Origin of the sequence: Alistipes shahii WAL 8301 (assembly GCF_025145845.1) — a bacterium.
GTDB lineage: Bacteria > Bacteroidota > Bacteroidia > Bacteroidales > Rikenellaceae > Alistipes > Alistipes shahii.
In genome coordinates this window covers 3,453,572-3,510,799 of the sequence record NZ_CP102253.1, presented here as the reverse complement: position 1 = coordinate 3,510,799, position 57,228 = coordinate 3,453,572, and the positions used below count along the sequence as shown (strand labels likewise).

Sequence of the window (57,228 nt, the reverse complement as noted above, 5' to 3'; positions counted from 1 at the left end):
ACAACTACTTGGTTTTCAGTGGAGGTGGCGGGAGTCGAACCCGCGTCCAAACAGGGAACCCGAAAGCTTTCTACACGCTTAGCCGCCATTTGATCCTTCTCCCCGTGCCTGGCAGGCGGCTACCGAACACGAGGCCCAGTTCCTTGATTTTCGCGCACCGGCCGGAACCCTCCGGCGCACTATCTCTAAATGGATGATACCCCGTATGAAGAGCCGTTAAAGAGCGGAACGTCCCTTCGGGATACTCGTCGCCAAAGCGCCTGGGCTTCGGCGATTAAGCCAATTTTCCTTGAAAATTAAGCAGCGAGTGCAAGGCTGTTATTGCCATTTGTAGTTTGAGCATCGGGATTAACGAGCCGCCACACAGCGCTCGGCGTGCTTACAATCAAACTCTGCCTGCTGTCAAAACCAGGCACCCCCGGTCTTTCCGCGCAAAGTCAATCGGAAACAGTGCAAAGATAGTACAAAACGCGGGCATTCGCAAATTTATTTGACAAATGCCGGGAGCAGCCCCGTCGGACCGAAAGCACCGGAGCCGGATTGTCCGGATTCGGAGCCTCGGCAGCCGAAACCGCGCCGCCGGCCCGTTCCGAAGCAGCAGGCGGAGCGTCTGCCGCAGTCCATCGCCCGCGAGGGGTTGCGCAAAATCCGCGCCGCACCCGCCTCCGGACGCCTGCCGGAACGCTTTTTTACCGGACGGATGAAGGGCATACGGATATTTTGCTTATCTTTGTTTGTTCGGAAAACAGAGCGAAACGCTATGAATGAAAAATATGTCGTAAATCTCCGCGACGTGGCTATCTACCATGCCGACAATCCCTTCGGCAGCTGCTCGGAGAAGAAACTCCTGCAACGGGGCGAGATGGTGCTCTCGGAGGTCAACCTGTCGGTGGCCCCGGGCGAATTCGTATACCTGATCGGACGTGTCGGGAGCGGGAAAAGCAGTTTTCTCAAAACTTTATATGCCGAGATGCAACTCCTTACCGGAAAGGGATATGTCGCGGGATTCGACCTGCGCCGCCTGCGCCGCAAGGACATCCCCTACCTGCGCCGCCGCATCGGCATCGTCTTCCAGGACTACCAGCTGCTCACCGACCGCAACGTCTTTATGAATCTTTACTACGTGATGAAGGCCACGGGCTGGAAGCGCGAGCAGGAGATCCGCGAGCGCATCGACCGGGTGCTGGGGCTGGTGGAACTCGGGTCGAAAAGCTACAAAATGCCTTTCGAGCTTTCGGGCGGCGAGCAGCAGCGGCTGGTGATCGCCCGCGCGCTGCTGAACGACCCGCAGGTGCTGCTGGCCGACGAGCCGACGGGCAACCTCGACCCGGTGACGGCCGACGGCATCATGCAGCTGTTCCAGAAGATCGCCTCGCAGGGCTGCGCCGTGGTGATGTCAACGCACAACACGGCCCTGATCGAGAACTACCCCGCCCGCGCCGTGCTCTTCTCCAAGGGCAAAATCCGCGAGGTGGACCTCAAGGCCGAACTGGCGTAATTCCGCATCAAGGCCGCAAAGCGAACGAACAGACCAAACAATCGTCCGTAAAGCCGTTTCCGGATGCTTGTTTTATCCGGAAATTTTCCGTATATTTGTACGATATTTAAAGACTACGATGAGTACCGAATTAGAAAACGTTAAAAAACAAGAAGAAGAATACTCCGCGTCGAACATTCAGGTCCTTGAAGGTCTCGAAGCGGTGCGCAAGCGTCCCGCCATGTACATCGGCGACATCGGCGAGAAGGGTCTCCACCACCTGGTTTACGAGGTCGTGGACAACTCGATCGACGAGGCGCTGGCGGGCTACTGCACCGACATCGACGTGACGATCAACGAGGACAACTCCATCACCGTCAGGGACAACGGCCGAGGCATTCCGACCGACTACCACGAGAAGGAGGGCAAATCGGCGCTCGAAGTGGTGCTGACGGTGCTCCACGCCGGCGGTAAGTTCGACAAGGGCAGCTACAAGGTCTCGGGAGGTCTGCACGGCGTCGGCGTCTCGTGCGTCAACGCGCTTTCGACGCTGCTGATCGCCGAGATCCACAGCCGCGACGGCAAGATTTACCGCCAGACATACAGCAAGGGCGCCCCGACCTCGCAGGTCGAGGTGGTCGGCGAATGTACGGACCGCGGTACGATCATCACCTTCAAGCCCGACGGCTCGATCTTCACGCATACCACCGAATACAAATACGACATCCTGGCCAACCGCCTGCGCGAGCTGGCGTTCCTGAACAAGGGCATCAGCCTGAACCTCTACGACAAGCGTCCCGACGAGGAGGGCAAGACCCGCGAGGACCACTTCTACTCGGAGGAGGGACTCAAGGAGTTCGTCAAATACCTCGACGCCACGCGCGGCACGCCGATCGTCGAGCAGATCATCTACCTCGACACCGAGAAGAACGGCGTCCCGGTGGAGGTGGCCATGCAATACAACGATTCGTTCTCGGAGAACGTACACTCCTATGTAAATAACATCAACACCATCGAGGGCGGTACGCACCTGACGGGCTTCCGCCGTGCGCTGACCCGTACGCTCAAGAAATACGCCGAGGATTCGGGCATGCTCGCCAAGCTGAAGTTCGACATCAACGGCGACGACTTCCGCGAAGGACTCACCGCTGTCGTATCGGTGAAGGTGCAGGAGCCGCAGTTCGAGGGACAGACCAAGACCAAATTGGGCAACGACGAGGTTGCGGCCGCCGTCGACCAGGCCTTGGCCTCGGCGCTGGGCGACTATCTGGAGGAGAACCCCAAGGACGCCAAGGCCATCGTGCAGAAGGTGATCCTCGCGGCTACGGCCCGCCACGCGGCGCGCCACGCCCGCGAACTGGTGCAGCGCAAAACCGTGCTGTCGGGCGCCGGGCTTCCCGGAAAACTCGCCGACTGTTCGAGCCGCGACCGTTCGATCGCCGAGATCTTCTTCGTCGAGGGTGACTCGGCAGGCGGTACGGCCAAATCGGGCCGCGACCGGAATTTCCAGGCCATCATGCCGCTGCGCGGTAAGATCCTGAACATCGAGAAGGCCCAGGAGCACCGCATGTGGGAGAACGAGGAGATCAAGAACATGTTCACGGCCCTCGGCGTCACGATCGGAACCGAGGAGGACTCCAAGGCCCTGAACCTCGAAAAACTGCGCTACGACAAGATCATCATTATGACCGATGCCGACGTCGACGGAAGCCACATCGCCACGCTGATGCTGACGTTCTTCTTCCGCAAGATGAAGGAACTGATCGAAAACGGCCACGTCTATATCGCCACCCCGCCCCTCTACCTCGTGAAGAAGGGCAAGCAGGAGCGTTACTGCTGGACCGAGAAGGAGCGCGACGAGATCTCAGCCGAGTTCGGCAAGGGCGTGCACATCCAGCGTTACAAAGGTCTCGGCGAGATGAACGCCCACCAGCTGTGGGAGACGACGATGAACCCCGACACGCGCATCCTGCGCCAGGTGAACATCGAGAACGCCGCCGAAGCCGACCGCATCTTCTCGATGCTGATGGGCGACGAGGTTCCGCCCCGCCGCGAGTTCATCGAGCGAAATGCGCATTACGCGAATATCGACGCATAAAACGACAGTCAGAAAAAGGATTGCCCTCTTCAGGAGGGTGATCCTTTTTTTTAATAACCACCGCAAATCGCATTGTTGAGAATAATCCGGACGACGGATGCCATAAAGTCCCCTCCGAGGAGGGGATTTAGGGGAGGGTCGGATTTGCAAACGACGCCGGAGGCGGCGAATAAAGACGGTCAGATGCGATGAAACGGTCTATAATATCAAAAACTTACTGATCTTATGAACGTAACGGTAATCGGAGTCGCCGGGGGAACCGGCTCGGGAAAATCGACGCTCGTCAAGCGTTTGCAGGAAGCGTTCATCGGCGACGACGTGGTGACGCTCTGCCACGACTACTACTACAAGGCGCATCCCGAACTCACCTACGAGGAGCGTACGAAACTCAACTACGACCATCCGCAGGCCTTCGACACGGAGATGCTCGTGGAGCATATCAAGGCGCTGAAGAACAACGTGCCCATCGAACACCCGGTCTACTCGTTCGTCGACCACGACCGCACGTCGGAGAGCGTGAGCGTGAAACCTTCGAAGGTGATCATCGTCGACGGCATCCTGATCTTCGAGAACAAGGAGCTGCGCGACCTGATGGACATCAAGGTTTACGTCGACACCGACGCCGACATCCGGCTGGCGCGGCGTATCCTGCGCGACGTCTGCGAGCGCGGACGCACGATGCAGTCGGTCATCACGCAGTACACCTCGACGGTGAAGCCGATGCACGAGGAGTTCGTCGAGCCGTCGAAGAAATACGCCGACGTGATCATTCCCGAAGGCGGCTTCAACTCGGTGGCCGTAGCGATGCTGATCCAGAACATCCGTTCGCTGATCCAGAGCAGCAAATAGGGAATCTAAATAGTAGCCTTAAAATGCTGAAACCATGAAAAAACTTATTGTTCTTTTAATTTTCTCGCTTTCATTTGGTTGGTTTGTCTTTGCTCAAAACAACAACGATGAAACTGAAAAAGCATCACCAATGCAAAATGCGGAATTAATTCGTAAAGTTTGTTTTCTTGATATAGAAGGTGAAGTATATACCGATGTAGTAGTTGCAATCAAATCCATTAGCCCAGATGGCTTTTTAGCGACAAATACAGGGTTAAAGTAAAAGTAACAGACTCTAACGGCAAAACAGTATGGAATAAGACTATGAAGAACGCCTATCTATATGTTTTTTCAGATGGACAAATTCAGATTGGAAGGCCCAAATTCAGTCAACTTGTAATTTATTCAGGTAAGCGTGCCAACAAATATGAGAAAGGCATAATAAGAGAAAAAGAAGGCGTGTATAATTAGAATAACACTAATCAAATAATAACACAAGCCCCGGACTTCTCGAAAAGAGGTTCGGGGCTTTGGTATATTCGACTTCCAGTATCGCTTTATCAGATACCAGTTATCTTCTTGATTTCGTTGAGTTTGTTCAACGCCTCGATCGGGGTCAGCGAGTTGATGTCGAGGCCCTTGATCTGGTCGCGGATCTGCACCAGCACGGGATCGTCGAGCTGGAACATCGACAGCTGCATGTTCTGCGGCCCGGCGCTCTCGGCGGCCTCCTTCACGGCCTGCGCCGCGGATTTGCGGCCCCGCTCCTTGAGGCTGCGGCTCGGCACGATCTCGTTGTTGCCGTAGACCAGTTCGAGGTTGCGCAGAATCTCGTCCGCCCGCGAGACGATCGACACCGGCATGCCGGCCATGCGGGCCACGTGGATACCGAACGAATGCTCCGTGCCGCCGCGCTCGAGCTTGCGCAGGAAGACGATCTGGTTGCCCATCTCCTTGACCGAGACGTGGTAGTTCTTCACCCGGGAGCACATCTGCTCCATCTCGTTCAGCTCGTGGTAATGCGTGGCAAAAAGCGTCTTGGCGCGGGCCGAGGGGTGGTTGTGAAGGTATTCGACCATCGCCCAGGCGATCGAAATGCCGTCGTAGGTCGACGTGCCGCGGCCGATTTCGTCGAGCAGCACGATGCTGCGGTCCGAAATGTTATTGAGGATGCTGGCCGATTCGAGCATCTCGACCATGAAGGTCGACTCGCCCTGCGAAATGTTGTCCGAAGCCCCGACGCGCGTGAAAATCTTGTCCACATAGCCGATATGGGCCGACTTCGCGGGTACGTACGAACCCATCTGGGCCATCAGGATGATCAGCGCGGTCTGGCGCAGCAGCGCCGACTTACCCGACATGTTGGGTCCGGTGATCATCATAATCTGCTGCTGCTTGTCGTCGAGCATCACGTCGTTGGGGATGTACTCCTCCCCCACGGGCATCAGCGTCTCGATCACCGGGTGGCGGCCCTGACGGATGTCGATGCGCTTGCCGTCGTCCAGCACGGGACGCACGTAGCGGCGTTCGCAGGCGATGCGTGCGAAGGACTGGAGGCAGTCGATGCGCGCCACCGCGGCGGCGTCGCGCAGCATCGGCGCCAGCGAACCGCAGATATAGGCCATGATCCCGGCGTAGATGCGCTGCTCCAGGATGAGCATCTTCTCCTCGGCGCCGAGAATCTTCTCCTCGTACTCTTTCAGTTCGCCCGTAATGTAACGCTCGGCGTTGGCGAGGGTCTGCTTGCGTATCCACGTCTCGGGGACCTTGTCCTTGTGGGCGTTGCGGACCTCGATATAGTAGCCGAAAACGTTGTTGTAGCTGATCTTGAGCGACGGGATGCCCGTGGCCTCGCTCTCGCGCTGCTGGATGCGCGCGAGGTAGTCCTTGCCGTGGAGCGCGATGCGGCGCAGGTCGTCCAGTTCGGGATCGACGCCGTCGGCGATCACGCCGCCCTTCTGTATCTGGTTGTTCTGCGGGTCGGGGTAGATTTCGCGGGCGATACGCTCGCGAACCTCCGCCAGAGGGTCGATCTGCTCTGCCAGCGCATGCAGGCGGTCGTCGTCGGTGGACTCCAGCGCAGCCTTGAGCGTCTCGATGGCTCCGAGCGAGTTCTTGAGCTGCACCAGTTCGCGGGGCGTGACCCTCTGGGCGGCGATACGCCCCGCGATACGCTCCAGATCGCCCACCAGCGACACCTGCTCGCGGATGACATCCGCCAGATCGGCGTCTTTGATCAGCCGTTCCACCACATCGAGGCGCTCGTTGATCTTCGCGGGGTCCTTGATCGGCATGGCGATCCAGCGTTTCAGCAGGCGGCCGCCCATCGGCGTCAGCGTGCGGTCGATCACGTCGGCGAAACTGCACTTCTCGCGCGCGCCGTTCGACGAAAAGAGTTCGAGGTTGCGGATCGTGAACTTGTCGACCCACACGTAGTCGTCCTGGTCGATACGCGCAATGGAGGCGATATGGCCCGTTTCGCGGTGCTCGGTGAATTCGAGGTAGTAGAGAATGGCCCCGGCGGCCGAAATGCCGCTGGTGAAGTGGTCCACGCCGAAGCCCTTGAGGGATTTGGTCCCGAACTGCTTGCAGAGTTTCTCGCGGTTGACGTCCTCCGAAAAGACCCACTCGTCGAGACGGTAGGTGTAGAGTTTCGACCCGAACGAACCGGAAAAACGGTCCTCGTAGCCGCGCTGGTAGACGACCTCCTTGGGCTGGAGGTTCGAGATCAGCTTGTCGACATAGCTGTCCGCTCCCTCGGCCACATAGAACTCGCCCGTGGAGATGTCCAGAAAAGCCACGCCCGTCGTCTGCCGGCCGAAATAGACCGACGCGATGAAGTTGTTCTCCTTGTTGGCCAGGATGTTGTCGCCCAGCACGATGCCCGGAGTCACCAGTTCGATCACGCCGCGCTTGACGAGTCCCTTCACCAGCTTGGGGTCCTCCAGCTGCTCGCAGATGGCCACGCGCTCGCCCGCCCGCACCAGCTTCGGCAGGTAGGTGTCGATGGCATGGTAGGGAAATCCCGCCAGTTCGACGTACGTCGCCGATCCGTTGGCGCGGCGCGTGAGCGTGATGCCCAGAATGCCGCTGGCCTTGATCGCGTCGTCGCCGAAGGTCTCGTAGAAATCGCCCACGCGGAACAGCAGAATGGCGTCGGGATGTACTGCCTTGATGGAGTAATATTGCTTCATCAGGGGCGTCTCGACATATTTTTTGTCGATTTTCTTTTCGGAAGTCAAAATAGAATATTGTATAATTTATACAACAAAGATAGGCCTTTTTTGAATGCCGTGCAAAGCCGACATCCAATTTTTTTCGTCTGTCCGGCCGGTTCTTTCCGCCCAAGCGTCAGAGAATCCCGTTCTCGGAGAACACTTTGCGGTAAAACTCCGCCTTCCACTCCACGGGACGCGGGAAGGCCCGCGACGAGGAGGGCATGCGCCACAGCGTCAGGTCGCGCCCCGCAAAGGGCATCGGCACGCACTCCCCCACGGCCGGTTCGCCGCAGCCCGTGATGGCGCGCAGCGTGTCGGTGGCCTTCTGTCCCGTCGTGACGACGGCCCGGCAGGCGGGAATGCGGGCCAGCAGGGTTCCGAGATCGACTTCGCGCACCACTTGAAGTGACGCGTCCGACGCATTGTCCTTCAGCCGGATGACCTCCACAGCCGTATCGTAGAGCGCAATCCCCCGCTCACGGCAGAAGGCCTCGATTCGCTCCCGGTCGAACCGCCGTCCGCCCGGTTCCAGGAAGTGCATCTTGTCGCCCGTAGCAAGGTAGCCCACGATCCGCCACATGTCGTTTTGCAGGTTGGGATAGAAGAACTCCATCGACCAGCGGATGCGTTTGGGCGGAAAGCTGCCCAGCATCAGCAGGCGGGCGTTTTCGGGCAGGAAAGGTTCAAGGGGATGCCGTTCGCTATTCATAGAATTTTTCATCGAAATTTACAAGATATAATTTATCGGTGGCGCGCGTCAGGGCCGTATAGAGCCAGCGGAGCATGTCGCGCGACATCGGCTCGTCGCCGAACAGGCAGCGGTCGACGAAGACCGCCCGCCACTGGCCGCCCTGCGCCTTGTGGCACGTGACGGCGTAGGAAAACTTCACCTGAACGGCGTTAAAATGCGGATTATCACGAATTTCCTTAAAGCGTTTCAACTTGCTTTTGATGTCCGTGTAGTCCTTCTCCACCTCGTAGAAAAGGCGCGTCGACTCCTCCCGGGTGAGCGACGGCGACTCCGAGGCGATCGTATCCAACAGAATCTTGCACTCGATCTCCGCATCGTTGTAGTCGGGAAATTCGAGCACGGCGTCGGCGAAGCGGAAACCATAGAAATCCTCGAACCGCCTGAGACGTTTCAGCCGCGCGATGTCGCCGTTGGCGATGAAGTTCATCGGGCAGTCTTCGGTATGCTCGGGGAAGTAGTAGTTGTTCTTGACGACCATCAGCATGTCGCCGCTCTCGATCTCCTCCTCGGCATAGAGCACGTTGCGGCGGATGCCCTCGTTGTAGCGGTTGGCCCGCTTGTTCGAGCGCGTGATGACGATCGTCTCGTCGCGGCCGTATCTGGCATAGCAATCCTGAAGTTTCTCGAGGAACTCGCCGCCCACGACCGCCTCGATGTCGGGAAAATCCATCTCGAAGCGGGGAATCTCGTAAAGGCCGTTTTCGAGCATGCAGCGCACCAGCGTGGCGTTGAAGAGGATGCCCGACTGCGCCTCCTGCCGCACCACCTCGTCCATCGTGCCGTAGACGATGCCGCCGTAGGCATCCATCGACACCGGGTCGAGCGCCGGGCTGAAATCAGCCCCGACGGGCGGCAGCTGCGCGCTGTCGCCGACCAGCACCAGACGGCATCCGCGGCCGCTGCGGACATACTCCACGAGGTCCGAAAGCAGCGATCCGCTGCCGAAAACGGCTCCGCCCTGCGTGTTGTCCGAAAGCATCGAAGCCTCGTCGACGATGAACACCGCCCCGCGTTCGGGGTTGATGTTGAGCGAGAATTTCGATTCGTAATCGGCATTCGTGCGCTGGCGGTAAATGCGTTTGTGGATGGTAAGTGCCTTCTCTTGAGCGTATTGGGCCAGCACTTTGGCGGCACGCCCCGTGGGAGCCAGCAGCACGGGTTTGATTCCCAGGTCTTTAAGCGCGCCGACAAGTCCGGCGATAAGCGTCGTTTTTCCGGTTCCGGCATAACCGTTCAGCACGAAAATCCTCGAAAAATCGTCGTCTGCAAGGTATTCGGACAACTTTTCTATAATTTTTTTTTGTCCGGGAGTTGTTTCGAAACAAATTTTAGCGTAAATTTGGGTCGCGATACGTGTGCTGAACATGCGTCGGTTTTTAATTGATGCAAAATTAATAACAAATATTTATTTAAAATGAAAAAACTCTTTCAAATCATTCTTGCCGTAGCAATCGTGGGTTTGGTCTACGTCATCTACGTCCAGATCTCAACTCCGATCCGGTTCGACAAAGAAACGAAGGCGAAGAAAGCCCAGGTTATCGATCGCATCAAGGATATCCGTACGGCACAGCGCGCCTTCAAATCCAAGTACCAGCATTTCACGGCCAGCTTCGACTCGCTGTCGGCTTTCGTGCTGACCGACACGCTCGAACTGGAGCGCAAGATCGTCGACGAAGACGACTCGGCGGCCATGGCCATGCTGAAGAAGTCGGGCAAAAAGAATATTGAAAAGTTCAAAATCGCTGTGATCGACACCATTTTCGCCCCCAAGAAGGTGACGCGTCAGGATGTCGAGAACTTCCGTTTCATTCCCGGAACCGGCAACAAGGCCCAGTTCATCATGGAGGCCGGCATCATCACCACCGAGTCGAAGGTCGTGATTCCCGTCGTGGAGTGCCGCGCACCCTACAAGGCGTTCCTCGACACGGTGGCTTACCGTCAGGAGGTGATAAACCTGATCGACGAAGAGCAGAACAACTTCAACCGCTATCCCGGCGTCAAGTTCGGATCAATGGATTCCGGTAACAATGAGGCAGGCAACTGGGAGTAACACGCCGCAGTCAGGCAATAAGGTGTCCATTCAGCTCTCGTTGGATGGACACTCTTTTTCGGTCCCTGCACTCTCGGAACTGCCTGCCGGAGAGGCCCCGGTGACGGTCGAGCTGCTGCTGCCCCGCACGATGCTCGTGCCGGGCGAACTCTTCGACGCGGAGCGGGGCGCCGAGATGCTCGCGGCCAACGGCATGCCGCCGACGGCGGAGGAGTGCGTCGTCGCCAGCGACCCGGAGGCGGAATTCGTCGCCGTCACTGCGATAAACCGCGAGGCGCTGCGGCAGGTGGAGGAGAAGCTGGGCGACAGGGCGCGGTTCACCACCCCGCTGCTGCACACCCCCGCGAATACGGCCAAAACCGTGTGGATGAGCCGCCGGGCGGGACTTCTATATATTAAGGTATACGACGGCGGCGAATTGCAGCTGGCCGAAGCGATTCCCGCGGCGACGGACACCGATGCCGCCTACTTTTTCGAACGGCTCGACGGCTGTTTCCCGTTAAAGGAATACGAACTCCGCATTGCGGGCGACAACCCGAAAGCGGCGCGCAAACTGCTCGGCAAACGATTCAGACAGACGACATGCGAATAGTCAGCGGAAAATACCGGGGCCGGGCGATCAACCCGCCCAAAAACCTGCGTGCGCGGCCCACGACCGACTTCGCCAAGGAGAACCTCTTCAACGTGCTGGGCAACCTGCTCGATTTCGAGGAGTGCGACGTGCTCGACCTCTTTGCCGGCACGGGGTCGATCAGCTACGAATTCGCCTCGCGCGGCGCACGGAGCGTCACGGCGGTCGAGATCAACGCCGTGCATCACGATTTCATCCGCCGGACGGCCGCACTGCTGGGGATCGAAAACTTCTACCCTGTCAAGGCCAACGTTTTCCTCTACCTGAAAAGCTGCGCCAAGCAGTTCGACGTGATCTTCTCCGACGCCCCCTACGACCTGGAGGGCAGCGAGCAGGTCGTGAAGCTGGTCCTGGAACGCGGGCTGCTCCGCCCGGGCGGCATCCTGATCTTCGAACATTCGAAAAAAATGGATTTTTCGGATCTCGATGAGTTCTGGCAATTAAGAAGTTACGGAAGCGTGCAATTTTCTTTCTTCAAAAAGCCGTAAAACCATTTGCCGATTAAAAAAAATACACTATCTTTGCATTCGCAATAACCGGAATGGTGCGTTAGTTCAGCTGGTTAGAATACGTGCCTGTCACGCACGGGGTCAGGGGTTCGAGTCCCCTACGCACCGCAGAGTTCGAAGGAACAATTCAAAAAAGCCTTGTAAACGGATCGTTTACAAGGCTTTTTCGTTGTTCGCGGCGGATGCCGGATTCGTCCTCCGCGAAATTCCGGATGCCCGAGGCGAATGCGATCGGCCCCGGCAAACGGACAAAAAGGCGGTTGCGGGCATCAATTCCGGCAAATCGCATCCGGCGCCCTATCCCCCGCCTACTCCACCAGACGGACGAAGCAGGCGTCGCTGACATTGGGACCGTCGCCGGCGGTCCAGTCGCTTATCAGAAACGCATTCGACCCGAAATGGTTGAAATCGTATGTCGAAACGTTGATGTCCCACGAGGAGGTTCCGTTCGACTGCCGGTTGCACCAGTAGAGTCCCCCGAAATTGGTGTAGATGGTATGGAAAAGCGGACGATAACGTACATCGGAAGAGGTATAGAGTGCGCTGCGGGCGGCGTAACGCAATACGCCGTACTTTCCATTCTCCTGGGCGCAATGCTTCCGGCGGCCGTATCCGGACACGCCCACCGGGAAGAAGATATTGGCCCCGGCGCCGCCCGAATTGAGACTTCCCGCAGGATTGAAGACGAAACAGCCGCGCATGCCCTTGTTCGTGTTGCTCGCATTGTAACAGGCATAGCCGTTCACGTCCGACAGGTTCAGCGAAGTCTCAATCGAAGCATCGTCGTAGAGCACGCCGAACGCAAACTGGCAGTTCTTCTGTAACACCTCGAAATCCGCCAGTTCAGCGACATGGCACTGCCTGCCGCCGATGGTTTGCGGCATGTTGCTGAAGCCCTCCGAACTGCGCGACTTGCTCGTTATCCGGGTCTGCCCGGGGACCGCATTCCAGGTTCCCGTCAGCCCCGAACTCGTGGGAGCCAGCCGGAACGGAGTCGTGACATGGTCGGCAAACCGGTCGAACTGGTTGTTGACGGCGTCAATGGGCTGGTCGACATTGCCGTAGCGGAAGAGCGAACCCTCCTCGCAGGGCGCGGCGGCCTCGTGATCCTGATATTTCAGGTTGAATGTGTGCCATTTGGCCGATCCGGCCACCCGGATGGGGGCATAGCCCTGACGCACGAAGATGCGGTGGTAGCACGACAGGTTGTGATAGCGGACCAGGATGATGCCGCACCGGCTTTGATCTTCGCCGATCGTACCGGCGGGCTGACAGGTAAAGCGGATTTCGGACCCGGTCGATCCCTCCACCGTGCCGCCCAACACGCCGTTGAGCTTGATCCACTCCTTGCCGACCTCGACCTCGGCCTTCCAGGGACCTTCGGTAAATCCCCACCCCGCCGCCGGTTTGCCCCTCCGGCACGCCGCGGTTCAGACGCTTCAGCCGCAAAACGGCGGTCAACACCCTTCACAGGGCGAGACAGCGTGAAGGCGACAAAAAAAAATTTCAATGCTTTTGTCCTTAAGAATTAAGCAGATTGGTGCGAATGCCGCCGGCGCGCCGCACAAAAAATCAAAAAAAAAGTTGCAGACTAAAAAAAATGTAATACCTTTGCACTCGCAATAACCGGAATGGTGCGTTAGTTCAGCTGGTTAGAATACGTGCCTGTCACGCACGGGGTCAGGGGTTCGAGTCCCCTACGCACCGCAGAAACAAAAGGAACTTTCGGAAAAGTTCCCACGAAAATGAAAATCACCCCTGTCAGAAATCTCTCCGGCAGGGGTGAAATCCTATCTATACCCCATCTTGTCAGCCCCCCCTTCACTTTCCACTTTTCACCTTTCACCTTTCCATCCCTCCTCCGCTCCGACATCCGCCGACTCCGATCCATTTATTTTCCATAGGAAATTTGTTTTATCGGAAAATAATCAATACTTTCGCAACGTTATTTCAATGGAAAACGTAAACCCGTTATAAGATGAAACTGCTGAAACGACATTGGCCGACGCTGCTGGGAGCGGCGCTGGGAGCCTTGGGAGGCTATCTCTACTGGTATTTCGTGGGGTGTGCCGACGGCACGTGCCCGATCACCTCCTCGCCGCTCAACAGCACGCTGTGGGGCGCCGTCATGGGCGGACTGCTGTTGAGCATGTTCGAACCGAAACCGCCCCGGAAAGAGTGAAAAAACGGGCGCCCGGTCGGTTCCGGACGCCCGTTTTTGCGGCTGACGGCCGCTATCGCCCCGTCACGCGCATGTAACGCGCCAACGAAGTCCGGTAAGCGGCGCATGCCGAGGTGAAGTCGTTGCGGCTCCGGGTGTAGAGCGTCTCGGCGTCCAGCAGGTCGGTGAGCGGAGCCGTTCCGGCCTGGTAGAAATTGCGGTTCTGCCGCAGGTTCTCGGCGGCCGACGTCACGGAACGCCGCGTCAGCAGAATCTGCGCATAGGATTCCTGCACCTCGCTCCACGTCCGCTCGATCTCCACGGCCAGCATCTCGCGGGCCTGCAACCGATCGTTCTCGGCCTGCTGCTCCCGGATGCGGGCCTTCTTCAGGGCGTGCGCCCCGCCCCACCAGTCGGAGATGGGGACCGACACCTGGGCGAAAACCAGCCCGTCGTCCACATCCTTGTCCGTCACGTTGTAGTAGAGGTAGCCGGCCCCGACGCCCACCGTCGGCAGGCGTTTGCCGCGCTCCATGCGCTTCCGGTACTTCTGAGCCTCGACATTCTTCTCGGCGAGCCGGTACTCGGCCCGGTTGTCCAACGCCTCCTCGACCGGCACGTAAAACGCCGCGGGCGCCTCGGGCTGGCCGAACTCCGCCGCCGCCACGTCGAAAGCGCGCCAGTCGACACCGATATGCTGTGCCAGCAGCATCTTCGAGACTTTCAGTCCGTTTTCGACCTTCAGGCGGTTCGACGCGATCTCCTGCTGCCGCAGTTCCACGCGCAGCAGGTCGTTCGTCGTCACCAGCCCGGCCTTGACCGAGAGTTCCACCTGGCGGTGAATCTCCTCCAGCTGGCGTTCCACGGCTTCGATGGTCGAAAGATTGTCGCGCAGCGACACGACCTGCCAGTAATAGGCGTCGGTCTGCTCGCGCACCTCGGACTCGGTCTTCTGCAACTGCAACCGCCCGACCTCCTCGCCCAGCCGGGCGAGCTTGTTGCCGTTGACGATCTTCAGCCCCGCGAAAACGGGCTGCACGGCCGTGATGCCGCCCACAATCCCCCGCTTGACCATCGACAGCGGCAGGTTCATCGTCCCCAGCTGCGGGATGGTCATGCCGAAATCGGCCTGCACCAGTCCGTGCTGGGCCTGGAAAACGCCTCCCGTGGCCGAGACCTGCGGGAAGTAGCCGGTCAGCGCCTCGCGGCGCGTTTGCAGGGCCGCTTCAAGTTCGAACCGGCCGTCGCGGAGCGTGCGGTTGTGCTCGGCGGCGGCCGCGCGGCATTCGTCGAGCGTCAGGGTCTGCGCTCCGGCCGGAAGGGCCGTGCAGCAGAGAATCAGATATACGAGAGCCTTTTTCATCACTTGTAGATTTTGGAGTAAAGAACCGGAAGGATCGTGACCACGAGGATCAGCGAGCCGATGCCTCCGGCGAAAATCGTAACACCCACGGGCGCCCAGAACGTACTGCCTCCCAACATCATCGGCACGACGCCCACGGCCGTGGTGGCCGTCGTGAGGAAGATCGGGACCATGCGGCGCTTTCCAGCGTCGTAGGCCGCCAGCTTGCCCGACCAGTGGCAGACCTTGCGTTTGTCCTCGGCATGCTGGTACATCAGGATCACGTTCCGCACGATCATGCCCAGCAGGGTGATGAAACCCAGCACCGAGGTCAGCCCGATGGTGAAGTCGGCGATCCACAATCCGACCATCGCGCCGAACAGACACAGCGACATCGAGGCCATGACGACCAGCGTGATGCCGAATTTGCGGAAGTTGACGAGGATGAAGAAAAAGATGATCACCAGCGAGATGCTCAACCCCGCGGCGATGGGCGGCAGGGTCTCGGCGTCGAACTCGTGCGCGCCGCCCAGCTCGGTCTCGACGCCCGGCGGGAGCGGAATCTCGTCTTTCAGCATCCGGCTGATGCGCGAGGTCATCCGCATCGCGTTGGCGCCGCGTTTCAGGTCGGCCGTCACGGTGATGCAGCGCATGCCGTTGCGGTGGACGATCTTCGACTGGCTCCACGCGGGTTCCACGTCGGCGATCTGCCGCAGAGGCACGCTCACCCCCGGCACGGGCGAGGAGACATAGGTGTCCCCGATGTCCGACAGCGAGCGTTCGCCCAGCCGGGCGTCGCGCTTGAGCACCACCGGGAGCCTGTAATCGCCCTCCCAGACCGAACCCACGGCCACGTCGCCCGACGCCAGGGCCATATTGGCGGCCACGACCGTGCGCGTGATACCCAGCTGCGACGCCGTGACGGGATCGAGCCGCACCTCGGCGATCGCCCGCGGGTCCTCGTAATCGGTATGCACCCATTGCAGTTCGGGCATCTGCCGCATGCGGGCCATCAGCCGGTCGGCCGCGGCGCGCAGCGAGTCGATGTCGCTGCCGTAGAAGCGGAATTCGAGCGACGGCACGTTCTGGTAGTCGAGCTGCTTGAACTTGACGTAGGCTTCGGGGAAACGGTCAGCCCACGCGTCGGCGTACTCGTCGAGAATGGACTCCGTATCATCCACCGACGTGGTGTTGACGATGAACTGCGCGTAGTTCTTGCCCGCGATCTGCGGGGCGTAGCTCATCTGGAAGCGCGGCGACGAGCACCCCACGAACGAGGTGACCGACTTCACCCGTTCGTCGGCCCGCAGCGCCCGGTAAACCGAATCGGCGACGGCCCCGGTGCGTTCCAGCGGCGTGTCGGGGCGCAGGTAGATCTCCACGGCGAACTGGTCCCGGTCGGCGAAGGGAACCATGCGGAACTTGAGCTGCGTGGCGATCAGCAGCGACACGACCACCGAGGCGGCGCCGAGCGAGATCGTCAGCCACCCGTGGCGGAAGGTCCACGCCAGCACGCGGCGGTAGACGTCGTGCACCCGGTCGGTGAACGACCTGCGGCCGTCCCTGCGCACGTGAACGGCCGGAATGATCAGTATCTCGAGGAACGGAATGACCATCACGGCCAGCAGCAGCGACACCATCAGGTTAATGGTGATCGTCCACGGGAACCAGGTCAGGAAGTCGCCCATCATGCCCGTCATCGTGAAGAGGATCGGATAGAAGATCATGCAGATACAGATCGTGGCCAGCAGCAGCGAGGGGAAGAACTCCCGGGCGCTCTCCACGGCGGCGAACCACCGCGAATGGCCGCGCCCGAGGTAATCGAGGTAGCCGTCGATCACCACGATCGAGTTGTCGACGATCATGCCCAGCACGACGACCAGCGCGGCGAGCGTCACGGTGTTCAGCGGAATGCCGCAGAGGTACATCATGCCCACCGATATGAAGGTCGACATCGGGATCGTCAGCGCGGCGACGATGGCCGACCGCAGCGGGAAGAGGAGCATCATCACGACGATGATGATGGCCATGGCCACGAACAGGTCGCGCAGGAACGAGTGCACCGAGTCGCCGACGACCTTGGCCTGGTCGGCGATGCGCTGCACGCTGACATCGGCGGGAAGCTCCTCTTCGATGAAGGCGTGCAGCACCTCGTCGACCTCGCGGCCGTACTCCACGATGTTGTTCCCGGCCTGCATCTCCAGCGACAGCAGCACGCAACGGTGGCCGTTGTTGCGGATATAGCTGTCCGGATCGTCGTACTCGCGCACGACGCGTGCCACGTCCTTCACCCGCAGGACGTGCCCTTCGGGATCGCTCCAGACGATCTGCTCGGCGACCTCCCGCTCCCCGGCCAGCGACGGCGCGATGTGGATCGGGGTCTCGGTCTCGGCATTGCTCACCGAGCCGCCCAGCGGGGTCAGCCCCTGCGCGGCCAGCGCCGCGGAGAGCGTCTTCTCGCCGATGCCGTAGGCCGCGAGCCGCTCGGGATCGGCGTAAACCGAGATCTGCTCCTGCTGCACGCCGTAGGGGCGCAGGTTGGAGACCGACTCGATGCGGCGCAGACGGTCGCTCAAATCGTCCATATACCCTTTCAGTTCACGGTAGGAGCGCGTGTCCGATTCGAGGGTGATCAGCAGCGCCGAGGTGTCGCCGAAATCGTCGTTGGTCACCACGGCCGCGACACCCGCAGGCAGCTGCATCTTGAACGCCGCCAGCCCGTGCTTGACTTTCGACCATACCTCGTCCTTGTCGTTCACATCGTCGTTCAGCTCGACCATCACGTAACACATGCCGTTCTGCGACGTGGAGGTGGTCTTCGCACGCTTCACCTCCTTATAAGTCATCAGGAACTGTTCGAGCGGCTTCGCCAGCTGCTCTTCGACCTCCTCGGCCGTCGCCCCGGGATAGACGCCCACGACGACGCCCTGCCGGATCGTGTACTCGGGGAACTCCTGCTTGGGAATGCGCGCAAGGGCGTAGATTCCGAACACGAACAGGCAGCCCACGATCAGGAAGGTGATGCGAAAATTCCGCATCGACCAGGCTATTACGCTATTCGAACTTCTCATCGCCATACGACTTTACTGCCCTCGCCGATCTTCTGCATGCCGTCCACGACGATGCGGTCGCCCGCCGCGACGCCCCCGGTCAGCACGATGCCGTTGTTCACCAGCCGCCCCGTCGTGACGGCCGTACGCACGGCCGAATCGCCGCGCACGGTCCACACGAAACGGCTCCCGTCGCCCGCCTGCTGCACGGCGCGCAGCGGAACGGCAATCTCCTCGGCCGACTCTGCGGGCGAAACCGTCACGCGGCACACCATGCCCGGCAGCAACTCGCCAGCGGCGTTGTCCAGCGTGGCGCGCACGTCGTAGGTGTGGGCCGCGGGATTGGCCACGGCGCCCTTTTCGATCTTCCCGGCGGGGAACACCCGGTCGCCGAGCGCGGCGACGCCCACCCCGATCCGGCTGTCGGCGCCGAGCCGGGCGATCTCCTGCTCGGGGACCGAGAAGCGCACCTTGACGCGTCCGACTTCGAGCAGCGTCAGCACGGGAACGCCCGGCAGGGCCGTCTCCCCGGCCGAAATCCGCCGCTGGCCGACCACCCCGGAAAAGGGCGCGTAAAGCGAGCAGTCCTCCAGATTCTTCTTCGCGATCCCGAAGGCCGCCTCGGCCTGCCGCAGCCGGGTCTGCGCCTCGACCCACTTGATCTCGGGCAGGCTCTCGGCGTCGTAGAGCTGTTTCAGACGCGCGCAGGCGTCCTTCGCCTGATTCAGCGCGGCTTCGGCGGCCTCGAAAGTCCGGCGCGCCGAGGTGGGATCGAGCTCGGCGAGCAGGTGACCTTTGCCGACGCGCCGGCCCTCGTCCGCAAAGGTGCGGGCGACGGTCCCGGCGACGGGGAAGCTCAAGGCGGCCGAAGACTCCTCTTCGATCGCACCTACATAAACGGCCGCCCCGACGTCGGCCGAGGGCGCGGCCACGATGGTTTCGACACGCAGCGGATCGACCGTGCGGTTCTTTTTCGGAGATGAACAGCCGGCGGCCAGCAGCAGCGCGGCACAGAAAACAGTTCGTTTCATCGGTTCTTCAATTTTTCGATGCAAAGTTCCCCTTTTAGCCCCCTCCGGAAAAGGCCGCCGTGTCGGTTAAATTAGCCGATTGGTTCGATTTCCAACCTTTCGACAAATCGTATTCGGCAAATTCGTTATATTTGCCCGAAATACGACCGATAAAATGAACGAAAAGGAGATTCAGAGCTTCTCGCTCGAAACATTGCTCACCGTCAACGAACCGCGCCCGGAAGACCTCTATTTCGATGGCTGTCTGATCGCTTCGCGCGTCAAGATCATGGACACGGTCAACATCGACCTGTTCCGCTACCCGACGCGTCTCGATGCCTTCGCGATCCTTTTTTGTTCCGAAGGTTCGATTTCGTTCACCTCGGGACTGCGCCGCCACACGCTCGACGCGAAGATGCTGTTCGTCTTCCTGCCCGGCTCGATTCTGCAAGTGGAATCCATCCGGCCGGAGTCCTCGGTCTACACGGTGATCTACGAAGAGGAGTTCATCCGGCGCATCAATATCGACATCAAACTGCTTTCGAGGCTCTTTTTAAGCGTCGAGAAACAGCCCTGCCTGCGGCTCTGCGAAGCCGAATGGGCCGGCATCACCGGCTCGTTCGCCGAAATCCGCTCCGAGAGCCTGCCCCGCCCGGGCGACGTCTATTCGCCGGAGATCCTGCGCTCGATGATCCGCACGCTGGCCTACAAGGTCTGCCGCATCATCGGGCGGCACATCGAGTCGCAGCCCGCCCCGGAGACCTCGGCCCGCAGCCGCAACGACGAGTATTTCAACCAGTTTATGAGCGAACTGACCAAACATTACATGCAGGAGCGTTCGGTGGGCTTCTACGCCGGGCAGCTGCACCTGACGCCCAAATACCTCACGACGATCATCCGCAAGACCTCGGGCCGCACCGCCGCCGAATGGATCGACGACTACGTGGTGCTCGAAGCCAAAAACCTGCTGAAATATTCGACGATGAGCATTCAGGAGATCGCCTACTGCCTCAATTTCCCCAACCAGTCGTTTTTCGGCAAGTATTTCCGCAGCCACACGGGCATGACCCCGTCGGCATACCGGATGAGCAAATAGCCGGAGGTTTTGCAGCGGTCCGACTTTTTCGTATATTTGGTGTCGTAACGACACTTTCCGAAGGTCGGCAGGTTCCACCGAGTCGCACGGCAGTCCGGTATTGCAGCGATCCGACTTTTTCGTATCTTTGTAAATAAAGTGCATTCCGATATGGCAAAATACGATTTCGATCAACTGATCCCGCGCCGGGGAACCAACTCGGTGAAGTGGGACGAGGAACCTGCGGCCGACATCCTCCCGATGTGGGTCGCCGACATGGATTTCCGCACGGCCCCGTGCGTCGTCGAGGCGCTCCGCCGCCGGGTGGAGCACGGCGTCTACGGCTACGCCACGGTCCCGGAGAGCTACTACGGGGCGGTCACGTCCTGGTTTGCCCGGCGGCACGGCTGGGCGCCCGGAGCGGACTGGATACTTCCCGTGACGGGCGTGATCCCGGCGCTCTCGGCCATTCTCCGGGCGCTGACCCGCCCCGGAGACCGGGTGCTGGTGCTGACGCCCGTCTACAACCACTTCTTCATCGCCATCGACAACAGCGGGTGCTCCGCCGCGGAGTGCGAACTGACTTACGGCGACAACCGCTATACGGTCGATTTCGACGCGCTGGAACGCCGGGCCGCCGACCCTGCCGTGAAACTGATGCTGCTCTGCAACCCGCACAACCCCGCGGGGCGGGTCTGGACGCCCGAAGAGCTGCGCCGCATCGGCGACATCTGCCTGCGCCGCGACATACTGGTCGTGGCCGACGAAATCCACTGCGAGCTGGTGATGCCGGGATTCCGCTACACCCCCTTCGCCTCGCTTTCGGAGGAGTTCGCGCGCCGCTCGGTCACCTGCGCCTCGCCCAGCAAGGCGTTCAACCTCGCGGGAGTGCAGGTGGCCAACATCTTCGCCGCCGACGCCGGCCTCCGGGAACGGATCGCCCGGTCGCTCGAAATCAACGAGACGGGCATGATCAGCCCCTTCGCCATCGAGGCTCTGACGGCGGCCTACACGGACGGCGCCGAGTGGCTCGACGCGCTCAACGGCTACCTGTGGGAAAACTACCTTTTCCTGCGGGACTACTTCGCGCGGCATCTTCCGCAGTTCCCGGTGCTTCCGCTGGAAGGAACCTACCTCGTCTGGACCGACTGCCGGGCCGCGGGGCTGTCGTCCGACGCGCTCACCCGACGGCTGCTGGACGAAGGCCGCCTGCACGTCAACTCCGGGTCCATGTACGGCGCCGCGGGCGAAGGCTTCATCCGCCTGAACATCGCCTGCCCGCGCAAACTGCTGGCCGAGGGTCTCGACCGCCTGAAAAGGGTTCTGACAACCTGAAAAACGGTTGGCTTTCCGAAAAATATTGCTATCTTTGCATAAGTTAATCACACCTGTAACCCAAATGAAGAAAATAGCACTTCTGCTGCTGTTAGCAGCCTCTTTTTCAATGCCGGCATTCGCCGCCGACGGCGCCGAACCGATCAAACTGATCTCCTACAACCTGCGCACCAGCCACGGCAAGGACGGCGACAACGTCTGGATGAAACGTCGTCACGCCACTCCGGAGATGATCCGCCGGGAGGCTCCCGACGTGTTCGGCGTGCAGGAAGGACTTATCGACCAGCTGCACTACATCGACACCGAGTGCCCGCAGTACGCCCGCGTGGGCGTGGGCCGCGACGACGGCGCCGAGAAGGGCGAGTTCATGGCCGTCTACTACCTGCGCGATCGTTTCGAGCTGCTCGACAGCGGCACGTTCTGGCTCAGCGAAACACCCGACAAGGTGTCGCGCGGCTGGGACGGGGCCTGCAACCGCACGGTGACGTGGGTCGAACTCAAGGACCGGAAGTCGGGCAAGGAGTTCTTCTATTTCAACACCCACCTCGACCACAAGGGCAAGGCGGCGCGCGAAGAGGGCGTGAAGCTGCTCATCGAAAAGATCCACGAGATCGCCGGCAAGAAAGCCCCGGCCATCGTCGGCGGCGACTTCAACACCCCGGTCGACAGCCCGATCTTCAAACCCCTGACCAAATATATGGTCTCGGCCCGCGCCAAGGCCGCGACGACCGACCACAAGGGGACTTTCAACGGGTTCGGCTCGGCTCCCGACACCATCGTCATCGACCACCTCTACTACCGCGGCAAGCTCAAATGCCAGCTATTCGCCACGCTCGACGGCAACTACGGAGCGCCCTACATTTCGGACCACTACCCCATCGCGATGGTCTTCACACTTTAAGAACACGAAAAATCCCGGAGCGCAAACTCCGGGATTTTTCGTATCGCCGCACGCCGGCCGCCCCGGCTACCCTTTCCGGCTGCGCAGGACCACGACCGACACCGCCGCCACGATCAGCAGGATGCCCGCGGCGCCCTTCGCCGTGAAAAGCTCGGCAAAAACCCAGACGCCGATCACCACGGCGGTCAGCGGCTCCATGGCCCCGAAAATCGAGGTCAGCGTCGGCCCGATGCTCTTGATGGCCTGCACCAGCGCCATGTTCGAGACGGCCGTCGCCGGAATGGCCACACCGAGGATATAGAGCCACGTATGCGGGTCGGCCTCAAGACGCACGCCGCCCGTCAGCAGGCCCCCGGCGATGAAGAACAGCGCGCCGAAGGCCATCACGCAGCAGGTCAGCACCGTGGAGTCGATCTCCACCGCGCGGCTCCGGCGCACGCCCACGATGTAACCGCCGTAGGCGACGACCGAGACGGTCGCCGAAACGATCCCCAGCGTCGTGTCGCCGTGCGAGAAATCGACGTTGCCCAGCGACAGCAGCACCGCGCCGACGATCGACATGCCGATCGCCGCGAAGGTCCACACCGAACCGCGTTCGCGGAAGAAACACATCATCACGACGGCCACGACCAGCGGATACATGAAGTGAATCGTCGAGGCCACCCCGCTGGCGATGTTCTGATAGGCGATCACCAGGCTCAGCGACGTCGCAGCGCGGAACAGGCTCAGCAGGAACACCGTGCCCAGTTCGCGCCTCCCGAGGCGGAAATCGCACCCCGCCAGCAGGCCGTAGGCTCCCAGACACAACGACGCCACACCCCAGCGGTAGGTCAGGACCTCGAACGACGAATAACCCACGCCCAGCAACAGCAGGGTGAACAGCGGGGCCAGTCCGAATGTCGACGAGGAGAGAGCCGCCCAGAGAATGCCTTTGACACGCAACATAAAAAACTCGTTTGGAGCCGCAAAAATAAGAAATATATCGCCATTCCGCACAGCCCCGGAGTGAAAAGCGCCGCCGCAAAGCGGTTTTCCCCGTTTCCCGGCCGGGGTTCCGGAATCCGCCGCCGGGACCGTCCCGAACTCCCTGCCGCCCGGCCGACTGCCGCCGGGCCTACCTCCGCCCCGCAATCGACGACAGCCGCTTTCCCGCCGCAGGCCCGGCAATCAGCGCCGAATCGCTTGCCCGTGCGGAATTTAATGCTACCTTTGCCGTATAAACCCCGATCGCATGAAATGGTACTCGAAATACCTCCCCGTCTATGAAAAGCCCTTCGCCGAAGTCCCCGCGGAGACCGTCGCCGAAGTGCGCGCGAAACTCGCCGAACGACAGTCGGACCGGCCGCTGGCGACCGTGTCGGTCATCGCCTGCAACGAGGAAAAACGGCTGACGGCCTGTCTCTGGTCGCTCGCCGAACAGCGATGCCGCTACCCGATGGAGATCATCGCCACGGACAACCTGTCGAAGGACCGCACGGCGGAGATTTTCGAAACCCTCGGTCTGCCGTGGCAGCGCGAAACGACGCCCGGATGCGGCCATGCACGCCTCTGCGGACTGAACCGCGCCCGGGGAAAATACCACATCAACATCGACGCCGACACCATATACCCGCCGCGCTACGTCGAAACGATGGTCGACGCGCTGGAACGCCGGGGCGTCGTGGCGGCCAGTTCGCTGTGGAGCTACATTCCCGACGCAGCCCACTCCGCCGCCGGACTTTGGTTCTACGAACTGGCCCGCGACACGCACCTGTGGCTCCAGTCGTTCCAACGCCCCGAATTGAGCGTCCGCGGACTGGTTTTCGCCTACGACACCGAGCTGGCCCGCAAGGTGGGCATCCGCACCGACATCATCCGCGGCGAGGACGGATCGCTGGCCCTCGGACTCAAGCCGTACGGCCGCATCGCCTTCGTCCGCAGCCGCCGGGCGCGCGCCGTGACGGGCTACGGCACCGTCTCGAAGGACGGCACGCTGCTGGACAGTTTCCGCGTGCGGGCCGTCAAGGCGCTGAAAGGCCTCGGCGGAATGTTTTTCAAAAAATCGGAATACAAGGACGAGGAGGACAATCTGTTGAAATAGCGCTTTGGCCCGGCCCCAACCAAAGGCCCGGGCCGAAGTGCGGAACCGGGCAGAAAGCACCGGGCCGAACAGAAAGCACCGGGCCGGACAGAGAGCACCGGTCCGGACAGAAAAGCATCGGACCGGACAGAAAGCACCGGGCCGGACAGAAAAGCATCGGGACTGAAACGGCGGACCCCGCCCCTCTACCCGGCCCCTTACAGCGATCAGAACCGCTTGGTGTAGGCGTGGCAATAGGGCTGCGCGCCTTTGCGGTCGTAATAGTCCTGGTGATACTCTTCCGCCGGCCAGAAGGTCGTGGCCGCCGTGACGCGCGTGGCGACGTCGTACCCTTTCGCACGCAGCTCGGCGATCAGTTTTTCAGCCGTCGCGCGCTGGGCCGGTGTCGTATAGAAGACCTCCGAACGGTACTGGTCGCCGATGTCGGGTCCCTGCCGCCCGACCTGCGTGGGGTCGTGAATCTCGAAAAAGAGCCGCGCCAGCTTTTCGTAGGAGACTTTCGCCGGATCGAACGTCACCCGCACCGCCTCGGCATGTCCCGTGCGGTGGCTGCACACCTCCTCGTAAGTGGGATTCTCCGTATGTCCGCCGATGTAGCCCGACACGACATCGAGCACCCCCGGCTCCTTCGAAAGCAGATGCTCCACGCCCCAGAAACAGCCTCCGGCGAAGATCGCCGTCTCGGTCCGCTCCTTTTTCGCCGCGGGCACGAACTCCAGCGACACGGAGTTGACACAGTGGCGCGTGTTCCGGGGCGTAAAACCCTCGCCCGTGAAAACATGGCCCAGATGACCGCCGCACCGGGCGCAGGTGATCTCCGTGCGCCGCCCGTCGGCATCGACGGTCCGTTTCACGGCTCCGGGAATCTCGTCGTCGAAACTCGGCCAGCCGCACCCCACGTCGAACTTGTCCGACGAACGGTACAACGGCGCGCCGCACTGCCGGCAGACGTAGGTTCCGTCCTCCTTGTGTTTGTAGTAGCGGCCCGTGAAGGGGGCCTCGGTCCCCTTGTCCACGATCACCCGCTTCTCCTCCGGTGTCAACGGTTTCATATTTTGTCCATTTACGGTCCCGCACAGGGCGAGGCAAATTATCAGAATAACGGTTTTCATAAATATCTCCAATCAAAAACTGCGCCGCCCGGGCAAAAAGCAGGATTCCGGAAAAGATTCCAAACGCCGATTCGGGTCCGGACCGTTTCGCCTCGCCCGCACCCCTGAAAGCCGGGTTATGACAAGGGCGGACGCCCCGTTCCGAAGCGTATCGGCCAGTCCCTGCCTATAAACCGCACATCTTGCGCCCGCGCAGGAACACCTGCCGGATCAGCGGCGTCTGGTAGGCATAGGAGAAAAATTCGATCGACGGCATCGGTTTGGTTATGAAAAAGTTGGCAACCTTACCTAAAGTGACGCTTCCGTAGTCGCGGCTCAACCCCATGGCATAGGCGCCGTTGAGCGTCGCGGCGTTGATCGCCTCGGCGGGGGTCATCTTCATGCGGATCGAGGCCAGCGAACAGACCATGCGCATGTTGCCCGAGGGCGACGACCCGGGGTTGTAGTCCGAAGCCAGCGCCACGCCCAGCCCGGCGTCGATCATCGCGCGCGCCGGAGGATAGCTCATCCCGAGGAAGAACGCCGCGCCCGGCAGCAGCGTCGGCATGGTCGCCGCGCCGCGCAACGCTTCGATCTCCTCCCGTCCCATGCGTTCGAGGTGGTCCACCGACAGGGCGTCGCAGGCCACGCCCACCTGCACGCCGCCCGAGACGGCCAGTTCGTTGGCATGGATTTTCGCCCGCAGCCCCAGTTTGCGCGCGGCCTTGAGAATACGGGCCGTCTCTTCGACCGTGAAAAAACCTTCGTCGCAGAAGACGTCGACGAAATCGGCCAGCCCTTCGGCCGCCACGGCGGGCAGCATTTCGTTGCACACCAGATCGACATACTCCCCCTGCCGTCCCCGGTAGGCACGCGCCACGGCATGCGCCCCGAGGAACGTGGCCCGCACCTCCAGCGGCACGCTTTCGCGGATGCGGCGGATGACGCGCAGCATCTTCAGCTCGTCCCCGGTCGAAAGGCCGTAGCCGCTCTTGATCTCCACGCACCCCGTACCCATCGCCGCGATCTCGCGCACGCGCTCCATCGCCTGCGCATAGAGTTCGTCCTCCGAAGTCTCGTGCAGCCGGTCGGCAGAGTTGAGAATGCCCCCGCCCCGCCGGGCGATCTCCTCGTACGACAAACCGTTGATCTTGTCCAGAAACTCCCGCTCGCGGCTCCCGGCGTAGACCAGGTGGGTGTGCGAGTCGCAGAACGACGGAAAGAGCATGCCCCCTGCCGCGTCGACGACCTCGTCGGCGGCGATGTCGCCCAGAGAGTCCATGCGTCCGAACGCCGCGAAACGGCCGTCTTCGGCCAGCAGCCACGCGTCGTCGAGCATGCCCAGCTTGTTCATGTCGGCGCCGCAGCAGCGCAGACGGCCCGTCGATTCGATGCCGACGATGCGGGCGATGTTCTTCACCAGCAGTCTCATAGGCCGCGGAGGAATCGGACGGAGGCTTCGATATGGGGATACATCACCTCGTCGTTGTCGATGAAGGGAACCTCTTTGCGATAGTCGGCCAGCATTCGCTCCAACTCGGGCGACGTGTGCGCCGGACGGCGGAACTCGATGGCCTGCGCGGCGTTGAACAGCTCGATGGCCAGCACCCGTTCGGTGTTGCAGACCACGCGCCAGAGCTTCGTGGCAGCGTTGGAACCCATGCTCACATGGTCCTCCTGCCCCTGCGACGAGGGGATCGAATCGACCGACGCGGGCATGCACAGCCCCTTGGACTGGCTCACGATCGACGCCGCGGTATACTGCGGAATCATAAAGCCGCTGTTCAGCCCGGGGTTCGCCACGAGGAATTTGGGCAGTTCGCGCGCCCCGGAGATCAGTTTGTAGGTGCGACGCTCGGAGATGTTGCCCAGCTCGGCCAGGGCGATCGCCAGGAAATCCATCGCCAGAGCGATCGGCTGTCCGTGGAAATTGCCCGCCGAGACGACCATGTCTCCCTCGGGGAAGACCGTCGGATTGTCCGTCGTGGAGTTGATTTCCGTGGTCAGCACGCTCTCCACATAGTCGATCGTGTCCTTCGAGGCTCCGTGAACCTGCGGCATGCAGCGGAACGAATAGGGGTCCTGCACGTGGTGCTTGGGGCGGGCGATCAGTTCGCTGCCTTCGAGCAGCCCGCGGACATTCCGGGCCGTGGCGAGCTGCCCCCGGTGGGCGCGGATCAGGTGCACCTCGTCGCAGAAAGGCTCGATACGACCGTCGAAGGCGTCTAACGACAACGCCCCGATGCGGTCGGCCCACTCGCTCAGCCGCCGGGCGTGGATCAGCGACCAGACGCCGTAGGCGCTCATAAACTGCGTGCCGTTCAGCAGCGCAAGGCCCTCTTTCGACTGCAACCGGATCGGCTCCAGCCCCAGTTCGGCAAGCACTTCGGCCGAGGGACGCACCTCGCCCTTATACTCCACCTCGCCCAGCCCCAGCAGCGGCAGGCTCATATGTGCCAGCGGCGCGAGGTCGCCCGAAGCACCCAGCGAACCCTGCTGATAGACGACGGGCAGGATGCCGCGGTTGAAAAACTCCACGAGACGCTCCACCGTCGCCAGCTGCACGCCCGAATGGCCGTAGGCGAGCGACTGTATCTTGAGCAGCAGAATCAGCCGCACGATCTCCGAGGGCACGCGCTCCCCGGTTCCGCAGGCGTGCGACATCACGAGGTTCTGTTGCAGGCGCGACAGCTCGTCGCGGCCCACCGAAATGTCGCACAGCGACCCGAAACCGGTCGTGATGCCGTAGATCGGCCGCTCGGGGTTCTCCATCTTGCGGTCGAGGTACTCGCGGCAGCGGACGATGCGCGCCCGGGCGTCGTCGCTCAACGCGAGCAGCAGCCGCCGTTCGAGGATTTCGCGGACGCGCCCGACCGAAAGGTGCTCCGCGGTGATATGGTGATGTTCCATGGATGACAATTCAAAATTCATAATTCGAAATTCATAATTTATCCGAAGCGCCGCCCTGTTCGTTCAGCGCCTCGCGGACAAGTTTCTCGTCGGCAAAAACAGGCAGGGTCACACGCAGTCCGGGCGTGCGGTCCATTTCGCGGCGGATGGCCTCGACGGCCCCTTCGTTACGCGCCCAGCTGCGGCGCGCGATGCCGTTGTTGACGTCCCACAGCAGCATTTCGCGGATGCGGCGGCCGGCATCCTCCGAACCGTCGATCACCATGCCGAAGCCGCCGTTGATCACCTCGCCCCAGCCCACGCCGCCGCCGTTGTGGATCGAAACCCACGTCGCGCCGCGGAACGCATCGCCGATGACGTTCTGCACGGCCATGTCGGCCGTCAGGCACGAACCGTCGTAGATGTTCGAGGTCTCGCGGTAGGGCGAATCGGTTCCCGAAACATCGTGATGGTCGCGCCCCAGCACCACGGGGGCCGTGATGCGGCCCTCGGCGATGGCCCGGTTGAACGCCTCGGCGATCTTCACGCGCCCTTCGCAGTCGGCATAGAGAATGCGCGCCTGCGACCCGACGACCAGCCGGTTGCGCCCGGCCTCGCGAATCCAGTGAATATTGTCGTCCAGCTGCCCCCGGATGTCGTCGGGAGCCGTCTTCCGGATCTCATCCAGCACTTCGGCGGCCAGAGAGTCGGTCGTTTCGAGGTCTTCGGGCTTCCCCGAGGTGCAGACCCAGCGGAACGGCCCGAAGCCGTAGTCGAAGAACATGGGTCCCATGATGTCCTGCACGTAGGAGGGATAGCGGAAGCGTCCGCCCTCGCCCGTCACCGCGGCCCCGGCGCGCGAGGCTTCCAGCAGGAAGGCATTGCCGTAGTCGAAGAAATACATTCCCCTGTCGGTCAATTTGTTGATGGCATCGACCTGCCGCCGCAGCGACTCCTGCACACACTCTCTAAAGCGGCCCGGCTCCTCGGCCATCATCTTGTTCGACGCCTCGTAGCTCAACCCCACGGGATAGTAACCGCCCGCCCAGGGGTTGTGCAGCGAGGTCTGGTCCGAACCCAGGTCTACCGGAATCTCCTCCGCGGCCAGCCGCTCCCAGAGGTCCACGACGTTGCCCACATAGGCCATCGACACGACCTCTTTCGCCTTGACAGCCTGGCGGATACGCGGGATCAGCTCATCCAGCGCTTCATGCAGCTCGTCGACCCATCCCTGCTCGTGGCGTTTCTGCGCCGCCTTGGGGTTGATCTCGGCGACGACCGACACCACGCCCGAAATATTGCCCGCCTTGGGCTGCGCTCCCGACATGCCGCCGAGACCCGACGAGACGAACAGCATCCCGCGCGTATCGGTGCGGCCGGCCGTAAAGCGTTTGCGCGCGGCGTTCATCACCGTGATCGTCGTGCCGTGGACGATGCCCTGCGGCCCGATATACATGTACGACCCGGCGGTCATCTGCCCGTACTGCGACACCCCGAGGGCGTTGAGCCGCTCCCAGTCGTCGGGCTTCGAGTAGTTGGGAATCACCATGCCGTTCGTAACCACCACGCGCGGGGCGTCGGGATGCGACGGGAACAGCCCCAGCGGATGCCCGGAATACATGACCAAGGTTTGATTTTCAGTCATTTCCGAAAGATACTGCATCGCAAGGCGGTACTGCGCCCAGTTCTGGAACACGGCGCCGTTGCCGCCGTAGGTGATCAGCTCGTGGGGATGCTGGGCGACCCGCGGGTCGAGGTTGTTCTGAATCATCAGCATGACGGCCGCCGCCTGCCGGCAGCGGGCGGGATATTCGCCGATCGGACGCGCATGCATCTCGTAGTCGGGACGCAGGCGGTACATATAGATACGGCCGTAGCGGCGCAGCTCCTCGGCGAACTCCTTCGCCAGCACGGCGTGGTGCCTGACCGGAAAATAGCGCAGGGCGTTTTTCAGAGCCAGCGTCTTCTCCTCGTCCGAAAGGATGTCCTTGCGTTTGGGCGCATGGTTGATCTGTTTGTCATAGGGTTTCGCGGCGGGCAGCCGGTCGGGAATGCCCGCGCGAATGTCGTTCTGAAACTCTTCGCGTGTCATATTATCCGATTTTAGATTCGACGATCTGCAAGACCTCCGCTTCGAGACGCACGGCTTCGGCGGCCAGCGCATCGGCTTCGGCGATCAGCGCATCGGCCACGGCACGGTCCTTCAGCCCCGCGGCGTTGATCTTCACATTGAGGCACGCCCCCAGCACCGCGCTGCGGGCCGCCAGCGCACCCACGCCGGCGTCGGAGACCGAATTGGGGTTGCCCTCCGAGGCCATGGCGCGCACGATTTCAAAAACCCGCGAGGCGGCCTTCATCGTCCGCAGAGGAACCTCCGTGGCATAGAGCGTCGCCTCCTGCAACGCGGCGCTGCGCGCCGCCTTCTCCTCGTCGGTCGACTTGGGCATGGCGAAAACCGCCATGATGCGGTTGAACGCCGCCGTGTCCTCGTCCACGAGGTGCAGAAGCTCCGCAAGAACGGCCTGCCCCCGTTCGGCCCAGTCGGAAAACTCCTCCCAGCGGTCGTCCCACCCCGCCTTGTGCGACGAGAGGTTGGCGACCATCGTCCCGAGGGCCGCGCCCAGCGCACCCATGTAGGCCGCGATCGAGCCGCCGCCCGGAGCGGGAGATTCGCTCGCCGTCTCTTCGGCGAACGCCTTGCAGGTCATGTCGATAAGCCGCTTCTTCGGAACCTCCGCTTCAAGCAGGTACTCGATCACCTTCTCGGCAGGATCGAACGGCTTCAGGTCGTCCAGTCCCATCGACTTGACGGCAATGCGTATGATCTCCTCCTCGGCGACGCCCGTCGAGCGGCGCTGCTTGCGGAGGAAGTATTTGCCGGCTTCGACCAAAGCGCGTTTCGGAACCAGCCCCACGATTTCGGTCCCCGTGACGCGCACGCCGCGGGCGTCGGCCTTGCGGCACACCTCGTCGAAAGCCGCGTGGAGCGGCGTCCGGGAGATGTCGGTGATGTTCATCGAGACCTGCGCGATGCCGTACTCCTCGATGAACCAGCCGATGGCCTTCGTGGCCGGAAGCGTTCCGGGCTGCATCACGGGATTTCCCGCGGCATCCTTCACCACCCTGCCCGTGATGGGGTTGCCCTCGCGGACGGGACGCCCCTTTTCGCGCACGTCGAAGGCGATGGCGTTGGCGCGGCGCGTGGAGGTGGTGTTCAGGTTGAAATTCACGGCGATCAGGAAGTCGCGCGCCCCGACGGTCGTAGCTCCCGTGCGGGCGACCCCCTCGTCGAAGGGACGCGCCCCGAAATCGGGCGCGGATGCCGTGTGCGCCAGTTTCTCGGGCAGGGCCTCGTACTCCCCGGCGCGGCACACGGCGAGGTTTTTCCGTTCGGGCGCAAAGGCCGCAGCCTCGTAGCAATAGGTCGGGATGCGCAGTTCGTCGGCGATACGCCGGGCCAGCGCACGCGCCAGTTCGGCGCACTCCGCAAGCGTGACGCCCGCAATCGGTATCAGCGGCAGCACGTCGGTGGCCCCCATGCGGGGATGCGCCCCCTTGTGGCGGCGCATGTCGATCAGTTCGGCCGCCCGCTTCACCCCGGCAAAAGCGGCCTCGACGACCGCTTCGGGTTCGCCGACGAAGGTCACGACCGTGCGGTTGGTCGCCTCGCCGGGGTCCACGTCGAGCAGTTTGACGCCCCCGGAGGCCTCGATGGCCGCGGTGATTTGCCGGATCACGGCCTTATCGCGCCCCTCGCTGAAATTGGGAACGCATTCAATGATTCTTTGGGACATAGGATCGTCGCATTTAAATTCTTATACTTCAAAGATAAATAATAATCGGGAGAAATCCGAAAAAACCGTAACAAAACAGGCGGCTTTTTGCGAAAAACAGAAAGGCCCGGTGCATTTGTGCACCGGGCCAGGATTGCAGCCGGACCGAAATCCGGGGGCGGAAGCGCCCCGGTCTCGGAAAAGAGAGGTTATTTGCCGATGGTCAGCGTCACCCCGCCCGTACACCAGAAACCCGGCAGGCGGATTCCGCCGATGTCGCAGTAGCGCGTGTCGGTGATGTTCGTGGCGTCGACGTAGAGGCGGCAGATGCCCTTCTCCCACTGGAGACGTCCGTCGAGCAGGAAATAGGGCTTGTAGTCGCGTTCTTCGTTAAGGGAGGCGTTGCCCGGTTCGGGGTAATGCGTATAGCTGCCGTTGCGGTCGTAGACCGAGCCGGTCAGCGCAAGCGACATCCGCCGCAGGAAATGCACCTCCACGGCCAATGCCGCCTTGTGACGCATGAAATCCATCGCGCTTTTGGCGATGACGTCCGCGTTCCGGTCGGTCGTGATGTAGCCGTACGAGAGCGTCACGCGGCGCAGGAAGCCTTCCGAAACCGTATAGCCGCCCGCGAGTTCGATCCCGAAGGTATCGAGGCTGCTCGTCTGTTCGGAATGCCACTTGCTGCCCATGTCCTCGCGCCAGACCCAGTCGATGATGTCGCGCCCGGAGCGGTAATAGGCTTGCGCCGAAAGGTTCCAGCTCCGCTTGAGGTAATCCACACCAAGTCGGTATGTGACTGCGTGTTCCGGCGTAAGATCGAGATTGTTGATCTGCGCCGGGGAGGTGTAGTAGAGGTCCGTGAAGGTCGGCAGGCGCATCGACTGCCACGCCCCGGCTTCGAGGCGCAGCCCGGCCGCGGGGGCATAGCCCGCCGAAAGGCTCCACAGGGCCGAAGTGCCGTAGGGCGTGAGGCTCACGCCCGCCGAAGCCGCCGCGTCGAAATGCCGCCACCGCTTGGCGTGCCGCAGCCACAGGTTGCCCGTGTGGCGCGCCTTGGCATGGGTGTAATGGCCTTCGGGAACCGAAAGCTTGTCACCCAGATTGGTGCTGTAAATGTGGTTGAAAGCATAGTCTCCGCCCACGGTGGTAACGCCCGCCGCCCAGTCGCAGTCGGCCCAGAGCTTCGCTCCGACATTGTCCGTGTTGTGGCGGTTCATCGCCGTGCCGCGCGTCCAGTCGTAGCGGTCGAAGTTCTTGCGGTAGCTCGCGGCGGCCCCCAGCGAAAAGCGGCCTGCGGTTTTCAGCCACCGCAGCGACCCCAGGGCCGTGGCGGTATGCTCCCACTGGTCGGGATTGTAGGCCGCATAGAAACCGTTGGAGCCGAAATCGCGGTCCTGCCACCCGGCCTGCAAGTCGAAGAACCCGGCCCGCCCGCCGTCGTAGGTCGCCCGTACGAATGCGTTGTAGTTGGAGAAATCGGTATTGTGCCGGTAGCCGTCGCTGCGGCGGTACGAAGCCGCGCCGAGCACCGAGAAGCGTCCCGCACTCACCGCGCCCGAAAGATTCCCGTAGCCATAGCCGTACTGGCCGCCCGAGGCTTCGAGGCGCAGGTAGGTGGGCCGCAGCGGCGCGGTGCGGATGTTCACCGCACCGGCGTAGGCTCCAACGCCCGGAACGCCGTCGATCAGTTCGACGGCCGAAATGCAGTCGAGGTCGACGGGCAGCGCGTGGGACTGATGCCCGGTGCGGGCATCGGTGAAATCAATGCCGTTGAGAAGGACCATGGTCTGGTCGAAAGAGCCTCCCCGGATGAAGATGTCGGCCTGCGTTCCCTTGCCTCCGCGTTCGCGGACATCGACCGAAGGAGCAAGGCGCAGGGCGGCTTCCAGAGTCTGGACAGGCGCCGGGGCCTGGGCTTTCCGGTCGAAAAGCGGGGTGTGCGACTGGGCGTTGCGCGCGGGAGCCGTCTGACTCCCGGTGACGCCGACTTCCCGTATCCGCAATGTCTTGAGGACAGCGGTCGTGTCGACAGTCTGCGCGGACGCACCTTGCGTCGCAAGCAGCAGGATCGACATCCCGACAGAGAGGACCCCGATAGTCACATAACGGTGGAGGCTGGCAAAAACCGACCAGTTTTTGCGACTCCAACGCTTGAAGCAGGGGTACTGCTTTGTTTGGATGTTTTCCATTTGTTTGAAATTTGGGTTAAAAGTGAAAAAACGTCCGAACCGGGTCCGGCTGCTGATCCCCGGTTCGGACGCGCAAAGGTAACAAAAAAAACGGGCTACACAGGCCCGTTTGTGTAAATCGCACAGAAGCAATCAGTCAACCCGCTGTCATTCAGTTGAACAGCGCCTCGACCTTCTCCACGACGTCGTTTTCGTCGGGTTCGAGCGGGAAGACGTGGCTCGGCTTGAGATACCACAGCTCCTTGCCCTCCTTGAAGTGCTCCTCGCCGCCGCCCGTGACATTGAGCATGACGGTGGCGTCCTTCTCGATTTTACCCGCGTTCACGGCATTGACGAGCGACGCCAGCGCAACGCCCGCCGCCGAATAGATGTCGACGCCTTCGAGTTCGTGGAACAGCTTGCGGGCCTTGCGCGCCATGGCGTTCGTGGCCACGAAAACCTCGCCGCCGGTGGCTTTCAGCGCATCGAAAAGACCGCCCGTGACGCTGTAAGGCGGACGGCGGTTCGAAAGCACCTTGGCGTCGATGATCTCCGCGTCGCGGCGCGCCTTGTCGTCGTCGTAAGGCAGCAGCTTGCGCGATGCCGCCTGCCAGGCGTCGTACATCGGGACGAACGGGGCGTTCTGCGCCACCATCAGTTTCATCGTATTCCGCCCGAAGCGGCCGTCCTCCACCAGACGCATGTTAGCCTCCCAAGCGGCAATGGCGCCCGTGCCGCTGCCCACAGCCTGGAAATAGTAGTCGGGAATGCGGCCGATGGTCGTCACGGCCGAAAGGACCGTGCAGGCCATGCCGTCGCGACGCGCGACGTTCTTGGCGCCGCCCTCGGCGTAGAAGCCGGGGCTTTTCAGCGCGATGTCGCTCAAATGGATGGCGTCGAAATAGTCGCCGCCCTTCTCGCACGAAATGAGTTTCACGCAGGGGTTCAGCGGCTGGTCGAACCACAGCGCGCCGATATTGTCGTAGGGAACCGAGAGCAGCAGCCTGATGTTATTGTCCGAGCAGACCTTGGCGAAGGCCCGGGCGGTGTTTCCGGCCGAAGCCACCACCAGCACGCGCCGTTCGTCGGCAGCGGCGCGGCCGCAGACCGAATAGGCCTCGGTCTCCTTGAACGAGCAGGTCGACATCGTGGCCCCGATGGCCGGATACCAGCCGTTGAAGGTGATCCAGAGGTTTTCCAGCCCGAGGTGCGCGGCGAGGCCCTTGCTCTTATAGGTCACGGGAGCCGACGAACCTTTGAGGATACGCCGCACGGGCATCCAGTCCGAGAAACGGTACAGGCCCCAGTCGGCGGGCTTCACGTCGATCTGTTTGCGGGCGTATTTGGTGCGCACGAGCGAAGGCTCCTTGCACTGCGGGTCGGCAAGCATCCAGCCGGCGTCTTCGAATTCGCGGCCCGTGGCGACACATTCCAACGTGTAGGGGGTAGGTGTGAAATTTTCCATGAAGAGGTTTCGTATATCTGAATTCAATATTGTCTATGACATGCGGTTCCGGAAGTCCTCGTAGCCGAATTCGCGGATGACGTCGGTGCGGCCGTCGCGGCGCGCGATGACGATGGCCGGATGGTGGACGCCGTTGAACATCGTGGTCTTGACCATCGTGTAGTGGATCATGTCCTCGAAGACGACGCGCTCCCCCACCTTCAGCTCGCGGTCGAAAGCCCAGTCGCCGCAGTAGTCGCCCGCAAGGCAGCTCGTGCCGCCCATGCGCCAGCGCTTTTCGCCGTCGGCAGGTTCATGCGCTCCGATGACGGCGGGTTTGTAGGGCATTTCGAGGCAGTCGGGCATGTGGCAGGCGAACGACACGTCGAGCATCGCCGTCGTCACCCCGCCGTTCTCCACGATGTCCTCGACGGTCGAAACCAGAAAGCCCGTGCGCCACGTGAAGGCGCTGCCGGGTTCGAGAATCAGCCGCAGGTTCGGATGGCGGGACCTGAACGCCTTCAGCAGGGCGATCAGGCGGTCGCAGTCATACCACGAGGCCGTCATCAGGTGGCCGCCGCCCATGTTGAGCCATTTGATCCGGTCGAGATACGCTCCAAAATGCGTCTCGACGGCCTCCAGCGCCTTTTGCAGATGCTCCGGGCGCGATTCGCAGAGGACGTGGAAATGCAGCCCCTCGACACCCGCCGGAAGTCCGCCGTGCGCCGCCAGCTGTTCGGCCGTGACGCCCAGCCGCGAGCCGGGGACGCAGGGGTTGTAGAGGTCCGTCTCGACGGGCGAATACTGCGGGTTGATCCGCAGGCCGCAGGAAATGCCGTTGATAAGGGCTTTCTGGCCGAAGCGGCGGAACTGCGACAGCGAATTGAACGTGATATGATCGCTGCAATTGAGGATTTCGTCGATATTGGAGTCCGTGTAGACCGGGGCGTAGGTGTGGGCGGGACGCCCGAACTCCTCGAAAACGAGACGCGCCTCGGCGGCGGAACTTGCAGTCGCACCGTCGGAATGCTTCGCCAGCTCGGGAAAAATGCTCCACATGGCGCAGGCCTTCAGGGCGACGATAATTTCGGCGCCCGATTCCCGGCGCACACGGTCGACAGTCGCCAGGTTCCGGTCCAGCAGCTCCTCGTCGAGGACGTAGCACGGTGAAGGCAGTTTCAGAAAGTCAATCATCGAATTGTTTTTAGTTGGATTTCATCCTTCGTTTTCTCCGCTCGGCATAATCCGGGCAAGCCCGGCTCTGCCCTCGCTCAACGAAAACGTCCAAAACAGTTGCAAAAGTAGCAAAAACCTCCTGAAAACCACGCTGCGCAGGCTTGGTTTTCGGGAAAATACGCATTTATACTTATCGCTTGCGAAACCCGGTCCGGAAATAAGCATCGGAGCCGGTCGCCGGCAGGGGCATTTCGGGAAAAGCGGTTCTGCGGAAAACGATACGACAGTTTTGATTTTGGAGGAGCGGAAAATCCCGCTGCGGTTTTCGATCGGTGCGGTGCATCTGTCGTGCATCGTGAAAAATCCCCGGATGGGACGTACTTCGGCACTATCCATCCGGGGATTTTGAGGGATGTGCGGCATCTGCGCCGCAATCTTCAAAAACCTACACTTCGAGATTCACATCGAACAGCTCGTGCCACGGCAGGCCCTGCTCGCCCAGCTCGGCGAGGAACGGATCGGGATCGAACTCCTCGACGTTGAACACGCCGGCGCCGCGCCAGAGGCCCTTGGCCCACATCGAAGCGCCCAAAGCCGCCGGAACGCCCGTGGTGAACGACACGGCCTGCGTGCCGGTCTCCTTGAAAGCTTGTTCGTGGTCGCAGTTGTTATAAATATAGTAGGTGCGCTCCTTGCCGTCCTTCAGGCCCTTGATGCGGCAGCCGATCGAGGTCTGGCCGTGATAGTTGGCGCCCAGAGACTTGGGATCGGGAAGAACCGCCTTGAGGAACTGGATCGGGACGATCTCGACCCCGTTGTAGATGATCGGGTCGATACGCGCCATGCCGATGTTCTGGATCACGCGCAGGTGCGTCAGGTACTCCTGACCGAAGGTCATCCAGAAGCGCGCACGCCGGATCGTGGGATAGTTCTTCACGAGCGACTCCAGCTCCTCGTGGTAGATGACGTACGACTCGCGCTCGCCGATGCCCGGATAATTGAGCGGCTTGTGGATCTCGTGCGGCTCGGTCACCACCCACTCTCCGTTCTCGTAATAACGCCCTTTCTGGGTCACCTCGCGGATGTTGATCTCGGGGTTGAAGTTCGTGGCGAAAGCCATGCCGTGGTTGCCGGCGTTGCAGTCGACGATGTCGAGGTAGTGGATTTCATCGAAATGGTGCTTGGCGGCATAGGCCGTGAAGATGGCCGTCACGCCCGGGTCGAAACCACAGCCGAGGATCGCCGTGAGTCCCGCGGCCTTGAAGCGGTCCTGATAGGCCCACTGCCACGAGTATTCGAAATGCGCCTCGTCCTTCGGCTCGTAGTTGGCCGTGTCGAGGTAGTTGCAGCCGCATTCGAGGCAGGCGTCCATGATCGTGAGATCCTGGTACGGAAGCGCCACGTTGACCACGATGTCGGGTTTGAACGCGCGGAACAGTTCGCACAGCTGCGGCACGCTGTCGGCGTCGACCTCGGCGGTCTTCACGCGGTTGCCGCCGATGGCGGCCGCAACGGCGTCGCATTTGGATTTGGTACGGCTGGCCAGCATCACGTCCGTGAAGACGGGATTGGCCGCGATTTTCTGCGTCACCACCGTTCCGACGCCGCCGGCTCCGATTATCAGCGCTTTACACATAGAATTATTCGGTTTTAAAAGTTAGATTTCATCTTAACGCCTACAAAAATATCCTTTTATTTCGGCAAAACAAAATCCGCGCGCCAAATTTCACAATCCCGGCCGGCCGAAACCGCCGGAAGATGCCCGGACGCCTATCGCCTGCAGGCGGCATCCGGCAGCCGGAAAGGCAAAAAACACACTTTTGCGCAAAATTTGCAGGCCGGGTATTGGATTTTAAAAATAAATCCGTACATTTGCACCACCAAAACGGAAACGATTCCCATTTTGGCACACGGAGATTCCGTAGCTCAGCTGGTAGAGCACAACACTTTTAATGTTGGGGTCCTGGGTTCGAGCCCCAGCGGGATCACCAGAGAAAGGAAGGTCGAGGCCTTCCTTTTTTCGTTTTCGGGAAGGAGAGACCGGTTTTATCCGGCCGGTTCCCGCGCATCGGCCGCGTCAGGTCAACGCTCTCCGGAAAGCAGGTCGACGTATTCCCACTCCCGGCCGCCGGCACGTTTGAGTTTCGGAGGCTCGCTGCAACACTGGCTGATCGCCGAGCGGCTGACGCCGTATTTGGCGGCGGCTTCCCGAAGCGTGTCGAACACCTCACCGGTGGTGATGCACCTTACCTTCCGGCTTCGTCGTCGCAGCATCGCCCAAACGGAGCATTTCCGGCAGCCGGAAGAGCGGGATTTCGCGATGAGGCCATACGCCTGCGCCGACCATACATGGCCGCAGGCCCTGCACTCGAATGTCATGCGGGTCTGGCTGTTGACATACTCGGTCAGAGGGACGATCTCCGGATGCAACAGGTTCAATCTTTCGACGAACCGTTCATGCGTGAGTTTCAACCTGCCGGCACAGCTGGCGCATCCCGAACCCCGGCGCAGGGTCGTGGGCGCAACGGACCACTCGTGATTGCAGACCTTGCACCGCACCCTGATTTTATCAGAGGCCCTCGTGTATTCGCCGATAACCTCGATTTTATCATTGATCCCGGCCAGCTCCGCCCGGAATTCTTCGGTGGTCATCCGCCGCGAATCCAGTTCGGCCCTCCTCCGGATCGTCTCCCATTCGCCCGCGGCGAGGTCCGAATCCAGCCCGAACGCCCCGAGGAGGGTTTTCGTCACCGCAACCAGCTTGTCCATATTCCGGCGGGAGGCAAGGTCGCAGGGAGTCACCAGGCAATCGTCGAAAGGAACGGCCGTTTCATCATAATGGTCATATACGGTTATCAGCCGGATGCCTTTCCTTTCGCACAGCAGACGCTTTTCCCGATCCCTCTCCACCAGATTCCGATGCCAGTACCACGAACCGGGTTCCACGGCCGCCCTCAAGGCGGGAATGCAGACGTCCAGTTCGACACCTGCCGCAGTCTTGTCCCGCGACAGGACTTCCGATTCGCCGAGCATGCGGACAAAGGCGTGGCGGATAAACTGTTCCGGAAAGGAAGTGCATGCCCTGTGGCAGTTCGGACAGCCGCCACCGTGCAGAACATCGCTCGGCTTTACTTCGTACTCGTATTTGCAGGCGTTGCAGCGGAGAGGGATCGGCGTCGTATAGTTTACATATTTCCCGCCCTCCCGGACGACGAGATTCCGGTCGATTTTATGGAGGCGTTTCAAAAAACGCTCCATCGTCAGCCGCTGGGACGCTCCCCGGCGGGAATGCGCGCACAACGGACATCCCCGGCCGTTAAGTATATGCGCAGGGGTCACGTCCCATTCGTGTCCGCATTTCAGGAACCGGAACCGGGTCTTTTCGAGCGCTTTCACATACGGGCCGACGATGATCACGTCATCCCTTCTGGATTTTAGCTCCTCCACGAACTCCGCGTGGGATTTCCGCATGGTTCCCGCGCACTTGGGACAACCGTGGCCGCGCAACAGGCTGCCCCCGACCGGCGCCCACTCCCAACCGCATACGTCGCATCTTACGGCAACCCGGGAGAGGCAGTTTTCGTATGTTCCGACGACCGTGATTTTGAGATTCCGCGCCTTCAGGGCACGCACGAATTCCGGGTGGCTCTTTTTCTTCATCATGCGATCGGGTTATGCGGTAAAACGGAAGAGCCGGCATAAGCCGGCTCCCGTCAGTGTGCGATGGATCGGGGACGTTTCAGGTGCGCCCAGGCCGAATGCACGAAGGCGCCGGCAAGACCCTCGTCGAAGACCAGCCGGTGTTTCCAGCGGTTCGCCCACCAGCGGCGGGTCTTGAACCGGACCACGCGCAGCAACCCTTCGGGCTGCTCGCCGGAGAACGCCGGGGAGAGGATTTCGTCCAGCACCCGCTTTTCGAGTTCGGCGTCGCGTTCGAAATCCGGGAGCGACGGGGCCTCCAGCCCCAGGCAGTCGACGCAGAGGGCGTTGAGGCAGTTCAGAAACCCGACCATCCGGGTCTCCCGGGCCACGGCGTACAGAGCCGGCCAGTCGATCCGGTCGTGGCAGTGCGCGACGAAGACGCACCAGTCCAGAACATGCCGCAGGCCGATGTTGATCGCCGCGAAATGCACGGCGGCATGGCGCAGCAGGAACAGGGCGTTGAGCTGCTCCGAAGGCAGGTAGACGGCTACGCCCGCAACGGCGACCGACTCGCCGGGCTGCGCGGCATACTGCTTGAACAGCCGTTCGAGACGCGCGTTGGAGGCGTGCGTCTCCTTATTGACAAAGTCGTAATGGTTCTCGACCATGATGCCGTCGACGTCGAACGTCGTGTGGTGCTCCTTGTGCACGTCGACCGGAACGCCCCACTCCCGGGCGACCAGCTTGTCGGCCTCGGGCTGACGCCCGAAAAGCCAGATGTCGATGTCCCCGCAGGGACGGTGTTCCGGAACGGGATAGAAAAGGCTCAAGCCGTAGCCCTTGAGCAGCATCATCGGGATCGCATGCTCGCGGTAGAACGCCGCGAGGCGGGCGATGGCCCGCTCCTGCCGGCGGTAGACCTTTTCGATCCGTTCGACGTTGACGGCCCATTGCAGGCGCAGCGCCCTGGGCGGCCGCATCGCTTCGGGCAGGAGCTGCATCCCGTCCCACGCCTGGGCCAGCACGCCCTGCACCGAGGAGAGGTCGTAGATTTCACGCCACTGCGCCGCGTCGGTCCCCTCGAACAGCGATGCGTCGTCCATACGGTTGCGCAGCGTCGCCCGCACGAGGGCGAACAGTCGTTCGGCAGCCCGCGTCATCGCACCATGTCCTCCGGCGCCAACGGCGCATAGGGACCGTCCTTGACCTCGAACAGCACCGTGCCGCTTTCGAGAACCTCCAGCGTGTGCCACTGCCCTTTGGGGACGTGGATGCCGTAGACGCCTTTCAGCGGGTCGAGCGCGAAACGCTGCGTCTGGCGGCCGTGCTCGTCGCAGAAAATCACGTCGAAGCGGCCGCGCAGGATGACATAGGTTTCATCCGTGTGGGGATGGCGGTGCACGGGCAGCACCGTGCCCGGCTCCAGGGCGTTGAGCAGACGCTGGGCCTTGGCGTCGAGCGAGTCGTGAAGGTTGAAATTCATCCGCAGGCGTTCGCTCGTCTTCGCCCGGGCGGTCACTTCGTCCAGAAGTTTATCGTCGAGAATCATACTGTCTATGGTTTGAATTAGTCCCGGTAAAGATAGCGATACTTTGCAAAAAAACAGGCACGGAGATCGGATTTTCGCAAAAAAACCGTACCTTCGATCGAAATTATCCGCCCGAAGACCCGGAGAAAAGGCCCGCGGGCGACGTCAACGACGCAAGAAAATGAAAGGTATCGTATTAGCCGGAGGCTCGGGCACGCGCCTGTATCCCATCACGAAAGGTGTGAGCAAGCAACTGCTGCCCATTTATGACAAGCCCATGATTTATTATCCGATTTCGGCGTTGATGCTGGCCGGCATCCGCGAGATACTCGTGATCTCGACGCCGGCCGACCTCCCGGGATTCCGGCGGCTGCTGGGCGACGGCTCGGACTACGGCGTAAGCATCGAGTACGCCGAACAGCCCTCGCCCGACGGGCTGGCGCAGGCGTTTCTGATCGGCGAGGAGTTCATCGGCGGCGATTCGGTCTGTCTGGTGCTGGGCGACAATATCTTCCACGGAGCGGGCTTCACGGGCATGCTCCGGGAGGCCGTGCGCAGCGCGGAGGAAGCGGGCAAGGCGACGATCTTCGGCTACCGGGTCGAGGACCCCGAGCGGTACGGCGTCGCGGAGTTCGACGCCGCGGGCAACTGCCTCTCGATCGAGGAGAAGCCTGCGCATCCGAAGTCGAACTACGCCGTGGTGGGGCTGTACTTCTACCCCAACAAGGTCGTGGAGGTGGCCAAATCCATCCGTCCCTCGGCGCGCGGCGAACTGGAGATCACCTCGGTGAACCAGGCGTTTCTCGCCGGCGGAGCGTTGAAAGTGCAGACCCTCCAGCGGGGATTCGCATGGCTCGACACGGGCACGCACGACTCGCTGGCCGAAGCCTCGATCTTCGTGGAGGTGATCGAGAAGCGGCAGGGACTGAAAATCGCCTGCCTTGAAGGCATCGCCTACCGCAACGGCTGGATCACGGAGGAGAAGATGCGCGCACTGGCCGGGCAGATGCTCAAGAACCAGTACGGACGGTATCTGTTGAAGGTAATCGAAGAATCGAAACGATGAAAGCGATAAAAACGGAGATCCCCGGCGTGGTGCTTCTCGAACCGGAGGTGTTCGGGGACGCAAGGGGTTATTTTATGGAGCGTTTCTCGCAGCGGCGGTTCGACGAACTGGTCGGGCCGGTGCGGTTCGTGCAGGACAACGAGTCGAAATCGCGCTACGGAGTGGTCCGGGGCCTGCATTTCCAGAAGGGGGAATACGCCCAGGCGAAGCTGGTGAGCGTGGTCAGGGGCCGCGTGCTCGACGTGGCGGTGGACATCCGCCGCGGATCGCCGACCTTCGGACGGCACGTCGCCGCGCTGCTCGACGGAGAGAACAAGCGGCAGTTGTTCATCCCCCGCGGATTCGCCCACGGATTCGCCGTGTTGAGCGACGAGGCCGTCTTCCAATACAAATGCGACAACTACTACGCCCCCGGCAGCGAGGGCGGCATCGCGTGGGACGACCCCGCGCTCGCGATCGACTGGCGGCTTCCGGCCGGCGAAATACTCCTCTCGGAGAAAGACCGCCGGCACCCGAAGCTGGCCGACGCACCGGAACTTTTCGAATACGACAGACCATGAACATACTCGTAACGGGCGCCAACGGCCAGCTGGGCCGTGAAATGCAGCGGCTGAGCGCCGTATCGCCCAACAACTACACCTTTACCGACGTGGCGGAACTCGACGTCACCGACGCCGGGGCCGTCCGGCAGGCCGTGGCGCAGACCCGCGCCGAAGTGATCGTAAACTGCGCGGCCTACACCAACGTGGAGCGCGCCGAGGAGGACGAGGAGGCGGCCGACCGGCTGAACCGCGGGGCGGCGGAGAACCTCGCCCGGGCCGCGGAGGCGAACGGCGCGACGCTGATCCACGTCTCGACGGACTACGTCTTCGACGGCACGGCACACCTGCCCTACACGGAAGACGCCCCGACCGCACCGCTGGGCGTCTACGGACGCACGAAACTCGCCGGGGAGCGGGCCGTCGCGGAGTCGGGGTGCAAATACCTGACCTTCCGCACAGCGTGGCTCTATTCCGAATACGGGAACAACTTCCTGAAAACGATGCTCCGGCTGACGGCCGAAAAGGAGCGTCTGAACGTGGTCTTCGATCAGGCGGGGACCCCGACCTACGCCGGGGACCTGGCCATGACGATCTTCTCGATCGTCGAAGGCGGCTATTTCGCCGGAAACGAGGGCCTCTACCACTTCTCGAACGAGGGCGTGGCGTCGTGGTACGACTTCGCCGCGGAGATCGCCGCCGCCGCCGGGCACGACAAATGCCGCATCCGCCCCTGCCGCACGGCGGAATTCCCGACCAAGGCCGCCCGCCCGGCCTACTCGGTGCTGGACAAAAGCAAAATCAAAGAGACGTTCGGGCTGGAAATCCCCCACTGGCGGGAGTCGATGCTCTACTGTCTGAAAAACATGCTGCGATGAAACGCAATATCCTGATCACCGGCGGCGCCGGATTCATCGGCTCGCACGTCGTGCGGCTGTTCGTCGGGAAATACCCCGACTGTCGGATCGTAAACCTCGACCGCCTGACCTACGCCGGCAACCTCGCGAACCTGCGGGACGTCGAGAACCGTCCGAACTACACGTTCGTCAAAGGCGACATCTGCGACTACGACGCCATGCGCAGCCTCTTCGCGGAGTACGACATAGACGGGGTGATCCATCTCGCGGCCGAAAGCCACGTCGACCGCTCGATCCGCGATCCGTTCACTTTCGCGTGGACCAACGTGATGGGGACGCTGACGCTGTTGCAGGCCGCACGGGAGCATTGGAACGGCACATGGGAAGGCAGACGCTTCCACCACATCTCGACCGACGAGGTCTACGGGGCGCTGCCGTTCGACGGGACGCTCTTCACCGAGCAGACCCGCTACGACCCCCACTCGCCCTACTCGGCGTCGAAAGCCTCGTCGGACCATTTCGTACGGGCGTTCCACGACACGTACGGATTCCCGGCCGTGGTGACGAACTGTTCGAACAACTACGGGCCTTATCAGTTTCCCGAGAAGCTCATACCGCTGTTCATCAACAACATCCGCCACGAAAAGCCGCTTCCGGTCTACGGCCGGGGCGAAAACATCCGCGACTGGCTCTACGTCGAGGACCACGCCCGGGCCATCGACACGATATTCCACCGGGGACGCGACGGCGAGACGTACAACATCGGCGGTTTCAACGAGTGGCGGAACATCGACCTGATCCGGGTGATCATCCGGACGGTGGACCGCCTGCTGGGACGGCCCGAAGGGGCTTCGGAGAAGCTGATCACCTACGTCACCGACCGGGCCGGGCACGACCTGCGCTACGCCATCGACTCGCGCAAACTCAAGGAGGAGCTGGGCTGGGAACCTTCGCTGCAATTCGAGGAGGGCATCGAGAAGACCGTGCGGTGGTACCTCGCCAACCAGGAGTGGATGGACGACATCACCTCGGGGGAATACGAGCGGTACTATCAGGAAATGTATACCGGGCGGTAGACGCATATTTTCGGATCGTTTCACGATCCGGTGCTTATGTACTTTTTGATCGCAAAAAGTACCAAAAACTCTCCGACAGATGCCTTCGCCTACTTTGGGCGGCCTAACGCTGGCTCCGGGCGACTATTCGCGGGTTTGTAAACAAACCGCCCCCTCCGCTCGCGCTTTTAGGCCGCCCTGCGTTTCACGGCTGCGGCATCGAGTCGGGATCAGTCTCCGCTTGTGGCGGCGGGAAGCAGATGCGATAACTCCGTTCAGAAAAAACCACGAAAAACTCCGTATTTATCAAACCTACCCTTTGCGGCTGATCTCGGCGAACGTCGCCCGGACGCAGGCCGCCAGGTCCGAAGGGGCGACCTTGAGTTGCAGCCCCCGCACTCCCGCACTGACATAGATGAAAGGCAGGCCGGCAGCCGTGGCGTGGATGTAGGTCGGAAAGGCCTTTTTCATGCCGATCGGCGAACAGCCCCCGCGGATGTAGCCCGTCACGGGCAGCAGCTCCTTCATCGGAATCAGATCGGCCTTCTTGTTGGCGGAGATCTTCGCCGCGGCTTTCAGGTCCACTTCGTGGTCGCCGGGCACGACGCAGACGAAATAGCCCGTACGGTCGCCCTTCAGAACGAGGGTCTTGAAAACGGTCGCTATATCCTCGCCCAGCTGTTCGGCGACGTGCGTCGCGGCGAGGTGCTCTTCGTCCACCCGGTACGGAACCAGTTCGTATGCGATCTTCGCGCGGTCGAGCAGCCGCGCGGCATTCGTCTTTTCGACTTTGGGATGTGCCATATTGTTCCCTTTATCTTCTTATCTGCCGCAAAGGTAGTTTAAATTACCCGAATGTGTGCATTTTTGCTACATTTGCCCGATCATGGCGCAACGGACACTCATATTTCTGGCAGGACTTCTCTGGGCCGCAGGCGCTTCGGCGCAGACCACGCGCGTGCGCGGGCAGGTGACCGACGCCGCGGACGGAAAGCCCCTGCAATTCGTCAGCGTCGTATTCCCCGGAACCACGACGGGAATCACCACCGACGAGCAGGGAATCTACGCCCTCGAAACCCGCGACACCGTGAGCCGCGTGCAGGCCTCGATGGTCGGTTACGCCACACGGACCCTGCCGCTGACGCCCGGAACCTTCAACCACGTGGATTTCGCCCTCGAAGCCGTGGAGTTCGGCATCGGGCAGGTGGTCATCACCCCCGGTGAAAACCCCGCCTACCCCATTCTCGACGGCGTGATCCGCAACAAGCCGCTGAACGACCCCGAGCGGTACGACACGTACAGCTGCCGCACCTACACCAAGATGGAGCTGGACCTCACGAACATTAGGCCGCAGTTCCGGAGCCGCCGTCTCCAGCGCAACTTCGGGTTCGTCTTCGATTACGTCGACACCTCGGCGCTCACGGGCCAGGCCTATCTCCCGGCGATGATCTCCGAGTCCACGGCCGACCTCTACCGCAGCAGCCGTCCGGCATTCAAGCGCGAGGTGATCCGCGCCAGCCGCATCTCGGGCGTCGAGGACAACTTCGCCGCGGCCCAGTTCACGGGAGGCATGCACGGCGACGTGAATTTCTACGACAACTTCATCGACATCTTCAACGTGCGCTTCGCCAGCCCGCTCTCCGACGGGGGACGCGCGTTCTACAACTATTTCCTGGTGGACAGCATGGTGACCGAGGGGCGCAAGATCTACAAAATCCGCTTCCATCCCAAGCGCCTCACCACCCCGGTGCTCGACGGAGAGGTCAACATCGACTCGGCGTCCTACGCCCTCCAGTCGGCCTCGGCGCGCATGCCCAAGGGCGTGAACGTCAACTGGATCAGGCACCTGATGCTCGACAACGAGAACCGTCCGGCGGACAAGGGCCGCTGGTTTCGCGTCCGCGACCGCGTGTCGGCGGAATTCTCCGTCTCGACGGCCGATTCGTCGAAACTCACCTCGTTCATCGGCACGCGCGAGGTGGCTTACAGCGACGTGCGCATCGGCGAGCCGATCCCCGACGAGGTGCTGCGCATGGACAACAACGTCGTGGTGCGCGACGAGGAACCCGGGCACCGCCGGGAGGAGTTCTGGGAGCAGGTGCGCCCTTACAGTTTGAGCGAAAAGGAGAAAGGCATCTACGCAATGGTCGACTCGGTGCAGCACGTGCCACTGTACCGCAACATCTACACCCTCATCAACACAGTGATCGTCGGCTACTGGAATACAAAATACATCGGCATCGGTCCCTACTACAAACTGGCCAGCTTCAACAAGCTGGAAGGCTTCCGCATGCAGCTGGGCGGGCGCACGACGACCGAAGTGAGCCGCACGGTGCGCGTCGGGGGCTACGTGGCCTACGGCACGCGCGACGAGGACGTGAAGGGCGGCGGCAGCGTCGAGGTGGCCTTCAACCGCCACCTCACGCGCAAACTGACCCTCACGGCACGGCACGACGTGATGCAGCTCGGCGCCGGGCAGAACGCGCTGACCGAGAGCAACATCCTCTCGTCGATACTCTCGCGCGGCGACCAGCGGCTCTCGATGGTCAACCGCGGCGAGGCGGTCTACGAACACGAGTGGTGTCACGGCGTGAGCACCTTCGCCGGCGCGCGCATGCAGCGCATCTTCGCCAACCGTTACGTGCCGATGCTGCGGCCCGACGGTGTGCCCGTCAACTCGGTTTCCGACGCCGCGGTGCACGTCGGCCTGCGGCTCTCGAAAAACGAAACGGTCTACCGCATGCCCTTCGACAAGCAGTCGATGGGTTCGGTCTACCCCATCCTGACGCTCGGATTCTCGGCGGGGATTCCCGACGCGCTGCACGGCAGCTACGAATACTACCGCCTCGAAGGCGGCATCCGCTACCGTCCGGAACTGCCGCCCGTGGGGTATTCGGACATCACGGTGCAGGGCGGGCGCATCTTCGGCAAGGTCCCCTACCAACTGCTCAAACTCCACGAGGGCAACGGCACCTATTTCTACGATCCCTACGCCTTCTCGTGCATGAATTTCTACGAGTTCGCCTCCGACGCATGGGTGTCGTGGTTCTGGGAGCACCACTTCAACGGCGTGCTGCTGGGCCGCCTGCCGCTGATCAAAAAGCTGAAATGGCGCGAGGTGCTGGTCTGCAAGGGCGTGTGGGGCACGCTTTCGCGCGAAAACAACGGGTCGACGGCCGGAACGCAGGCCGACCTTCTCTTCCCCGCGGGCATGACCTCGGTGTCGGACCCCTATGTCGAGGCCGGATTCGGCGTGGAGAACATCTTCAGGCTCTTCCGCGTGGACTGCATCTGGCGGCTCACACACCGAAGTCCCAAACCCGGACAGGAGATTCAGAACTTCGCCGTCAATTTAAGCCTGCAACTCAAATTCTGACCGGCGCAAGCCGTGCGTGTCGGGGATTTTGCCTATCTTTAGGCCCTGAAAACGAAACCGACGATGAAGAAAGCAGCTATATTCGACATGGACGGCACGCTGGTCGCCAACTCCCCGGTACACATCCGGGCCTTCGAAATCTTTTGCGCCCGCTACGGCGTCACCGACTGGAGAGAGAAACTCGCCAACGGGTTCGGCATGGGCAACGACGACATCATGCGGCTGGTGATGCCCGAGGAGGTGATCCGCGAAAAGGGCCTCGCGGCGCTGGCCGACGAGAAGGAAGCCATCTACCGCGAAATATACGCCCCGGACATCCGCCCGGTGGAAGGGCTGAAGGAGTTGCTCGAACGGCTCCGTGCGGCGGGGATTCCGTGCGCCGTGGGTTCGTCGGGATGCAAGGCCAACGTAGATTTCGTGCTCGACAGCTGTGCGATCCGGCCTTATTTCGATGCGGCGATCTCGGGCGACATGGTGTCGCGCTGCAAACCCGACCCGGAGATCTACCTCACGGCGGCTGCGGCGCTGGGCGTTTCGCCCGCCGACTGCGTGATCTTCGAGGATGCGCGAGCGGGATTCGAAGCAGCGAGGCGGGCCGGCGCAGGCCGGATCGTGGCCCTCACGACCACTCTGCCGCGCGAAGAGCTGGAGCGCGAACCGCAGGCCGACCGGATCATCGACTCATTCGCCGACATCGACGACATCGGCGCCCTGCTGGCCTAAAACAGCCGGGCGACGGCGGGAATACGCAGCACGCACCGCATCAGCCACGCCGGAACCAGCCGGCAGACACAGACGCAGATTTTCGTGAAAACACCCGGAATGCAGCTGCTACGGCCCCGGAACAAGGCCCGGAGGCCATGTTGCGCCACCTCCTGCGGCGCAGACATGACGCCCCAGCGAAGCAGCCGGCGGCGGCAGGCGGCGTCCAGATCGTACAGCGGCGTATCGACCGCCCCCGGGAAAACACCCGTCACGCGGACGCCGTATTTGCGGAACTCGAAATTCAGCGACCGGGCGAAGGTGCGCAGGAAACTTTTCGTCGCGGCATAGGCCGCAATCGTCGGATAAGGCATCCACGCCGTCGCCGACGACATCACGAGGATATACCCCTCGCCCCGTCGCCGCATCTCCTCCCCGTAGAGACGGCACAGCAGCGCGGGCGTCGTGCAATGGAGCGTGACGATGCGGCCGATGCGTTCGGGCGGGGCTGCGGCCAGCGGACCGAACAGCAGGACGCCCGCATTGCAGACGAGCACCCCGATTTCGATGCCGCGCGCCGAGGTTTCGGCATGGAGTTTCACGGCGGCATCCGGTTCCGAAAGGTCCATGCAGAGCGGCAGCGTGCGCACGCCGTAACGCGCCGCAATTTCCCGGGCCGCGGCGCGATTCTCTTCGTTGCGATTGCCCGCCATTACCAAATCATACCCTTTTGCCGCCAGCTGCGCGGCATATTCGCGGCCGATTCCCGATGAAGCGCCGGTCACCAATGCGTATTTTCGCTGCCGGGAGGAGATCATATCGAATAATTTGCTACTTTTGCGCGGTTTAAAAATCTGTATCCTATGTTTCGGGGTCTCGCCACCGTTCTGCTGCTCGTCGTCTCCAACGCCTTTATGACGCTGGCGTGGTACGGGCATATCGCCTTCAAATCACGGCTCGAACGCTTCGGGCTGACGGCCATCGTTCTGTTGAGCTGGGGCATCGCGCTGTTCGAATACTGCTTCCAGGTCCCCGCCAACCGCATCGGCAGCGCCGAATTCGGAGGTCCGTTCTCGATCTGGGAACTCAAGGTGATTCAGGAGGTCGTATCGCTCTCGGTCTTCACCGTCTTCGCGCTGGTCTTTATGAAATCCGACACCCTGCGCTGGAACCACCTCGCGGGATTCCTCTGCCTGGTTTTAGCCGTCTATTTCATTTTCCGCAAATAGCGCCAGCTCTTCGGCCTTCCCGCCGCGGATCAGGGGCAAAGCCCGGCGGATCGTCTCCGCAGGCCACTCCCACCATTTTATCGCAAGCAGGCTTTCGACCGTCGCCGGATCGAAGCGGTATTTGATGACCTTGGCCGGAACGCCTCCGACGATGGCATAGGGCGGCACATCGCACGTCACAACGGCCCGTGAGGCGACGATCGCCCCGTCACCGATCGTAACGCCCGCCATCACGACCGCTTCGTAACCGATCCACACGTCATTGCCGACAACGATGTCGCCCCGGTTGTCCCACGCCGAAGCCACCTCCGACTTGTCGATGCCCCACTCCTCGCCCCAGAAAATCGGGAACGGATAGGTGGACAGCGATTTGAGCGTATGGTTGGCGCTGTTGAAGAGGAACCGCGCGCCGCAGGCCAGCGAGCAGAATTTCCCGATGACCAGCCGGTCGCCGTTCACCGGATAGTGATACAGCACGTTGTTGCGTTCGAAATCGACGGGGTCGGCCGCGAAATCGTTGTAGATCGTCCACTCCCCCACCTCGATATTCGGGTCGCAGACGACCTCTTTCAGATAGACCGTCTGCCGGTCCCCCTCGCGGGGATATATCTTATTTTTCATCTCTTTTCAATTCTATGTTGGGTAAAAAGCCCGTGATGATGCCCAGCAGGGGCAGCAGGGTGCTGACCCGGAAAATAAATTCGATGCTCGTCCGGTCGGCCAGCCACCCGAAGAAGGCCGAGCCGAGGCCGCCCAGTCCGAACATCAGCCCGAAGAAGACCCCGGCGATCATGCCGACCTTGCCGGGCATCAGGTCGGTGGCATAGACCAGAATGGCCGAGAAGGCCGACGAGATGACCAGTCCGATGATGACGGCCAGCACGATGGTCCCGGTCAGGCCGGCATAGGGAAGCATCAGCGTAAAGGGCGCCGCACCGAGGATCGAGCCCCATATCACGTATTTACGTCCGATGCGGTCGCCGACCGGCCCGCCGATGAAGGTCCCCGCCGCCGAAGCCGCGAGGAAAGCGAAAAGCGCATACTGCGCTCCCTGCACCGACATCGAGAATTTGTCCATCAGGAAAAAGGTGAAATAGTTGGTCATCGAGGCGATGTAGAAATACTTCGAGAAAACCAGCACGCCCAGGATAATGAGCGCATTCCGAATTTTACGTTTCGAGAGTCCGGGCCCCGTGGTATCCGCCGCAACGGCGGGCCTGCGGGCTGCCAAAGCCAGTTGCCGTTTGTACCAGTTCCCGATCTTTACGAGGATGAAGATGGCCAGCAGCGCGGCCAGTGCGAACCAACCGATCGAAGCCTGCCCGAACGGAATCACGATCAGCGCGGCCAGCAGGGGCCCCATGGCGCTTCCGGCATTGCCGCCGACCTGAAAGATCGACTGCGCCAGCCCTTTGCGACCTCCCGAGGCGAGCTGGGCCACGCGCGAGGATTCGGGATGGAAGACCGACGAACCGCAGCCGATCAGTCCGACCGACACCAAAATCAGGGCGAAGCCGGGAGCGGCGGCGAGCGCAAGCAGTCCGCACAGCGTGAAACACATCCCCGCGGCCAGCGAATAGGGCCGCGGATGGAGGTCGGCCAGCCGCCCGGCGACAGGTTGCAGAAGCGACGAGGTTAGTTGGAAAACCAGTGTGATGAGGCCGATCTGGGCAAACGTGAAGCCGAATTTCTCCTTAAGGAGCGGATAGACCGCCGGAATGACGGACTGCATCATGTCATTGAGCAGATGGGTGGCGCAGACCATCAGCAGGATCGGATAGACCGTCCTGCCCGCCCGGTTCATTTCCCGCGGTCTTTTCTCCATATCTGATACGAGTTAACGAAGTTCTGCCAGACGATGTACGCCGTGGGGGCGATCGAGGAGATCGGGTCGAGGAACGACTGGGCCATCCACACCGCGAGGACCGTGTTTTTCTGCCCGAGAGACTGTCCGCCCGCAGGAGCGTCGCCGTAACGGCGGCCCAGCATGCGCCCCACCTTGAACTGCCCGAGGCAGATAGCCAGCGCGGCGAAGGCCAGCCACAGTTCCGTCGCGAGCGAAGCGTCGCGCAGGTCGATGATGAAGGCCGTCGTGCGGCCGATGATGACCAGCAGCGACGCCAGCCACATATAGAACGAGATCTGGCTGTGGTCGCCGACCCATTTCGCCGCCTTCGGGATGACCAGCCGGCAGAACTGCGCCGCGGCGAACGGCATCACCAGCAGCGGCGCGATGCGGGCCAGGATCTGCGCGAAGGTGCACGCCCCCGTCCCCGTGAAGGTCAGAATCACGGGCGCCAGCAGCGCGACGGCCATGTTGCAGAGCAGGCTGTACGTAGCCATCGTGGCGACGTTGGCCCCCAGCATGCCGCCGATGACCACCGCGGCCATCGCCACGGGAGCCAACACGCAGACCATCGCCCCCTGCGCCAGAATGAGGTCCAGCGGACGCAGCAGCAGAAAAACCCCGATGCAGGCCACCGTCTGAACCAGCAGCAGCCACACATGGAGCATCGAAGGCTTCATCTGGCTGGGTTTCACGCGGCAGAAGGTGACGAACAGCATCAGGAAGATCAGCGTCGGGGTGATCATCTGCCCCGACAGCTCCTCCAGCGCCGAGATCGGACGGCACAGCAACGCCCCGACAACCATGGCCGTCGGCATGGCGACGGTCTTCACGTTGCGGTGCAGGTGTTCCAGCAGGTGCATTTTAAGCCAGCAGCTCCCTAACCTTGGCCGAAATGTCCTTGCCGTCGGCGCGGCCCGCGAGCCTCTTCGAAGCCACGCCCATCACCTTGCCCATCTCCTTCATCGACGTGGCGCCGACCTCGGCGATCAGGGCCTTGACCTCGGCGGTCAGTTCCTCCGGGGTGAGCTGCCTGGGCAGGAACTCCTGGAAAACGGCCACCTGGGCCAGCTCCTCCGACGCCAGGTCGGGACGGTTTTGCTCGGAGAAGATCGCCGCCGAGTCGGTTCCCTGCTTGGCGAGCTTCGAGATGATCTTCAGCACGTCGGCGTCGGGCAGTTCGGCGATCTCCGGACCTGCGGTCTTGGCCTCGATGATGTATTTCTTCGCATTGCGCAGCGCGCTCAGGCGCACCGTGTCCTTGGCCTTCATGGCCTCCATGATTCCTTTCGAAATCTGCTGTTCCAACGACATGACTTTCTTATTTTAAGTTAAACAACCAATTTCTCACTCCGCAGGCCGCCGCACGACGACAATCTCGTCGAAACGCCGCTGCGACTCCGTTCCGACAACTTTCCCCTTCGCAGGAAACTCCCGGTCGAAAGCCTCGGCGGCGGAGGGGTCGATGTCGTAAATCGAATCCTCGACATAGCGCCCCCGAATGCCGGACAACGCACCGTCGTACAGTTCACAGACGTGCAGGGCCATGGCATACATGTTATCCGCCGTGCGGATTCCCAGCATCTCGGCGGGAACGAAGCCCTGATACAAATAATAATCCGGGTCGCCGCAGAGCAGCAAGGCCCGAAATCCCAGTTCCCGGGCCAGTTCGCGGGTCCGGGAGATCAGCCGGCCGCCGATGCCCTGACGCTGGCACTCCGGCAGGACCGAAATCGGCCCGAGGCTCAACACCTCACAGTCCGTTCCGTCGTCACCGTGGAGAACCGCGCGCAAGGAAACGACATTGCCCACGATTCGCCCATCGCGCTCGGCCACGAGATCCAACTCGGGCACAAACGCCGGACTGTCACGCATGACATGCAACAGGTAGTGCTCGCAACATCCGGGCGAATAGAGGTTCCAGAACGCCTCCCGCGTAACGTTCTCCGTCTCGCGGTAATCCGCAGGCTGTTCGGTTCTCAATTTCAGTTCCACTGCTTCCATTTTATTTATCGGAAAACAAAAACCGCAGCACGTCGCGCATCAGCCGGTCGCGCTGCACGCCGTCGGGGATCGACTCGAAGGGGAACCCCGCGACGAAAGTCCGTCCTCCGGCATCGCAGGCCACGGCCGCCGTGCGGCCGCTGTCGTCGTAACGCATCACGGCTAAAGCCCCCGCACCCGCGGGCTTCAGCGCATCGGCCCGCTCGACGACGTAACGGTCGCGGCGGTACTCGGTATTGAAGCGGTATTCGCCGCGCGAAAACGACGCGTCCGAAGTCATAACCCGCACCCGTCCGCGGTCCGAGGGATGTCCCCCGTCGGAGTCGATGCGGAGCACCTCCCGGGCGAACGCGCGCCCCTCCTCCGGGGTCCCTTCGGCCCAGAGGTCGGCCGCCACGTAGCTTCCCGATGCAAAAAGCCCTCCGCCGCCGGCCAGATAACGCCGCAGGACGGCCTGCAACTCCGGCGGAAAGGTCCGGAAGGCCGCCTCGCACACACCGCGGCCCAGCGGCGTGGTGCGCTGCTTGCCCAGGATCAGGTCGACGGCCGGATAGGCTTCGAGCGACACCTCGCCCCGCTCCACGGCCCGGGCCGACGCCGAGCAGAACGAGTAGCCCGCCGCCGCGACGGAACGCCCGTGCAGGGCCGGATAGTCGAACGTATTGCCGCCGATCACGTCGGTCTCCCAGTCGCACGCGCAGGCCCCGAGGGCGACGCTGTCGACGTTGCAGCGGGCCTGCGCGAGGTCAAAGACGCGCTGCGCTCCGATGAAGGCGATGTCCTGCCGGTCGGCAACGCCTCCGTCGAGGTCCATGCGGAATCCGGCCAGCGAATCGTTCCGTTCGCTCTGCGGGGCGCTCACGCGGTCGAACCCGTTGACGATCAGCACGCAGCCCTTTTCGTCGGGCACGCGGCAGGCCGCGAGCGTCTCGCTCGGGAAGCTCTCGCCGCCCTCGTTGACGGCGGTGACCCGGTAACTGTACGTGCGCCCCGGTTCCTGCCGGACGGTCAGGCGGGGTTTGTCGACATAGCGGCCGTTGTCGAAACCGCCGTCGTCCACGCGCGTGTAGACCACATAGCCCGTCGGCGCGGCGGTCGCTTCGAGCGGGTCCATCGCCGGGCTCCACGAGAGCGCGACCTCGCCGGCGCCGGCGAATTCCGCGGCGAAAGCCTCGACCGGCAGCGGCTGGACCACATAGGGCAGATCGTATTGCGAACTGACATAACGCAGGATACCCTTGTAAACAGCCCGGCTCACGAGGAACTTAAAGCGCGGGTCGTGCCCCAGGCGCATGTCGGCGAAATTCTGGTGCGACAAGAGTTCGAGCAGCATCGTCGGGACGCCCGGCACGCGCGCTTCGTAGTAGGCGCGGTTCCACATCCCGCGGCGGCTCCAGGCCGGTTCGCAGGTGCGGCGGATATCCTCGACGATCTGCGTCTGCACGAGGTCCGTCAGGTCGCGCGAACGGTAGCGGTCGGCCCCGCCCTGGAATTTGCCCTTGTTCTCGCGGGTGAAGAAGATGCCCAGCGTGCCGATGATGCCGTCGCCGTCGCGCACCCCGGCGTCGGAGTGGAACGCCAGCGCCATGTCGACCGGAATGCGCAGCCCCGCGGAGTCGGGCAGACGCTCCGAACCGCCCATCAGGGCATTGACCCAATGGGCGCGCGACATGTAGTCGTCCTTGTAGTCGTCGGTGTTGTTTTTCGGCGTATAGACCTCTTCCGGAAATCCCGCCCACTGAAGCCAGTAGCGCGCACCCTCGCAGAAACGCGGGTAACCGCTGGTCTCCCCGGCATGCTCCGCGCCGGGCAGGCGCAGCGAGTCGCAGGACGTGCGGGCCACGTTGCCGTAGCCGCCGCCGATCTTCACCGCGTCGGCCGAGACGATGCGCCCGCCCGTCCGCGAACGGTTCGAAAGGGTCACGACCTCCTGCCGTCCGGCGGCGAAGGGAAAACGCCCGAGGTAAATCCACGTCCCGCCGCCCATCGTCTGATTGACGGCAAACGAGGTCTCGCCGCCGAGGTGGCGGACCGTATAATGCGCGTCGTCGGCGCTTTCGGGCGTCGATTCGTAGCTCACATAAACCGCATATTCGCCCCGCTCGGGAATGTCGGCCTGCCACACGGCACGGCCCGTGGCCCCGCCGGTCACGGTACGCACACGGCGCGTCGTGCCGTCGCGGAAGGGATTTTCGCCCGTATGATAGACCTGCCGGAGGTGCGCGAAGCCCGCGCCGCCGCTCTCCCACGCCCCCTCCTCCGCATACTGCCCGGCGGCGTCGTTGTCGGCCAGCACTTCGTATTTCTGCACGTCGCGTTCGCGC

General features: G+C 61.9%; 47 protein-coding genes, 3 tRNA genes and 1 other RNA gene (1 of these 51 running past the window's edge). 22 read left to right on the top strand and 29 right to left on the bottom strand.

Annotation, left to right across the window (positions count from 1 at the left end; translation table 11 throughout):
• Positions 1-16: 16 nt before the first annotated feature.
• Positions 17-420: a transfer-messenger RNA gene (gene ssrA / locus NQ492_RS14885) on the bottom strand.
• A 340-nt stretch (positions 421-760) separates the two neighbouring features.
• On the opposite strand from ssrA, the gene NQ492_RS14880 reads away from it, so the two are divergent.
• The 4 genes from NQ492_RS14880 (at position 761) to NQ492_RS14865 (ending at position 4,686) form a co-directional block, all read left to right on the top strand.
• Positions 761-1,498 carry a cell division ATP-binding protein FtsE gene (locus NQ492_RS14880; RefSeq protein WP_015546063.1) on the top strand — a complete coding sequence of 246 codons (738 nt, stop codon included), beginning with the start codon at positions 761-763 and terminating at the stop codon, positions 1,496-1,498.
• A 118-nt stretch (positions 1,499-1,616) separates the two neighbouring features.
• Complete coding sequence (gene gyrB, locus NQ492_RS14875) at positions 1,617-3,575, top strand: DNA topoisomerase (ATP-hydrolyzing) subunit B (protein ID WP_015546062.1); 1,959 nt, start codon at positions 1,617-1,619, stop codon at positions 3,573-3,575.
• A 225-nt stretch (positions 3,576-3,800) separates the two neighbouring features.
• Positions 3,801-4,424, top strand: a complete 624-nt coding sequence (gene udk, locus NQ492_RS14870) for a uridine kinase (RefSeq protein ID WP_015546061.1) — start codon at positions 3,801-3,803, stop codon at positions 4,422-4,424.
• Between the two features lie 34 nt (positions 4,425-4,458).
• A complete protein-coding gene (locus tag NQ492_RS14865; RefSeq protein ID WP_217727501.1) occupies positions 4,459-4,686 on the top strand; it encodes a hypothetical protein in 228 nt (75 codons plus the stop codon).
• A gap of 277 nt (positions 4,687-4,963) precedes the next feature.
• On the opposite strand, the gene mutS is transcribed toward NQ492_RS14865, so the two are convergent.
• From mutS to NQ492_RS14850, 3 genes are all read right to left on the bottom strand, one after another.
• Positions 4,964-7,597, bottom strand: coding sequence for a DNA mismatch repair protein MutS (gene mutS, locus NQ492_RS14860; protein WP_172633831.1), 2,634 nt, complete (start codon positions 7,595-7,597; stop codon positions 4,964-4,966).
• A gap of 157 nt (positions 7,598-7,754) precedes the next feature.
• Positions 7,755-8,330: a uracil-DNA glycosylase family protein gene (locus NQ492_RS14855; protein ID WP_015546059.1), complete on the bottom strand. Its 576-nt coding sequence runs from the start codon at positions 8,328-8,330 to the stop codon at positions 7,755-7,757.
• Positions 8,323-9,738, bottom strand: a complete 1,416-nt coding sequence (locus NQ492_RS14850) for an ATP-dependent DNA helicase (protein WP_259873106.1) — start codon at positions 9,736-9,738, stop codon at positions 8,323-8,325. The genes NQ492_RS14855 and NQ492_RS14850 overlap by 8 nt, the downstream gene beginning before the upstream one ends.
• Positions 9,739-9,786: 48 nt before the next feature.
• On the opposite strand from NQ492_RS14850, the gene NQ492_RS14845 reads away from it, so the two are divergent.
• The 4 genes from NQ492_RS14845 (at position 9,787) to NQ492_RS14830 (ending at position 11,670) form a co-directional block, all read left to right on the top strand.
• Entirely contained in the window at positions 9,787-10,422 is a 636-nt protein-coding gene (locus NQ492_RS14845) for a hypothetical protein (protein ID WP_015546058.1), read from the top strand.
• Between the two features lie 22 nt (positions 10,423-10,444).
• Entirely contained in the window at positions 10,445-11,014 is a 570-nt protein-coding gene (locus NQ492_RS14840; RefSeq protein WP_231839852.1) for a DUF3822 family protein, read from the top strand.
• Positions 11,005-11,541 (top strand): RsmD family RNA methyltransferase, encoded by a 537-nt coding sequence (locus tag NQ492_RS14835; protein WP_015546057.1) that lies wholly within the window; start codon positions 11,005-11,007, stop codon positions 11,539-11,541. The genes NQ492_RS14840 and NQ492_RS14835 overlap by 10 nt, the downstream gene beginning before the upstream one ends.
• Before the next feature lie 55 nt (positions 11,542-11,596).
• Positions 11,597-11,670, top strand: a tRNA-Asp gene (locus NQ492_RS14830).
• Between the two features lie 200 nt (positions 11,671-11,870).
• Here NQ492_RS14830 and NQ492_RS14825 read toward each other — a convergent pair.
• Positions 11,871-12,887 (bottom strand): hypothetical protein, encoded by a 1,017-nt coding sequence (locus tag NQ492_RS14825; protein ID WP_259873102.1) that lies wholly within the window; start codon positions 12,885-12,887, stop codon positions 11,871-11,873.
• 308 nt (positions 12,888-13,195) lie between these two features.
• On the opposite strand from NQ492_RS14825, the gene NQ492_RS14820 reads away from it, so the two are divergent.
• A tRNA-Asp gene (locus NQ492_RS14820) sits at positions 13,196-13,269 on the top strand.
• Positions 13,270-13,540: 271 nt separating this feature from the next.
• Positions 13,541-13,744 carry a DUF6132 family protein gene (locus NQ492_RS14815; RefSeq protein ID WP_015546056.1) on the top strand — a complete coding sequence of 68 codons (204 nt, stop codon included), beginning with the start codon at positions 13,541-13,543 and terminating at the stop codon, positions 13,742-13,744.
• A gap of 52 nt (positions 13,745-13,796) precedes the next feature.
• Here the strand turns inward: NQ492_RS14815 and NQ492_RS14810 are convergent, their stop codons facing one another.
• Genes NQ492_RS14810 through NQ492_RS14800 form a run of 3 tightly spaced genes read right to left on the bottom strand, consistent with a single transcriptional unit; the run spans position 13,797 to position 19,146 of the window.
• On the bottom strand, positions 13,797-15,086 hold the full coding sequence (locus NQ492_RS14810; RefSeq protein ID WP_015546055.1) for a TolC family protein: 1,290 nt from the start codon (positions 15,084-15,086) through the stop codon (positions 13,797-13,799).
• A complete protein-coding gene (locus NQ492_RS14805) occupies positions 15,086-18,136 on the bottom strand; it encodes an efflux RND transporter permease subunit (RefSeq protein ID WP_044054673.1) in 3,051 nt (1,016 codons plus the stop codon). The genes NQ492_RS14810 and NQ492_RS14805 overlap by 1 nt, the downstream gene beginning before the upstream one ends.
• A complete protein-coding gene (locus NQ492_RS14800; protein ID WP_015546053.1) occupies positions 18,133-19,146 on the bottom strand; it encodes an efflux RND transporter periplasmic adaptor subunit in 1,014 nt (337 codons plus the stop codon). The genes NQ492_RS14805 and NQ492_RS14800 overlap by 4 nt, the downstream gene beginning before the upstream one ends.
• 154 nt (positions 19,147-19,300) lie before the next feature.
• On the opposite strand from NQ492_RS14800, the gene NQ492_RS14795 reads away from it, so the two are divergent.
• The 3 genes from NQ492_RS14795 (at position 19,301) to NQ492_RS14785 (ending at position 22,436) form a co-directional block, all read left to right on the top strand.
• Positions 19,301-20,221: a helix-turn-helix domain-containing protein gene (locus NQ492_RS14795; protein WP_015546052.1), complete on the top strand. Its 921-nt coding sequence runs from the start codon at positions 19,301-19,303 to the stop codon at positions 20,219-20,221.
• A gap of 150 nt (positions 20,222-20,371) precedes the next feature.
• On the top strand, positions 20,372-21,535 hold the full coding sequence (locus NQ492_RS14790; protein WP_015546051.1) for a MalY/PatB family protein: 1,164 nt from the start codon (positions 20,372-20,374) through the stop codon (positions 21,533-21,535).
• Positions 21,536-21,599: 64 nt separating this feature from the next.
• Complete coding sequence (locus tag NQ492_RS14785; protein WP_044053960.1) at positions 21,600-22,436, top strand: endonuclease/exonuclease/phosphatase family protein; 837 nt, start codon at positions 21,600-21,602, stop codon at positions 22,434-22,436.
• 66 nt (positions 22,437-22,502) lie between these two features.
• On the opposite strand, the gene NQ492_RS14780 is transcribed toward NQ492_RS14785, so the two are convergent.
• Positions 22,503-23,381, bottom strand: a complete 879-nt coding sequence (locus tag NQ492_RS14780; protein ID WP_015546049.1) for a DMT family transporter — start codon at positions 23,379-23,381, stop codon at positions 22,503-22,505.
• A 286-nt stretch (positions 23,382-23,667) separates the two neighbouring features.
• Between NQ492_RS14780 and NQ492_RS14775 the strand changes: the two genes are divergently transcribed.
• A complete protein-coding gene (locus tag NQ492_RS14775) occupies positions 23,668-24,516 on the top strand; it encodes a glycosyltransferase family 2 protein (RefSeq protein WP_015546048.1) in 849 nt (282 codons plus the stop codon).
• 206 nt (positions 24,517-24,722) lie between these two features.
• On the opposite strand, the gene NQ492_RS14770 is transcribed toward NQ492_RS14775, so the two are convergent.
• The 9 genes from NQ492_RS14770 to NQ492_RS14730 form a co-directional block, all read right to left on the bottom strand.
• Positions 24,723-25,568 (bottom strand): bifunctional methionine sulfoxide reductase B/A protein, encoded by an 846-nt coding sequence (locus NQ492_RS14770; protein WP_015546047.1) that lies wholly within the window; start codon positions 25,566-25,568, stop codon positions 24,723-24,725.
• Between the two features lie 226 nt (positions 25,569-25,794).
• The gene (gene hutI, locus NQ492_RS14765) at positions 25,795-27,039 is read right to left on the bottom strand and encodes an imidazolonepropionase (protein ID WP_015546046.1); all 1,245 of its coding nucleotides are present in this window, start codon (positions 27,037-27,039) and stop codon (positions 25,795-25,797) included.
• The gene (gene hutH / locus NQ492_RS14760) at positions 27,036-28,517 is read right to left on the bottom strand and encodes a histidine ammonia-lyase (protein ID WP_015546045.1); all 1,482 of its coding nucleotides are present in this window, start codon (positions 28,515-28,517) and stop codon (positions 27,036-27,038) included. Before hutH ends, hutI begins: the two co-directional genes overlap by 4 nt.
• A 31-nt stretch (positions 28,518-28,548) precedes the next feature.
• Positions 28,549-30,588, bottom strand: coding sequence for a urocanate hydratase (locus tag NQ492_RS14755; protein WP_015546044.1), 2,040 nt, complete (start codon positions 30,586-30,588; stop codon positions 28,549-28,551).
• 1 nt (position 30,589) lies between these two features.
• Positions 30,590-32,290 carry a glutamate formimidoyltransferase gene (gene ftcD / locus NQ492_RS14750; RefSeq protein ID WP_015546043.1) on the bottom strand — a complete coding sequence of 567 codons (1,701 nt, stop codon included), beginning with the start codon at positions 32,288-32,290 and terminating at the stop codon, positions 30,590-30,592.
• A gap of 188 nt (positions 32,291-32,478) precedes the next feature.
• On the bottom strand, positions 32,479-34,461 hold the full coding sequence (locus NQ492_RS14745; protein WP_044053959.1) for a TonB-dependent receptor plug domain-containing protein: 1,983 nt from the start codon (positions 34,459-34,461) through the stop codon (positions 32,479-32,481).
• A 151-nt stretch (positions 34,462-34,612) separates the two neighbouring features.
• A complete protein-coding gene (locus NQ492_RS14740; RefSeq protein ID WP_022062338.1) occupies positions 34,613-35,905 on the bottom strand; it encodes a cysteate synthase in 1,293 nt (430 codons plus the stop codon).
• A 33-nt stretch (positions 35,906-35,938) separates the two neighbouring features.
• Positions 35,939-37,078: a carboxynorspermidine decarboxylase gene (gene nspC / locus NQ492_RS14735; RefSeq protein ID WP_015546041.1), complete on the bottom strand. Its 1,140-nt coding sequence runs from the start codon at positions 37,076-37,078 to the stop codon at positions 35,939-35,941.
• Between the two features lie 427 nt (positions 37,079-37,505).
• Entirely contained in the window at positions 37,506-38,696 is a 1,191-nt protein-coding gene (locus NQ492_RS14730) for a saccharopine dehydrogenase family protein (RefSeq protein WP_015546040.1), read from the bottom strand.
• Positions 38,697-38,975: 279 nt separating this feature from the next.
• Between NQ492_RS14730 and NQ492_RS14725 the strand changes: the two genes are divergently transcribed.
• Positions 38,976-39,051: transfer RNA gene (locus NQ492_RS14725), tRNA-Lys, on the top strand.
• Positions 39,052-39,142: 91 nt separating this feature from the next.
• Here NQ492_RS14725 and NQ492_RS14720 read toward each other — a convergent pair.
• From NQ492_RS14720 to NQ492_RS14710, 3 genes are read right to left on the bottom strand one after another with little or no spacing between them, the layout of a single operon-like run.
• On the bottom strand, positions 39,143-40,723 hold the full coding sequence (locus NQ492_RS14720) for a PDDEXK family nuclease (protein ID WP_015546039.1): 1,581 nt from the start codon (positions 40,721-40,723) through the stop codon (positions 39,143-39,145).
• Between the two features lie 50 nt (positions 40,724-40,773).
• Complete coding sequence (locus tag NQ492_RS14715) at positions 40,774-41,862, bottom strand: nucleotidyltransferase domain-containing protein (protein ID WP_015546038.1); 1,089 nt, start codon at positions 41,860-41,862, stop codon at positions 40,774-40,776.
• Entirely contained in the window at positions 41,859-42,251 is a 393-nt protein-coding gene (locus NQ492_RS14710) for a WbuC family cupin fold metalloprotein (RefSeq protein WP_015546037.1), read from the bottom strand. The genes NQ492_RS14715 and NQ492_RS14710 overlap by 4 nt, the downstream gene beginning before the upstream one ends.
• 160 nt (positions 42,252-42,411) lie before the next feature.
• Between NQ492_RS14710 and rfbA the strand changes: the two genes are divergently transcribed.
• From rfbA to rfbB, 4 genes are read left to right on the top strand one after another with little or no spacing between them, the layout of a single operon-like run.
• Entirely contained in the window at positions 42,412-43,296 is an 885-nt protein-coding gene (gene rfbA / locus NQ492_RS14705) for a glucose-1-phosphate thymidylyltransferase RfbA (RefSeq protein ID WP_015546036.1), read from the top strand.
• Positions 43,293-43,856: a dTDP-4-dehydrorhamnose 3,5-epimerase gene (rfbC, locus tag NQ492_RS14700; protein WP_015546035.1), complete on the top strand. Its 564-nt coding sequence runs from the start codon at positions 43,293-43,295 to the stop codon at positions 43,854-43,856. Before rfbA ends, rfbC begins: the two co-directional genes overlap by 4 nt.
• Positions 43,853-44,713 carry a dTDP-4-dehydrorhamnose reductase gene (gene rfbD / locus NQ492_RS14695; RefSeq protein WP_015546034.1) on the top strand — a complete coding sequence of 287 codons (861 nt, stop codon included), beginning with the start codon at positions 43,853-43,855 and terminating at the stop codon, positions 44,711-44,713. Before rfbC ends, rfbD begins: the two co-directional genes overlap by 4 nt.
• On the top strand, positions 44,710-45,768 hold the full coding sequence (rfbB, locus tag NQ492_RS14690) for a dTDP-glucose 4,6-dehydratase (protein ID WP_015546033.1): 1,059 nt from the start codon (positions 44,710-44,712) through the stop codon (positions 45,766-45,768). Before rfbD ends, rfbB begins: the two co-directional genes overlap by 4 nt.
• A gap of 291 nt (positions 45,769-46,059) precedes the next feature.
• Here rfbB and ybaK read toward each other — a convergent pair whose 3' ends face one another.
• Entirely contained in the window at positions 46,060-46,551 is a 492-nt protein-coding gene (ybaK, locus tag NQ492_RS14685) for a Cys-tRNA(Pro) deacylase (RefSeq protein ID WP_015546032.1), read from the bottom strand.
• An 82-nt stretch (positions 46,552-46,633) separates the two neighbouring features.
• Here ybaK and NQ492_RS14680 point away from each other — a divergent pair, with 82 nt between their 5' ends.
• Entirely contained in the window at positions 46,634-49,123 is a 2,490-nt protein-coding gene (locus NQ492_RS14680) for a DUF5686 family protein (protein WP_015546031.1), read from the top strand.
• Between the two features lie 63 nt (positions 49,124-49,186).
• Positions 49,187-49,846, top strand: a complete 660-nt coding sequence (locus tag NQ492_RS14675) for an HAD family hydrolase (protein ID WP_015546030.1) — start codon at positions 49,187-49,189, stop codon at positions 49,844-49,846.
• Here the strand turns inward: NQ492_RS14675 and NQ492_RS14670 are convergent.
• On the bottom strand, positions 49,843-50,643 hold the full coding sequence (locus tag NQ492_RS14670) for an SDR family NAD(P)-dependent oxidoreductase (protein ID WP_044053958.1): 801 nt from the start codon (positions 50,641-50,643) through the stop codon (positions 49,843-49,845). The two genes, NQ492_RS14675 and NQ492_RS14670, sit on opposite strands and share 4 nt — an antisense overlap.
• Positions 50,644-50,688: 45 nt before the next feature.
• Here NQ492_RS14670 and NQ492_RS14665 point away from each other — a divergent pair, with 45 nt between their 5' ends.
• The gene (locus tag NQ492_RS14665) at positions 50,689-51,054 is read left to right on the top strand and encodes a DMT family protein (protein WP_015546029.1); all 366 of its coding nucleotides are present in this window, start codon (positions 50,689-50,691) and stop codon (positions 51,052-51,054) included.
• On the opposite strand, the gene NQ492_RS14660 is transcribed toward NQ492_RS14665, so the two are convergent.
• The 6 genes in view from NQ492_RS14660 to NQ492_RS14635 are tightly spaced (at most 33 nt apart) and all read right to left on the bottom strand, a layout consistent with a single transcriptional unit that may run on beyond the window.
• A complete protein-coding gene (locus NQ492_RS14660) occupies positions 51,025-51,675 on the bottom strand; it encodes a CatB-related O-acetyltransferase (RefSeq protein ID WP_149887329.1) in 651 nt (216 codons plus the stop codon). The two genes, NQ492_RS14665 and NQ492_RS14660, sit on opposite strands and share 30 nt — an antisense overlap.
• The gene (locus NQ492_RS14655; protein ID WP_015546027.1) at positions 51,665-52,858 is read right to left on the bottom strand and encodes an MFS transporter; all 1,194 of its coding nucleotides are present in this window, start codon (positions 52,856-52,858) and stop codon (positions 51,665-51,667) included. Before NQ492_RS14655 ends, NQ492_RS14660 begins: the two co-directional genes overlap by 11 nt.
• Entirely contained in the window at positions 52,855-53,763 is a 909-nt protein-coding gene (locus NQ492_RS14650) for a hypothetical protein (RefSeq protein WP_015546026.1), read from the bottom strand. The genes NQ492_RS14655 and NQ492_RS14650 overlap by 4 nt, the downstream gene beginning before the upstream one ends.
• 1 nt (position 53,764) lies before the next feature.
• Positions 53,765-54,214 (bottom strand): GatB/YqeY domain-containing protein, encoded by a 450-nt coding sequence (locus NQ492_RS14645; RefSeq protein WP_015546025.1) that lies wholly within the window; start codon positions 54,212-54,214, stop codon positions 53,765-53,767.
• 33 nt (positions 54,215-54,247) lie between these two features.
• On the bottom strand, positions 54,248-54,895 hold the full coding sequence (locus tag NQ492_RS14640; protein WP_044054672.1) for a GNAT family N-acetyltransferase: 648 nt from the start codon (positions 54,893-54,895) through the stop codon (positions 54,248-54,250).
• A 10-nt stretch (positions 54,896-54,905) separates the two neighbouring features.
• A protein-coding gene (locus tag NQ492_RS14635; RefSeq protein WP_259872995.1) for a golvesin C-terminal-like domain-containing protein crosses the window boundary here: on the bottom strand, positions 54,906-57,228 show its 3' portion. The gene runs 665 nt beyond the window's last position; only the last 2,323 of its 2,988 coding nucleotides appear in the window; its start codon lies off the right edge, out of view — the gene reads right to left on this strand; it ends in the stop codon at positions 54,906-54,908.

What these genes read in the sequence shown, in the direction of transcription:
- mutS (WP_172633831.1), bottom strand. Translation starts at nt 7,597, where the DNA reads ATGAAGCAATATTACTCCATCAAGGCAGTACATCCCGACGCCATTCTG.
- rfbB (WP_015546033.1), top strand. Translation starts at nt 44,710, where the DNA reads ATGAAACGCAATATCCTGATCACCGGCGGCGCCGGATTCATCGGCTCG.
- NQ492_RS14850 (WP_259873106.1), bottom strand. Translation starts at nt 9,738, where the DNA reads ATGTTCAGCACACGTATCGCGACCCAAATTTACGCTAAAATTTGTTTC.
- NQ492_RS14805 (WP_044054673.1), bottom strand. Translation starts at nt 18,136, where the DNA reads ATGAGAAGTTCGAATAGCGTAATAGCCTGGTCGATGCGGAATTTTCGC.
- ybaK (WP_015546032.1), bottom strand. Translation starts at nt 46,551, where the DNA reads ATGGCACATCCCAAAGTCGAAAAGACGAATGCCGCGCGGCTGCTCGAC.
- gyrB (WP_015546062.1), top strand. Translation starts at nt 1,617, where the DNA reads ATGAGTACCGAATTAGAAAACGTTAAAAAACAAGAAGAAGAATACTCC.
- NQ492_RS14720 (WP_015546039.1), bottom strand. Translation starts at nt 40,723, where the DNA reads ATGATGAAGAAAAAGAGCCACCCGGAATTCGTGCGTGCCCTGAAGGCG.
- hutI (WP_015546046.1), bottom strand. Translation starts at nt 27,039, where the DNA reads ATGAGACTGCTGGTGAAGAACATCGCCCGCATCGTCGGCATCGAATCG.
- NQ492_RS14645 (WP_015546025.1), bottom strand. Translation starts at nt 54,214, where the DNA reads ATGTCGTTGGAACAGCAGATTTCGAAAGGAATCATGGAGGCCATGAAG.
- NQ492_RS14790 (WP_015546051.1), top strand. Translation starts at nt 20,372, where the DNA reads ATGGCAAAATACGATTTCGATCAACTGATCCCGCGCCGGGGAACCAAC.
- nspC (WP_015546041.1), bottom strand. Translation starts at nt 37,078, where the DNA reads ATGATTGACTTTCTGAAACTGCCTTCACCGTGCTACGTCCTCGACGAG.
- NQ492_RS14755 (WP_015546044.1), bottom strand. Translation starts at nt 30,588, where the DNA reads ATGACACGCGAAGAGTTTCAGAACGACATTCGCGCGGGCATTCCCGAC.
- NQ492_RS14675 (WP_015546030.1), top strand. Translation starts at nt 49,187, where the DNA reads ATGAAGAAAGCAGCTATATTCGACATGGACGGCACGCTGGTCGCCAAC.
- NQ492_RS14670 (WP_044053958.1), bottom strand. Translation starts at nt 50,643, where the DNA reads ATGATCTCCTCCCGGCAGCGAAAATACGCATTGGTGACCGGCGCTTCA.
- hutH (WP_015546045.1), bottom strand. Translation starts at nt 28,517, where the DNA reads ATGGAACATCACCATATCACCGCGGAGCACCTTTCGGTCGGGCGCGTC.
- NQ492_RS14665 (WP_015546029.1), top strand. Translation starts at nt 50,689, where the DNA reads ATGTTTCGGGGTCTCGCCACCGTTCTGCTGCTCGTCGTCTCCAACGCC.
- NQ492_RS14815 (WP_015546056.1), top strand. Translation starts at nt 13,541, where the DNA reads ATGAAACTGCTGAAACGACATTGGCCGACGCTGCTGGGAGCGGCGCTG.
- NQ492_RS14770 (WP_015546047.1), bottom strand. Translation starts at nt 25,568, where the DNA reads ATGAAACCGTTGACACCGGAGGAGAAGCGGGTGATCGTGGACAAGGGG.
- NQ492_RS14710 (WP_015546037.1), bottom strand. Translation starts at nt 42,251, where the DNA reads ATGATTCTCGACGATAAACTTCTGGACGAAGTGACCGCCCGGGCGAAG.
- NQ492_RS14775 (WP_015546048.1), top strand. Translation starts at nt 23,668, where the DNA reads ATGAAATGGTACTCGAAATACCTCCCCGTCTATGAAAAGCCCTTCGCC.
- rfbD (WP_015546034.1), top strand. Translation starts at nt 43,853, where the DNA reads ATGAACATACTCGTAACGGGCGCCAACGGCCAGCTGGGCCGTGAAATG.
- NQ492_RS14800 (WP_015546053.1), bottom strand. Translation starts at nt 19,146, where the DNA reads ATGAAACGAACTGTTTTCTGTGCCGCGCTGCTGCTGGCCGCCGGCTGT.
- NQ492_RS14865 (WP_217727501.1), top strand. Translation starts at nt 4,459, where the DNA reads ATGAAAAAACTTATTGTTCTTTTAATTTTCTCGCTTTCATTTGGTTGG.
- NQ492_RS14655 (WP_015546027.1), bottom strand. Translation starts at nt 52,858, where the DNA reads ATGAACCGGGCGGGCAGGACGGTCTATCCGATCCTGCTGATGGTCTGC.
- NQ492_RS14650 (WP_015546026.1), bottom strand. Translation starts at nt 53,763, where the DNA reads ATGCACCTGCTGGAACACCTGCACCGCAACGTGAAGACCGTCGCCATG.
- NQ492_RS14810 (WP_015546055.1), bottom strand. Translation starts at nt 15,086, where the DNA reads ATGAAAAAGGCTCTCGTATATCTGATTCTCTGCTGCACGGCCCTTCCG.
- NQ492_RS14780 (WP_015546049.1), bottom strand. Translation starts at nt 23,381, where the DNA reads ATGTTGCGTGTCAAAGGCATTCTCTGGGCGGCTCTCTCCTCGTCGACA.
- NQ492_RS14680 (WP_015546031.1), top strand. Translation starts at nt 46,634, where the DNA reads ATGGCGCAACGGACACTCATATTTCTGGCAGGACTTCTCTGGGCCGCA.
- NQ492_RS14795 (WP_015546052.1), top strand. Translation starts at nt 19,301, where the DNA reads ATGAACGAAAAGGAGATTCAGAGCTTCTCGCTCGAAACATTGCTCACC.
- NQ492_RS14835 (WP_015546057.1), top strand. Translation starts at nt 11,005, where the DNA reads ATGCGAATAGTCAGCGGAAAATACCGGGGCCGGGCGATCAACCCGCCC.
- NQ492_RS14660 (WP_149887329.1), bottom strand. Translation starts at nt 51,675, where the DNA reads ATGAAAAATAAGATATATCCCCGCGAGGGGGACCGGCAGACGGTCTAT.
- NQ492_RS14715 (WP_015546038.1), bottom strand. Translation starts at nt 41,862, where the DNA reads ATGACGCGGGCTGCCGAACGACTGTTCGCCCTCGTGCGGGCGACGCTG.
- NQ492_RS14880 (WP_015546063.1), top strand. Translation starts at nt 761, where the DNA reads ATGAATGAAAAATATGTCGTAAATCTCCGCGACGTGGCTATCTACCAT.
- NQ492_RS14745 (WP_044053959.1), bottom strand. Translation starts at nt 34,461, where the DNA reads ATGGAAAACATCCAAACAAAGCAGTACCCCTGCTTCAAGCGTTGGAGT.
- rfbA (WP_015546036.1), top strand. Translation starts at nt 42,412, where the DNA reads ATGAAAGGTATCGTATTAGCCGGAGGCTCGGGCACGCGCCTGTATCCC.
- NQ492_RS14855 (WP_015546059.1), bottom strand. Translation starts at nt 8,330, where the DNA reads ATGAATAGCGAACGGCATCCCCTTGAACCTTTCCTGCCCGAAAACGCC.
- ftcD (WP_015546043.1), bottom strand. Translation starts at nt 32,290, where the DNA reads ATGTCCCAAAGAATCATTGAATGCGTTCCCAATTTCAGCGAGGGGCGC.
- rfbC (WP_015546035.1), top strand. Translation starts at nt 43,293, where the DNA reads ATGAAAGCGATAAAAACGGAGATCCCCGGCGTGGTGCTTCTCGAACCG.
- NQ492_RS14740 (WP_022062338.1), bottom strand. Translation starts at nt 35,905, where the DNA reads ATGGAAAATTTCACACCTACCCCCTACACGTTGGAATGTGTCGCCACG.
- NQ492_RS14785 (WP_044053960.1), top strand. Translation starts at nt 21,600, where the DNA reads ATGAAGAAAATAGCACTTCTGCTGCTGTTAGCAGCCTCTTTTTCAATG.
- NQ492_RS14730 (WP_015546040.1), bottom strand. Translation starts at nt 38,696, where the DNA reads ATGTGTAAAGCGCTGATAATCGGAGCCGGCGGCGTCGGAACGGTGGTG.
- NQ492_RS14845 (WP_015546058.1), top strand. Translation starts at nt 9,787, where the DNA reads ATGAAAAAACTCTTTCAAATCATTCTTGCCGTAGCAATCGTGGGTTTG.
- udk (WP_015546061.1), top strand. Translation starts at nt 3,801, where the DNA reads ATGAACGTAACGGTAATCGGAGTCGCCGGGGGAACCGGCTCGGGAAAA.